This is a genomic window from Streptomyces sp. DSM 15324 (genome assembly GCF_001514285.1).
GTDB lineage: Bacteria > Actinomycetota > Actinomycetes > Streptomycetales > Streptomycetaceae > Streptomyces.
The window spans coordinates 169,503-217,935 of record NZ_KQ949037.1; the positions used below are offsets into that span (position 1 = coordinate 169,503).

The following is a 48,433-nucleotide window of genomic DNA, read 5'->3' on the forward strand; positions in this document are numbered from 1 at the left end:
CCGTCCTCCGACCGCCCCACGGGACCCCCTTCGGGTCCCCTCTCGGGCCCCTCGCAACCACCCCCGCCGTCCTCCTCCGGACCACCCACCGAACCGGTGGACCCGGTGTCCTCCGGCGGCTCCTCCGGTGGTTCGTCGGGTGGTTCGTCCGGTGGGTCCTCGGGCGGATCGCCGGGTGGCGACGTCCCGGACGGCCCGCCCGGACCCGACTCCGGACGGCCCTGGTGGCGGTCCGCTCCCCGGCTCGCCCTGCTCGGCACCGCGCTCGTCGCCGCCGTGGCCCTCGCCGTGCTGCTCACGCTGCCCGGCGGCGGCCCCGGCGGCTCGGGCGCCAAGATCTTCACGCTGGCCGCCGCCAACGCCGGGCCGGACCCGTTCACCGAGTCCACGGCCACCGACAGCTCCACCACGACGGCCTCCGCCGCCCCCGCACCGGGCACGACCGAGCCCGCCGACAACGCCCTCAAGGGCGTCGACGGCGGGGCCGCCGGGGTGTACGGCGGCACCCGCGACAACGCCAGCTGCGACGTGGAGAAGCAGATCGTCGTACTCCAGGCGGCCCCCGCCAAGAACACGGCGTTCGCCTCGGTGGCCGGGGTCGAGCCGGCAGGGGTACCGGACTACCTCCGCTCGCTCACCCCCGTACAACTGCGCATGGACACCTGGGTCACCAACCACGGCTACCGCGACGGCGCCGTCACCACCTACCAGTCCGTCCTGCAGGCCGGCACCGCCGTCCTCGTCGACGGACGCGGTATGCCCCGGGTGCGCTGCGCCTGCGGCAACCCGCTGACCAAGCCCGTCCCGCAGCAGAGCGCCCCGGAGCGCACCGGCGACACCTGGCCCTCGTACCGGCCCTCCGACGTCGTCGTGGTCACCCCCGCCAAGAAGGTGGTCAAGGAGTTCGTCCTCTACGACCCCGACCACGGCCACCACTGGTTCGCGCGGCACCGCGGCGACTTCAGGGGCAAGCAGGACCGGACCACCCACCCCCCGAAGCATCCCCTGGTGTTCGTGATCATCAAGCCGTCGCCGCAGCCGACCGGCTCCAGCACGAGCCCCTCCACCTCCGCGTCGCCCTGTGGCCCGGGCCGCAAGACCTCCTGCCCGCCCACCTCGCCCTCCCCGTCGCACTCGTCGCAGTCGCCGGGCTCGAAGTCCCCGTCGTCCAAGTCGCCGGGCTCGAAGTCCCCGTCGCCGTCCCCGAGCCCGAAGTCGCCGAGCCCGGTGTCGCCGTCCTCCTCGCCGCCCAGGCACGGCCTGGTGGAGGAGTCGTCGACCCCGCCCTCGTCCTCCGGGCAGAAGCCGCCGGAACCGCAGGCGCCGAGCACCTCGGTGCTGACGTCCTCCGGCTCCTCCGGAAGTTCCCCGACGCTGTGAGGCAGCCGATGCGGGCGGACGGGGACTGCGCGGCGCGGCACGGGGTACGAGCACAGGTGCAGCAGCGTCCGGCCAGTCCGGCTTCCCAGAGAGACACGCATGATCGAGCACCTGGACGGGGCAGTGATACCGACTGGTTTCGACGTACCCGTGGAACCGCTGAGGCGAGCGGCGCACTACACCGGTGAACCCGGATGCATCGCCGAGGCCCGCAGTTTCGCCGCGCACTTCGTCGACCAGCTCCGCAACGAGTGGTGCGCGCGCATCGGTGAGCGCGCGAGCGGCGAGGTCATGCTCGTCGTCAGCGAACTCGTCACCAACGCCGACCGGCACAGCAACGGCCCGTACATCCTGGAACTCGAGGGCACCGACCACAGCGTCACGGTGTGTGTCTACGACAGCAGCGACGCGCTGCCCCTGCGCTTTCCCAAGGACCCCGAGCGCGTGGGGCGGCACGGCCTGGAGATCGTGCACGCGGTGGCGGTCGAGGTCACCGCCGAGCGCGTGCCGGTCGGCAAGCGGGTCCGTGCCCTGCTCACCTTCGGCACGTGACGGCGAGTGACCCCGGCCGCCGGGGTCAGGCGCAGCCCAGCTCGCCCAGCATGCCCTCCCGCAACCGCGTGATGATCCGCTTGATCAGCCGGGACACATGCATCTGGGAGCAGCCGAGCTGTTCGCCGATCTCCGCCTGCGTGGCCTCCTCCACGAACCGCAGATGCAGGATCCGCCGGTCGCGTTCGCCGAGTTCGGCCATGAGCGGGGCGAGTGACTGGAAGTCCTCTACCAGCCGCAGCCCGTCCTCCTCCACGCCGATGAAGTCCGCGAGGACCGACTCGCCGTTCTCCGGGCCGTCGCCGGTGAGCGCGGCGTCGAGCGAGGAGGAGTTGTAGCCGTTGGCGGCGATCTGCGCCTCGACCACCTCGTTCTCCGGCAGGTTCATCAGGGTGGCCAGCTCCGCCACGGTCGGCTCCCGGTCGAGCCGGCCGGCCAGCTCGTCGCGTGCCTTGGCCAGTTCCACCCGCAGCTCCTGGAGCCGCCGCGGCACGTGCACCGCCCAGGTGGTGTCCCGGAAGAACCGCTTGATCTCCCCGACGATGTACGGAAGGGCGAAGGAGGTGAACTCCACCTCGCGGGAGATCTCGAACCGGTCGATGGCCTTGATCAGCCCGATCATCCCGGTCTGGACGATGTCCTCCATGTCGTCACCGCGGCCGCGGAACCGTCCGGCCGCGAACCGCACCAGGGACATGTTCATCTCGATGAGCGTGTTGCGGGCGTACTGGTATTCGTGCGTGCCCTCTTCGAGTTCGGTCAGCCGTTTGAAGAAGTGGCGGGACAGCTCCCGTGCGTCGCGCGGAGCGACGCTCCGCGGGTCCTCGACTCCCGGCAACGATGCTCCACCCGTGCTGGAACCGGCGGTGTCCTCGACGACCTTGCCCTCCGACCCGATCACGGCGGTGTGCATTACCTCTCCCCACGAAAGTCACGGTTCGACGTGTTCTGTTCTCGCTGCGTGAGCGGACGGGCCCTCGCCCGACGCGCTCAGGGGGCGGGTACCCCGACTTCGCGGGGACATGCGCACGGAGAGGAACGATTCCCTCCGCCGCGCTCCAGGGCCGGTCCGAGACCGGTCCCTGGCGGGAGTTCCCGGCGCACGATTCCACCGAGGGCGGAACCGGAATCCCCTCCCGGCGCGCCCCCGGCTCCTAGGCTGGAGCGGTGACCGATCAAGCGCCGCACCGAGCCCGTGTGATCCCCCTGCGCCCGCCCGCCGGACACCCGGCCCCCGAGCGCCCCGCGCCCCGGGAGCCGCTCTGGCGCGACCTCGTCGGAGATGTCCTGCGCCGCGAAAGGCAGTCCCAGGAACGCACGCTGCGGGACGTCGCAGACGCGGCGCGGATCTCCATGCCCTACCTGTCCGAGGTGGAGCGCGGCCGCAAGGAGGCCTCCTCCGAGGTCCTCGCGGCCGCCGCCCACGCCCTAGGCCTGAGCCTCGGCGACCTGCTGGCCAGGGCTCAGGGCGAACTGGTCCGGCTCGCCCGGCCGGCCCGTCCCGGCCGTGCGACGCCGAACTCCCCGTACGACGGCCTCTGCCTGGTCGCCTGACGGCGGATCAGACGCCGACGAGGCGCCGGCTCAGCACCTCGTCGGCCAGTCCGTAGGCCACCGCCTCCCGTGCGGTGAACACCTTGTCGCGGTCCATGTCCGCGCGCAGGGCGCCCGGGTCGTGACCGGTGTGCCGGGCGAGCACCTCCTCCACCTGGGCGCGGATGCGGACCATCTCCCTGGCCTGGAGCGCCAGATCCGAGACCGTGCCCTGACGGCCGCCGCTGGCCGGCTGCCCGAGCAGCACCCGCGCGTGCTCCAGCACGAACCTCCGGCCCGGGTCCCCGCCCGCCAACAGTACGGCCGCCGTCGAGGCCGCCTGCCCGACACAGAACGTGGAGACCGGCGCCCGGACGAACGTCATCGTGTCGTAGATCGCCATCAGCGAGGTGAACGAGCCGCCGGGGGAGTTGAGGTAGAGCGCGATCTCCTGCTCGGGGGCCGCCGACTCCAGATGGAGGAGTTGCGCGATGACGACATTGGCCACCCCGTCGTCGATCTCGGTGCCGAGGAAGATGATCCGCTCCGACAGCAGCCGGCTGAACACATCCGAGGACCGCTCGCCCTGCGCGGTGCGCTCGACCACGTGCGGAATCGTGTAGCCGCCCATGTCACAGCCCCATCCGTCGGCGTGCCGGGGTGGGCCGGACCTCGGTGAACGACTCCACCACCCGGTCCACGATGCCGTACTCCCTGGCCTGTTCGGCCGTGAACCAGCGGTCGCGGTCGCCGTCCCGGGCGATCGTCTCGGGTGTCTGGCCGGTGTGCTCGGCGGTGAGCCGCTCGATGGTCCGCTTGGTGAACTCGTGGTTCTCCGCCTGGATCTCGATGTCGGCCGTGGTGCCGCCGATCCCGGCCGACGGCTGGTGCATCATCACCCGGGCGTTCGGCAGCGCGTACCGCTTGCCGGGCGCGCCCACGCCCAGCAGGAACTGGCCCATGCTGGCCGCGAAGCCCAGGGCGAGCGTCGAGACGTCGTTGGGGATCAGCCGCATGGTGTCGTAGACGGCCAGTCCGGCGTGCACCGAGCCGCCCGGGCTGTTGATGAACAGGGCGATGTCGGTGTGCGGGTCCTCCGCCGAGAGGATCAGCAGCTGGGCGCAGACCCGGTTCGCCGACACCTCGTCGACCTGGGTGCCCAGCAGCACGATCCGCCGGGCGAGGAGCTGGGCGGCGAGATGGTCGTCGAACCGGGTGGACGGGGTGTCGCCGTCCTCGGCCCGTGGGGCGAGCGTGGTCGGTGCGGGCATCGGTTCTCCTCGGGGTCGCGGGGATGCCGTCGCCTTCACTGGCGGCCCCGGAGCGCACCCTCGGCCGGTTTCTCTGCCCGCGGCAGATCGGCCCTGGGCAGAGGACCCGCTCAGCCCTTCTCGCGCAGCTGCCGGAAGAACGCCCGCACGTCGTCCACCAGCAGATCGGGCTCCTCCATCGCGGCGAAGTGGCCGCCCCGGTCGAACTCCGTCCAGCGCACCAGGTTCTCCGTCCGTTCCGCCCGTCCCCGCAGCGGGATCTGCGGTTCCGCGGGGAACAGCGCGAGCGCGGTCGGCGCGGCGGACGGCTCGTGCGGCGCGGCCTTCCTCCCGTCCCCGGCGTGCAGGCGCTCGTAGTAGATCCGCGCGGACGAACCGGCCGTCCCCGTCAGCCAGTACAGCATCACGTTGGTGAGCAGCCGGTCCCGGTCGACCGCCTCCTCCGGCACCTCCCGCGCGTCCGTCCACTCACGGAACTTCTCGACGATCCAGGCGAGTTGCCCCACCGGGGAATCGGTCAGGCCGTACGCCAGGGTCTGCGGGCGGGTGGACTGCTGGACGGCGTAGCCGACGCCCTCCGCCGAGAACGCCGCCCACCGGCGCCAGGACTCCCGCGCGCGCTCCCGTTCCCCGGGGCTCATCGCCTCCAGTTCCCCGGGTGTGGGCTCCCGGGTCGCCTGGGCCCCCGGCAGCAGGTTCAGATGCACCCCGATCACCCGGCCGGTGTGGGCGCGCCCCAGTTCGCGCGAGACCGCCGCCCCCCAGTCGCCGCCCTGCGCCCCGAACCGCTCGTAGCCCAGCCGGGTCATCAGCTCGGCCCAGGCGTCCGCGACCCGGCCCGCCTCCCAGCCCGCGCCGGTGACCGGCCCGGACAGCCCGAACCCCGGGATGCCCGGCACCACGACATGGAAGGCGTCGGCCGGGTCCGCGCCGTGCGCCGCCGGATCGGCGAGCGGCCCCACCACGTCCAGGAACTCCACGATCGAGCCGGGCCAGCCATGGGTGAGGACCAGCGGGGTCGCGTCCGGTTCGGGGGAGCGTACGTGCGCGAAGTGCAGGTGCGTGCCGTCGATCGTGGTGGTGAACTGCGGCCACTCGTTCAGCCTGGCCTCCGCCGCCCGCCAGTCGTACTCCTCGCGCCAGTACCGGGCGAGGTCGCGCAGATAGTCGCCCGGCACGCCGTATGCCCAGCCGGTGTCGGGCAGCCCCTCCGGCCAGCGGGTGCGGTCGAGCCGGTCGTACAGGTCGTCGAGGTCGTGTTGCGGGATGTCGAGACGGAAGGGACGGATGCGACGGTCCGCGGTCGATGACGTCATGGGACCGGATGCTAGGGCGACGGACCCTCCGCCATCCGGATTGTTTCCGGCCGCACCGATGAGTTCCCGGGCGTCCCCCGGTCGACACTGGTGACCGCGTTCCACGCCCCAGGAGGGACCTCATGACCACCGACGGATTCACCACGTGCCTCTGGTTCGACGGCCAGGCCGAGGAGGCCGCCCACCACTACGTGTCGATCTTCGACAACGCCGCTGTCGGGCGGGTGACCCGCTACACGGAGGCCGGACCCGGTCCCGCCGGAACCGTGGTCACCGTCGAATTCACCGCCAACGGCCAGAAGTTCATCGCGCTCAACGGCGGCCCCGAGTTCACCTTCAGCGAGGCGATCTCCTTCCAGATCGACTGCGCCGACCAGGACGAGGTGGACCACTACTGGGCCAGGCTCACCGAGGGCGGCGGCGAGCCCGGGCCGTGCGGCTGGCTGAAGGACAAGTACGGCGTGTCCTGGCAGGTCGTCCCGACCGAGCTCATGGCCATGATCACGGACCCCGACCAGGAGAAGGCCGCCCGGGCCACGAAGGCGATGCTCTCCATGGGCAAGCTCGACATCGCGGAACTGCGCAGGGCCTACGCCGGCGGGTGACGGCGGGGGCCGTACGGCGAGGGCCCTACGGCGGCGGCGCGCTACCCGGCCCCGGCCTCCGTGAGGATCTCCCTGATCACATGGCGGGAGTTCTCCGCCAGCGCCGGGTTGGTGTCCCAGTAGTACGGCAGCTGGATCAGGGAGATCGACAGGGCCCAGCCCCGGCCGCGCGCCCACTCGTCGTCGTCCGCGCCCACCGCCTCCCGGAACGTGCCGCGGGCCGAGGCGGGCAGCAGGTTCCAGGCCGGGACGAGGTCGACCGCCGGATCACCCACGCCGACCGTGCCGAAGTCGATCACCGCGGTCAGCCGCCCCCCGGCGACCAGGACGTTCCCGGGGGAGAGGTCCCCGTGCGCCCACACCCCCGGCGCGGTCCGTTCCGGCACCCGCAGCGCCTCCTCCCACAGGGCGGTGAGCGGGTCGGTGTCGATCCGCCCCCGCAGCCGCGCCAGGGCGTCCCGGGTGTGACCGTCGCGCCCGCCGAGCGGTCCGCCCCGGGGATTCGGCGGCCCGCCCGGGACGTCGACCCCGCGCAGCGCGGCGACGAACGCCCCGAGGTCCGCCGCCAGCCGCCGCGGTTCCTCGACGGCTCCCGCGACCGGGTTACGGCCCTCCAGCCAGCCGTAGACGGACCACGGCCAGGGGAAATCCGCGCCCGGTGCGCCGTCCGCCAGCGGCACCGGCGCGGCGACCCGCAGACTCGGCCCCAGCCGGGCCAGCCAGCGCCGCTCGTGCGCCACGTCCTCCACCGCGCCGGGATGCCGGGGGAGCCGGACCACCTTGTCGGTGCCCAGCCGGAACATGGCGTTCTCCGTCCCCGAGGACGGCAGGCGCCGCACGGGCAGCCCCGCCCACTCGGGGAACTGGTCGGCGATCAGCCGGCCGACCAGCGCGGCGTCGAGATCGACCTCGTCCGGGTGCATCCTCTGGGCACACATGCGGCCCATTGCAGCGGACCGACGCCCGGCCGTCCAACGAATAGATCGGCACGGGCGTCGGTCCGGCGGCTCAGACCGGTTGGCGGTTCGGACCGGCCGGTGGTTCAGACCCGGTCGGCCACGATCATCAGATACTGGAAACTGCCGTTCTTGTAGGCGGTCAGGAACGTGTCCTCGATACCCGTCACCAGATGGTCGGCCTGCCGGCGCAGCTCCCAGTACGGGATGGCCGTCGCGGTGAGGTCCTCGACGTGGACCGGCACCAGCCGGTTGTCCGCCATCGCCCGGAAGTACCGCGAGCGGGGGTGGATGTCGCAGATGTAGTGCGCGTTGATGAGCGAGACCTCGCGCGAGGCCTGCCCGTACGTGTCGTTGTAGCAGCCGGTGATCACGACATAGCGGCCGCCGCGGCGCAGCAGCCGGGCGTGTTCGGCGAACAGCAGGTCCAGCTCGACGTACATGCTCGACTCGTTGTTCCACGAGGCCGCGTACGCACCGGTCTCCAGGCCCGTGTCCAGCATGTTGCGGTGGTGGTAGCGCACCTTGTCGTCGATACCCCGCTTGCGGGCCTGCTCGCCCGCGAACGCCGCCTGCTTGGCGGAGATCGTCACCCCGTCCGCGTGGCAGCCGTAGCGCAGATTGGCCGTGACGCTGCCGCCGCCGCGCCCGCAGCCGGCGTCGAAGACCCGGTCGGACGGGGTGAGGGGACCGAGCCAGGAGGCCAGGAGCTCCGCCTGGGCGTGCTCCAGCCGGTGCAGTTCGGTGGTGATCCGCTCCTTGCGCAGCTCGGGGTCGGGCTCGTCGAGCACCGACCGGTCGGCGTCACCGACGCCGTAGTGATGGTGGTAGAGATCGTCGATCCGGCCCAGTTCGAGGTTGACCGGGTTCTCCTCCGCGTTCCAGTAGTCCGCGATCCGGTTCTGGTAGACGGACTGGGTCGGCAGCGGCAGGGCCTCGGTGAGCGCCTCGGGGGTCATGGTCAACGGTGACTCCTTGTGATGGTGATGGTGATGCTGTACTGCGTCATGCGACGGAAGGTCAGAGGAGCGCTGCTCACCAGTAGTCGGGCAGCGCATAGCGATGGGTGTTGGTGGCGTGCCACTCGTGGTTGCCGGCCACCCAGTCCGACAGACCCCGCAGGTAGCGGTCGACGAGCGGTGAGGTCGCGGCGAGCACCGCCGCCTCCGCCTCGAACGCCTCCATCACCTCGTTGTGGAGGTCCACCGACTTCAGATAGGCGGCCTTCAGCCCGCGCCGGTCGTTGGCGGCCACGACCTGCGGCAGGTTGAGGTGCGTGGGGTCGGACGCCAGCTCCTTGGTGAAGGAGTACAGGTCGTTCATGATCGTGGTGGCGTTGCAGGCGAGCGCCGTGACCCGCTGGACCTCCGGGCGGGCGTAGAGCTGCTCGGGCAGTTCGTAGCCGTCGACCATGTCGACGATCGACAGACACGGCCGGAAGTTGTTGAACTGCCGCATCACCAGGTACTCCCAGACCTTGGGCCGGTACCCGGTCTCCATCCAGGCCGCCTCGCCGAGATAGCCCAGGTGCAGCCGCGCCATGTCGTGCACGAACCGGTCGGCCTGGCTGGGGGTGGCGAGGGCCGCGTAGTCCTTCAGCGCCCAGAAGTACGAGCGCAGCGGACCGTCGGCCTGCATGCCCCGCGTCCACTCCTCCTGGTGCGCGGGCGGCCCGTGGAAGGGGTCGAGCGCCGACTGCGCGAGGATCAGCCGGCCGGCCAGCCCGGTGCGGGAGCCGCCCCGGCCCTCGTCCTCCTCGCAGTAGCAGCTGTCCACGACGTTCTCCGCCAGCAGCAACTTGCCGGCCACCGTGAGCCGGTCCAGATCGGCGGCGCCCGGATGCTGGAGCACCACGGCCCGCCCGAACTGGAACCCCGTGAAGTCGCCGTTCCAGGCCGTCGGGAACAGATCCAGGCCGCGCGCCCACTCCTCCAGCCGGCGGTCGACCTCCGCCGCCTTCTGCGGGTCGGCGGGGGCGACCTCGCGGTGGCGCAGACCCGGGATCGCACCGCCGCGCCGGGCGGTGAGGCTCGCGGCGAGGTTCGGCGGTCCCGGCAGCCCGCCCCCGGTACCGCCCAGCCGCACACTCCCGGCCGTCACTCGGCCGTCCGGCCGATCTGCACGTTCTCCAGGATGCCCGCCGCGTCCGGCACCAGCAGCGCCATCGAGTAGTACGCGGTGACCAGGTACCGGATGATCGAGTTGGCGTCGATCCCCATGAACCGCACGTTCAGTCCCGGCTGGAACTCGTCCGGGATGCCCGTCTGGTAGAGGCCCACCGCGCCCTGGTCGGCCTCGCCCGTGCGCAGCGCGATGATGCTGCTGGTGTGCTGCTCGCTGATCGGGATCTTGTTGCACGGGAAGATCGGCACGCCGCGCCAGGCCGGGATCTCATGCCCGTCCACGGTCGCCGTGCCCGGCACCAGACCGCGCCGGTTGCACTGGCGGAAGAACGCCGCGATCGCCTTGGGATGAGCGAGGAACAGCTTGGTCTTGCGCCGCATCGACAGCAGCTCGTCCATGTCGTCCGGGGTCGGCGGCCCGGTGAAGGTGCTGACCCGCTGACCGTAGTCGACGTTGTGCAGCAGCCCGAACTCCCGGTTGTTCACCAGCTCCCACTCCTGGCGTTCCCGGATCTCCTCGACCGTGAGCCGCACCTGCTGCTGCGTCTGGTCCATCGGGTTGTTGTAGAGATCGGCGACCCGGGTGTGCACCTTCAGCACGGTCTGGGTCAGCGACAACTCGTACTCACGCGGCGAGAGTTCGTAGTCGACGTAGCCCGCACCGATCGTCGGCTCGCCGGTGTGGCCGGCCTGGAGCGGCTGCTCCGCCTCTCCCTTGCGGTTCATCGGCCGCCGCTGCCGCTCGGCGTACGCCTGGAGGTGCGCGGCGAGCGAGGGGACCCGGGAGAGGAACTCCCGCAGCACGTCCCCCGGCAGCACCAGCAGCACGCCCGAGGTCTCCGCGCGCACCGACGACAGCCACAGCGGGTCGTCCTGTCCGATGGCCTCCTCGCCGAGCTGGTCGCCGCCCGAGACGACCCCGACGATCTCCTCCCCGCCGTACTTGCCGGCCGTGTAGCGGGTGAACCGGCCGTGCACGACGAGATAGGTCTCCGTGACCGGCTGACCCGCCTCGAAGATCACCTGCCCGGGCCGGACCTCACGGGTCTGGAAGCGGGACGCCAGCTCCGCCAGGGTGCCGTTGTCGGAGTAGCCCCGCAGGACGCGCAGCTCGGTCAGGGTGTCCGGGAGGACCCGGATGTCGTCGCCGCCGTTGTGCACGAACTGCACCCGGCCCCGGCCGACGGACAGTTGCAGACGCCGGTTGACCCGGTAGGTGCCGCCCTTCACGTCCACCCACGGCAGCATGCGCAGCAGCCAGCGCGAGCTGATCGCCTGCATCTGCGGTTCGGACTTGTGGGTGGTGGCGAGCTGGCGGGCCGCCCGGGTGCTGAGGCTGGTGAGCGAGCCGTCGGCCGACGGCTCGAAGGGGGGTTCGTCGAGAGCGGAAGCGGTGGCACTGTCCGGTGTGGACACAGTCTCTCCAGAAAGCTGGTGCGCGGAGCTGGGCGGACGGTTCGCGAAGCGCGGTTTCGAAGATCCGCGGGCACCAGCCAAACACCCTCGGTGAGCGAGGGGTACGGCGCGAATGGGGCGGATACGGGTGTCATGGGTGCGCAGCGGGGCGGATGGGGGAGAAGGCTCCCCAAGTGCCTCAGGAGAAGGCTCGGGCACTCCAACGCGCCGCGATCAAGAGGGTTGGGAAAGATCGTTCACCAGAACGGCTGCGCCGTCGAACTGACCTGCGGCGAGGTCCCGCAGGGCCTGCGGGGCCCGGGACAGGGGATACGCGTGGGTCGTCGCCCGGACGCCGAGCCGCGCCGCCAGGGTCAGGAACTCCCGCGCGTCGGTACGGGTGTTGGAGGTGACGCTGCGTAGCTCCTTCTCGTAGAACAGCTCGCGCTCGTAGCGCAGCGGCGGTACGTCGCTGAGATGGATCCCCGCGACGGCCAGCACCCCGCCCCGGTCCAGTGCCCGCAGCGCCACCGGCACCAGCTCGCCGACCGGCGCGAAGAGGATCGCCGCGTCCAGCGGCTCCGGAGGCGCCTCGTGGGCGTCCCGCGCCGAGGCCGCTCCCAGCTCCAGCGCCAGCCGCCGTGCCGCTGCGCCCCGGGTCAGGACATGCACCCGGGCGCCCTGGGCCAGCGCCACCTGCGCGCACAGGTGGGCGCTTCCCCCGAAGCCGTACAGCCCGAGTCGCCCGCCCGGCGGCAGCGCGGTCCGCCGCAGCGCCCGGTAGCCGATGATGCCCGCGCACAGCAGCGGCGCGAGCGCCACCTCGTCCACCCCCTCCGGCAGCGGATGGGCGAAGGCGGCCGGTACCGTCGTGTACTCGGCGTAGCCGCCGTCGGCGTCCCAGCCCGTGTACGACGACGCCGGGCACAGGTTCTCGGCGCACCGGGCGCAGTACGCACACACCCCGCAGGTGCGCCGCAGCCAGGCCACGCCCACCCGGTCGCCCGGCGCGAACCCGGCCACCGCCTCGCCCCGGCCCGCCACCACGCCGACCACCTCATGCCCGGGCGTCACCCCCGGCCGACGTACCGGTAGATCACCCTCGGTGACATGCAGATCGGTGCGGCACACCCCGCAGGCGCGCACCCGCACCAGCAGCTCGTCGGCGCCGGGCACCGGCACCGGCCGGCGCACCAGCCGCAGCGGCTCCCCGGTCACCGGCCCGGGCTCGGCCACCGACCACGCGCCCATCGTCCCGTCCGTCATGACCCGCCCTGTCCTGCCGCCGGATCCACACCCCCCAGTGTGGGACGCGAGGGCGCGTTCGGCGCGCGCACCCACGAGCGGGTGGCTAGCGTGAGGATCCGGACACAGTCGTCTCTTTCGGAAGGGCCGCCGACATGGCCGTACAACCAGAGGGAACCCCGTGCTGGGCCGACGCGATGTTCACCGACGTCGAGGGCGCCAAGACCTTCTACGGCGAGGTCCTCGGCTGGACCTTCGGCGAGTCGTCGTCGGAGTACGGCAACTACACCCAGGCCTACGTCGACGGCAAGGCGGTCGCCGCCGTCGTCCCGCCGATGCCCGGCCAGGAGGGCCAGTCGCAGTGGTGTCTGTACTTCGCCTCCCCCGACGCGGCGGCGACGGCGGCCAAGATCCGCGCGCACCATGGCGAGGTGCTGATGGAACCGATGCAGGTGGGTGACTTCGGCACGATGTGCCTGGCGCGGGAGCCGAGCGGCGCGGTGTTCGGTGTCTGGCAGGCGGGGACCCACGAGGGCTTCGAGGCCGAGGCCGTCCCCGGCGCCTACGGCTGGGCCGAGGTCTTCACCCGGGAGCCCGAGCGGGCCGACACCTTCTTCTCCTCCGTCTTCCCGTACACCGCCCGGCAGATCGAGGACGACAACGTCGACTTCCGCATGTTCGACGTCGGTGACACCACGGTCCTCGGCCGGATGCGGATGACGGACGACTTCCCGCCCGAGGTGCCGTCCTACATCAACGTCTATTTCATCGTCGGCGACTGCGACGAGGCGGTGGCGAAGGCGACCAAGCTCGGCGGCGTCCTGCGCTTCGGCCCGATGACCAGCCCCTTCGGGCGCTTCGCCGCCCTCAGCGACCCGCAGGGCGCGAACTTCTCGGTGATCGACGTCAGCACCACCGAGGGCGAGCTGCCGCGGACCAGGCCGGCCTGACCGGCCCCGCCGCGCGGCCATGGCATGATCGTGCGCATGCGTGAACGTGTGGTGGCCGCGTGCGACGGGGCTTCGAAGGGGAACCCGGGACCGGCCGGCTGGGCATGGGTGGTCGCCGACGACGCGGAGAGCCCGGCCCGCTGGGAGGCGGGCCCGCTCGGCAGGGCCACCAACAACGTCGCCGAACTCACCGCGCTGGAACGGCTGCTGGCCTCCACCGACCCGGGTGTGCCGCTGGAGGTCCGGATGGACTCGCAGTACGCCATGAAGGCCGTCACCACCTGGCTCCCCGGCTGGAAGCGCAACGGCTGGAAGACCTCGGCGGGCAAGCCGGTCGCCAACCGGGAACTGGTCGTGCGGATCGACGAACTGCTCGACGGGCGCTCGGTGGAGTTCCGTTACGTGCCCGCCCACCAGGTCGACGGCGACCCGCTCAACGACTTCGCCGACCGCGCCGCCAGCCAGGCGGCGAGCGTTCAGCAGGCGGCCGGCAGCGAGCAGGGCTCCCCAGAGCCGCCGCCGTCCCCGGACACCCCGAAGCAGGCCCGTTCCGGCGGCGCCAAGTCGCCCCGCCGCGGCGGCGGTTCCGCCGCCCGTGGCGGCTCGTCCGCGCGCACGATCAAGGCCAAGTTCCCCGGCCGCTGCGTGTGCGGCCGGGGGTACGCGGCCGGCGAGCAGATCGCCAAGAACGCCCAGGGCTGGGGCCACCCCGAGTGCCGTACCGCCGAGGCCTGATCAGACGTCGAAGGTGTAGTGCGGGGTGTGGTCGAGCAGGGCCGCCGGGGTCATGTCGTTCCACGGCTTCATGGTCTCGTTCAGATCCACGACGTTCGGCGTCCCGCCGCCCGGTACGTACGCCGACCCCGGGTGCCGGCGCTGCCACTCGGCCCACAGCTTGTCGATGTAGGCGTGGTGCAGCCAGAACACCGGATCGTTGGGGGAGACACCGGTCGCCATCTGCCCGCCGACCCAGACGTGGACCCGGTTGTGCAGATTGACCCCGCGCCATCCCTCCAGATGGTTGCGGAAGCCGTCGGAGGCGCTGTTCCAGGGCGCCATGTCGTACGTCGCCATCGCCAGCACCGAGTCGACCTCGGCCCGCGTCGGCAGTTCGCGCACGCTCGTGCCGAGCGACCGGCGCAGGTAAGTGCGGTTGTCCACACGGACGTTGACCGGCCACTTGCCGGCCGACGCGGCGAACGGCCCGTCCATCACCTGCCCGTCCCGGCTGCGCCCCGTGCCGCCGAGGAAGTCGGGCGCCCACAGCGAGGAGCGCGGTGAGCGGTCGGTGGACCAGTCCCAGTACGGCAACGCCACCGACGCGTCCACCGACTGCAGCGCCCGCTCGAACTCCAGCAGGAAGCGGCGGTGCCACGGCAGGAAGGACGGCGACCGGTGGCCCGTGCGCTCGCCGTCGTCGGTGTCGCCGACGATGAACGCGTTGTGCGTGGTGACGAAGTCGTCGTAGCGGCCGCTGCGCTTCAGTTCGAGGACGGCGGCGACGAAACGCCGCTTCTCCTCGGCGGTCAGGGACGCCTGATTCTTGCGGACGGTCATCTGCGGGTGCTCCAAAGGGACTTGCGGAAAGGTCAGTTGGCGGGCGCGGGGAAGGGCAGCAACCGGGCGCCCTGCAGTTCGTCGACCGCGGCGCGGGCGGCGGCCCGCGGGGTGGACACCGGGTCGTAGTGGCTGACGACGCTGATCCAGGTGCCGTCGGCGTTGCGCATGACGTGCAGTTCGACGCCGTCCACGGACACCGAGTAGCCGCCGCCGTGGTGGTGATGGCCGCCTCCGGAGGACGGCCGGCCCTGTATCCGACGGCCCTTGTAGACCTCGTCGAAGGCGGCGGGGGCGTCGTGGTCGCGCGAGGGGGCGCTCGCCCTGGCCGCGGGGACGGCGAGCACCGTGGCGCCGGCGAGGGCGGTCGCGGCGGTGAGCGCGCGGCGACGGCTGAGGTCGGGCATGCGGAATCTCCTGGGGTGCGTTCGGTAGCCGACCGGGCATGCCTATCGGGCCCTTCGACAGCGGGAGAAATCCCGCGCGGCCGGTTGGCTGTGATCCGGACAATCACCCCCATGTCGTGCAATGTTCAACTAAGATGATCTTGGCGTCACGGAGGTCCGGGTGGGCGCGGAACGGGCAATTCCTTTCCGTGGAGACGCACCTTCCGGTGATCTTTCGCGCGCCGAGGTGCCGGCCGTGGTGTGGCTCACGTGGAGAAAGTGGCGGAAACCGGGAGCCGGGGTGCGTGGTGCGGCAACCCTCCACTGCTACCCTGCGTCGTCAACCCATCACATCCGGTCATTCCTAGGGGTATGCGTGAAGGTCGCCTGTGTCGGCGGCGGGCCCGCCGGCCTGTATCTCTCCGTCCTCCTCAAACTGCAGGACCCGTCCCACGACGTCACCGTCCTCGAGCGCAACCCCGAGGGCTCGACGTACGGCTGGGGCGTCACCTACTGGCAGGGGCTCCTCGACAAGCTCCGCGCGCGCGACCCCGAGTCGGCCCGCGCGATCGAGGAGCACTCCGTCGTCTGGAACCAGGGCGTCGCCCACGTCCGGGACCTGTCCACCCGTCAGCCCGGCGACGAGGGCCACGGCATCGGCCGCCACAAACTCCTGGAGATCCTGGCCGCCCGGGCCCGCGCACTCGGCGTACGGCTGGAGTTCGAGTGCGCGGTCACGGCCGACGATCTGCCCGACGCGGATCTCGTGGTGGCCGGTGACGGCGTCCACAGCGCGCTGCGCACCCGGCACGCCGACCACTTCGGAGCCGAACTCACCCCCGGCCGCAACTCCTACGTCTGGCTCGGCACCAGCAAGGTCTTCGACTCCTTCACCTTCGCCTTCGTGGAGACCGAACACGGCTGGATCTGGTGCTACGGCTACCCCTTCAGCACCGCGCAGAGCACCTGCGTCATCGAGTGCGCCCCCGAGACCTGTGCCGGGCTCGGCCTGGACCGGGCGAGCGAGACCGACGGCCTGGTCCAGTTGGAGAAGCTCTTCGCGCACATCCTCGACGGCCACCCCCTGATCGGCCGGGCCGGCGCCGACGGCGGCTCCCCGTGGCTGACCTTCCGCACGCTCACCAACCGCACCTGGTACCGCGACAACCTGGTCCTCCTCGGCGACGCCGCCCACACCACCCACTACTCCATCGGCGCCGGCACCACCCTCGCCCTGGAGGACTCCTTCGCCCTCGCCGACGCGCTCGCCGGGGGCGACGGCCTCCCGCAGGCCCTCGCCCGCTACGAACGCGAACGCCGCACCGCCCTGCTGCCCCAGCAGAGCGCCGCCCGCCTCAGCGCCCAGTGGTACGAGAACCTCACCCGGTACATCGACCTCCCCCCGGAGCAGATGTTCGCCCTCCTCGGCCAGCGCCACTCACCCCTGCTGCCGTACGTCCCGCCCCAGATCTACTACCGCCTCGACCGCGCCGCCGGACAGCTCGACTCGCTGCGCCGCCTCAAGCGCTGGCTCGGCCCCAGGATCGCGCGCAGCGCCCACACCCGGGCCCTGGCGGGCCGCAAGTAGCCCCCGCCGGCCCCGGCCAGGCGCCACCCCCCTTGGGTGAATGTGAATTCACTGCTACGGTGAATTCACATTCACCCATGATTCGCCACCGTGCCGGCCGCTGGAGTGCCCATGGCGTCGCCCGTCCCGATACCCGCCCCGAACAGGGACGACGACACCGGCCCACGGGCTCGGTCCACCATGGTGGTCCTGGCGTACTGCGGGATCCTGATGGCGGTCATGCAGACCGTCGTCGTCCCCCTCCTGCCCGACCTGCCCCGGCTGACCGGCGCCTCACCCGCCGCGGTCTCCTGGATGGTGACCGCCTCGCTGCTCTCCGGCGCCGTCCTCACCCCGGTCCTCGGCCGCGCCGGCGACATGTACGGCAAGCGGCGCGTCCTGCTGCTCTCCTTCACCCTGATGGCCGCGGGCTCGGTGATCTGCGCGCTGACCTCCCAGATCGGCGTCCTCATCGCGGCCCGCGCCCTCCAGGGCGCCGCCTCCTCCGTCGTACCGCTGTCCATCAGCATCCTGCGCGACGAACTCCCCGCGGAGCGCCGGGGCTCCGCGATCGCGCTGATGAGTTCCACCGTCGGCATCGGCGCCGCGCTCGGTCTGCCGGCGGCGGCCATGGTCGTCCAGTACGCCGACTGGCACACCATGTTCTGGGTCACCGCCGCCCTCGGCGCCACGGGCGTGGCGCTGATCCGGTGGGCGGTGCCGGAGTCGCCCGTGCGCGAGCCCGGCCGGTTCGACGTACCGGGCGCGCTGGGGCTGGCCGCCGGGCTGGTCTGTCTGCTCCTCGCGGTGTCCCAGGGCGGCCAGTGGGGCTGGGCCGGTCCCCGGATCGTGGGCCTCTTCCTCGCTTCGGCCGTGATCCTCGCCCTGTGGTGGTGGCGCCAGCTGCGGGCCGAACGGCCGCTGGTGGACCTGCGGCTGGTGTCCCGGCCCCGGGTGGGGCTCTCCCATGTCGCGGCGCTGCTGACCGGCTTCGCCTTCTACGCCAACTCCCTCGTGACCGCCCAGCTGGTCCAGGCGCCCAGGGCCAGCGGCTACGGGCTCGGGCTCTCCATCGTCGAGACCGGACTGTGCCTGCTGCCCGGCGGCGTGACCATGCTGCTGTTCTCCCCCCTCTCCGCACGGATCTCCGCCGCCAGGGGCCCGCGCGTCACGCTCGCGCTGGGCGCCGCCGTCATCGCCGCCGGATACGCCGTGCGCATCGCCGACAGCCGCGACCTGTGGATGATCATGGTGGGGGCGGCGGTCGTGGCCACCGGCACCACGCTCGCCTACTCCGCGCTGCCCGCGCTGATCCTGCGCGCCGTGCCGGCCGGGCAGACCGCCTCGGCGAACGGCGTCAACGTCCTGATGCGCACCATCGGGCAGGCCGTCTCCAGCGCCGCCGTCGCCGCGGTGCTCGTCCACCACACCAGCCTCGTCGGAGGCGCCCCGGTGCCCACCCTGCACGGCTACCTGCTGGCCTTCGCCATGGCGGGCGCGATCGCCCTGGCTGCCTGCGCGGTGGCCCTGACCATCCCGGAAGACACCGACCCCGAACCGGAACCCGAGACGGCGCGCGCGCCGGCGTCCGCCGCCGTGCCGGTGCCCGGGGCGGCGCCGGCCCCGGCTCGCGCCTCGGCGTCGGCGTCCGTGCCAGTTTCTGCGTCCGCGCCGATGCCTGCCTCCGCGCCGGCGTCTTCCCCCGTGCCGGTGTCTGTGCCGTCGTCCGCGACTGCGCCTGTGCCCGGGGCTGCCTCCGTGTCGGAGTCTGCCTCGGTGCCGGTGTCTGTGCCGTCGTCCGCGACTGCGCCTGTGCCCGGGGCTGCCTCCGTGCCGGTGTCCGTGCCGTCGTCCGCGACGACGCCCGCGCCCGCCTCCGCGTCGGCGTCCACTTCTACGTCCACGTCCACGTCCACGTCTTCCACCACCACGTCCATGCCTGAGCGCGAAGCCGACCCCGTGTCCCAGGCCGAGCCCAGCCCCCGGTGCGAGGCCACCGGGCCGGTTCGGAGCGGGGACTCCGTCACCGGCGAGGGGGCGTTGGGGGGAGCATGAGTGCCGTGAACACCACACCCCGTACCCCTGCGACCGCGGACGCCGCGCCCGACTCCGCCCCCGCCCGCCGTGACGCCGAGGCGACCAAGGCGGCCATCCTGCGGGCCGCCCGTCACCTGCTCGCCCGTCACGCCCACGCGGACCTCACCCTCAAGGCCGTCGCGGAGCGGGCCGGGGTGAGCCCGCCGCTGGTCCTGAAGTACTTCGGCAACAAGGACGCCCTCTTCGCCCGCGTGATGTCCTTCGAGGAGGACGCCGCCGCACTCCTCGACGCCCCCGTGGAGGAACTGGGCCCGCACATGGTCCGGCACGTCGTGGTCGGCCAGCGCGAACGCGGCGCCGACCCCGTCCTGCGCATCGCGTTCGCGCCCCTGCACGGCGACCACGGAGACGTCCTGCGGGCCAACTTCCGCACCCAGGTCACCGAACGCCTCGCCGCCCGCCTCGGCGGCCCCGATGCCCGGCAGCGCGCCGAACTCGCCCTCGCCACCCTCCTCGGCCTCGGCGTGATGTTCGGCATCGCCCGGGGCGAGGCGCTGCGCGCCATGCCGGTGGAGGAGATCGTCGAGCGCTACGGTCCGACGGTCCAGGCCCAGCTGACCCCGTAGGGTGACACCATGGAAGAGCGCGAATTCGGCAGGTCGGGTCAGCATGCGTCCGTCGTGGGTCTCGGTACCTGGCAACTGGGCGCCGACTGGGGAGACGTCGACGACAAGGAAGCCCTCACGGTGCTGGAGACGGCCGCGGAGTCGGGGGTGACCTTCTTCGACACCGCCGACGTCTACGGGGACGGCCGCAGCGAACAGACCATCGCCACCTTCCTCAGCAGCCGCCCCGACCTGCATGTGCTGGTCGCCACCAAGATGGGCCGCCGGGTCGAGCAGATCCCCGAGAACTACGTCCTGGACAACTTCCGCGCCTGGAACGACCGCTCCCGCCGCAACCTCGGCGTCGACCGCCTCGACCTGGTCCAGTTGCACTGCCCGCCCACCCCCGTGTACTCCAGCGACGAGGTCTTCGACGCCCTCGACACCCTCGTCGAGGAGGAGCGCATCGCCCACTACGGCGTCAGCGTGGAGACCGCCGCCGAGGCGCTCACCGCCATCGCCCGCCCCGGCGTGGCCAGCGTCCAGATCATCCTGAACCCGTTCCGCATGAAGCCCCTGTACGAGGTGCTGCCCGCGGCCCGCGAGGCCGGCGTCGGCATCATCGCGCGCGTCCCGCTCGCCTCCGGTCTGCTCTCCGGCAAGTACACCAAGGACACGGTCTTCCCGGAGAACGACCACCGCACGTACAACCGCCACGGTGAGGCCTTCGACCAGGGCGAGACCTTCTCCGGCGTCGACTACGCCACCGGCGTCGAGGCCGCCGCCCGGTTCGCCGCCCTCGCCCCCGAGGGATACACCCCGGCCCAGCTCGCCCTGCGCTGGATCATCCAGCAGCCCGGCGTGACCACGGTCATTCCCGGCGCCCGCTCCCCCGAGCAGGCCCGCGCCAACGCGGCGGCCGCCCGCCTGCCCGAGCTGTCCGAGGAGACGCTGACGGCGATCCGGGACCTGTACGACCGACGGATCAAGGCCCAGGTCGAGCCCCGCTGGTAGGGGCGTCCGGCGTCCGCACGTCTGTTTGGAGATCGGCGGCCCGGATACCCGGGCCGCATGGATCCGGCAGAGCGGCGGTCCGGCCGTGACGAGACCGCGGACGAGCGGGCCGACCGGATGTGGAGCGACCTCATCCAGGAGGTCCGCGTCGCCCAGACGGGCGTCCAGATCCTGTTCGGATTCCTGCTCACCGTGGCGTTCACCCCGAAGTACACCACGCTGAACGACACCGACCAGGCGATCTACATCACCACGGTCATCCTCGGCGCCTCCGCCACCGGCGCCCTCATCGGGCCCGTGTCCCTGCACCGGCTGGTCTCCGGCCGGCGCATCAAACCGCAGGCCGTGGCCTGGGCCTCCCGGCTGACCTTCGTCGGCCTGCTGCTGCTCCTCGCCACCATGACCTGCGCACTGCTGCTGATCCTGCGCGTCGCGACCCACGGCGACCACGTCGTCTGGCTGGTCGCCGCCGTGGTCGCCTGGTACCTGCTGTGCTGGTTCGGTCTGCCCCTGTGGACCCGCTTCCGCCACACGTCGAAATGAGACCCCGTACGGCCGGGGCGGCACCGGCTACGGATACGGCTACGACTCTTACGCCTGCTCGGCCGGCGCGGCGGGCCGGCGCGCCCCGCGCAGCGACGCGATGCAGGAGCCGATCGCCTGCTGGAGCTCCTCCAGCTGCTGCACCATGTCGTCCTCGTAGAACTCCTGGGCGTCGTCGAAGGTCAGCTCCTCGAACACCTTCGTCGCCCGCTGGAGGCTGCTGTAGAACTTGGTGCGCCGCTCCTGGACCCGCAGCTCGGGGTCGGCCTCCACGGTCTCCACGACGAGGTGCTTCATCGTGTCGTACGCCTCGGACGCCCACTCTCCGGCGTCCTCGCCCTCGTCCAGCTCGTCGATCAGCGACAGATGCCGCTCGGCCTCCCGGCGCAGCTCCACCGGCGCGTCGATCGTCTGCCCTGCCGGCGTCTTCACCTGGCCGGACTCGGCGATCTGGCGGACGTAGCCGATGCGGTCGGCGGAGCGGCTCTCGCTCGCCACGGCCTTCTTCAGGTCGTCGGTGCGCACGACGTCCCGGGCCAGCGCGGACTGGAGCTCCGGGTCCTCCTTGATCCGGTCCAGGAGCGCGGTGCGGGCCGCGCGGGCCGTGGAGGGGTCGGCGAGGATCGCGGCGCGCAGGGCCGTCGGGTTCTCCGCGACCTCCAGCGCCTTGGTGGGCCGGATGCCCTCCGCCTCGGCGGCCTCGCTGATCGCGGCGCCGCGCTCGGAGGTGGCACTGTTGCGGGAGACGTAGTAGGTGAGCCAGACGTCGGCGTCCGGCAGCTCCGCCTCCTGGCCCGGCGCCAGCTCCTCGAAGTGCGGGACGAGCCCGTCGTCCGCGGCCCGGTCCCACGCCTTGTAGTAGCGCATCACCCGCTCCGCGGAGCAGTCCGCCAGCTCCGCGAACTCCTTCGCCGACACCTTCGGCGTCTCGTCCGCGCGCTGCCCGCCCGGCCGTACACTGCGCGCCACCATCAGGGCGAACGCCCAGCCTCCGGTGCGCGCGTAGACTCCGAACTCCCGCGCGTCACGCGCGACGAGGTCGGACAGCGGCGCGGGGCCGTCCTCGGCGGACGTCTCGGGCAGGTCGATCGCCAGGGTCACGGATGGTCTCCTCGTAGGCAGCGGGACGGACGGGCACACATGCCGAACCGCAGCCTATATGGACCCGTTGAGAACGGTTTGCCACCGGACGGAGGAGTCCGGACGCGCCGAACCGTCCCCCCCTGCTCGGCCGGTTCGCTCCCGGCCGCGGCGACCCGTTCAGCCGGACGACCGCGGCCGGAAGGTCTTGAAGAACGTGGCCAGTGCCTGCCGGTTGGCGGTCTTGTCCCAGTCGGCGGCGGGCGTGGTCCAGCGCAGGGAGAAGCCCCGGTGCCCGCCCAGCAGGAAACCCCGCCCGAACGTGCGCACCTGTGTGCCGTCGACCTCCGACAGCCACTCCATGTCGGCGGCCTTGTACCCCTGGTACGTCGTCGCCTCGATCTCCCCGAGCCGGCGGAAGCCCCCGTCCTTGCGCAGCCGCGGCTCCACGTCGTCCCGCCAGACCGCCACCGGGTCCGCGCCCACCGCCGTGCTGTAGGTCACCGCGAGAGTGCGCGGATCGCCGTCCGCACCGAAGGTGACGCGGTACGCCAGGTCCCCCTGCCGCCGGGTCTCCAGCCGCTTCCAGCCCCGCGGCAGCGCCACCGAGAAACCCTCGGGGGCGTGGTAGACGCGGTAGCCGACCGGCAGGGCGTCGATCGAGGCCGAGGGGGAGGACGGGGTGCCCGAAGGGGTACCGGACGGCGACGGCGTGGCGGAGCTGCCCGTCGCGGGTGCGCCGGACGCGTCGGGCGCCGTCGTGGCTCTGTCGCCCACCTCGCCGTCCCCGGAAGGCGCGGTGGACGCCGAGGGCTGAGCCTGCGGACCACCGGCCGAGGTGTCCTCGCTGCCGGGCAGCTGGTGGGTCACGGCGAGCGCGGCGATCGCGACCGTGACGACGGCCAGCGCCGTCCCGGCGGCCATGGCCCGGCCGCTCCACTGCGGTCCGATGTGCCGGGCCGAGGCGTACGCCCGCCGCAGCCGCGGCGGCGGCGGGACGGTGTGCGGGTCCTCCTCCAGCACCCGGGTGAGCGCCTGACGGACCGTCGTACGCGTCAGCCGTTCCCGGGAGTCCTTGCGCAGCAGGCCCTGCACGGTCGCGGAGAGCGGGCCCGCGCGCAACGGCGTGCGCAGCGGCAGCCGGTCCACGCCCCGCAGCGTGCTCTCGGGCCGGTCCCGGTCCCGGTAGGGCGGGTGCCCCTCCAGCAGCGTGTACAGGATCGCGCCCAGGGCCCACAGGTCCGCCGCCGGGCCGATCCGGTCGTCACGGGCCTGCTCCGGGGAGGCGTACGACGGTGCCGCCAGCCTCGGGACGAGCGTCGCGCCCGCCAGTCCGAAGCCGGTGACCACGAGCGGGCCGCGGGCCCTGATGAACACCTGGCCCGGGCTCAGTTCGCCGTGCGTGATGCCCTCGCCGTGCGCGGCCTCCAGGACGTCGAGCAGCTGGAGCCCGATCGTGGCCGCCCGGCCCGGGCCGAAGGGGCCCTTCTGGTCCATGAGCTGACCGAGGGGCAGGCCGTCGATCCACTCCGTGACCGTCCACAGGGAACCCCCCTCGACGGTCGCGTCGACGACCGTGGCGATCCGGCCGGGGCACACCTGGGCCATCGTCTCCGACATCCGTCTCACCCGGTCGGCGGCCTGGCACGCCTCCTCCTCGCCCAGGTCGGAGGGCAGACCTATCCGGGTGACCAGGCACGGCCGCGCCCCCTGCACGTCCTCGCCGTACCAGCTGACCCGGTTGGTCTCGCGGTGGACGACGTCGAGGAGCCGGTATCTCCCGGCCACCCACTCGTGCGTGGAGACATGCGCCTTGACCATGGTCATCCTTCGCTGGACCCCCGGAGTTCTCCCTTTCCCGGAGGTACGGGGGACGTGTGGGGGTGCGTTCAAATGGAGCACGGGTCCGGCGTAAATCCTGTCTTTCATTCAAGAGTGTCGGTCGTATGTGCGAGAAAAAGAAATTACCGGGGGTCGTCCGGGCGTGTAACCAGGGGTAAACAAGATCCGGGCGGGCAGATCGCCGCTCCCGGGAAAGCGCTCTCGGCGGTCGCCTCGCATTTCGACCGGATACCGGCACGGGGGATTTCTCCTTTGCCGTCCGCCGTGACGGCGGACGGGGTGTCAGGCGCCGAAGAGCTGGGTCCAGTACGTGCCCGACGGGCCGCCGCCGGTGTAGCCGACCCCGATGTGGGTGAAGGCGGGCTTGAGGATGTTGGCGCGGTGGCCGGGGCTGTTCATCCAGCCCTCCACCACCTCGGCGGCCGAGCGCTGCCCGCAGGCGATGTTCTCGCCGATCGTCTGCCGGGTGGACCCGGCGGCGGCCGCCCGGTCCCACGGCTGGGTGCCCTCCGGGGAGGTGTGGGAGTAGAAGGCGCGCTCCACCATGTCCGCGCAGTGCGCCTGCGCGGCCCTGGTGAGCAGCGGGTCGACGGCGAGGGGCCGCAGCCCCGCCCGGGTCCGCTCGCGGTTGGTGAGCTCCACGACCTCGGCGGTCGTACGGGCCAGACCGTCCGCGGTGAGGGGGCTCGCCCACAGCGCGGTCCAGTACGTGAGTCCGTCGCGGGCGTCCGTCGCCTGCGCCAGGGCGACATGGGTGAACGCCCGGTCCCGCAGGGTGCGGCCGGCCCGGTCGGTGCGCAGGCAGTAGTCGACGAACTCGGCGGGGGTGCGCGGCCCGGAGACCAGGTGCTCGCCCACCGCGAGGTACGGGTATCCGGCGGCCGTGACCCGCTGGTGCAGCGAGACTCCGTCCCGCCCCTCGCTCCCGAGCCGCCCGGCTGCTGCCATGTCGGCGGCGTGCGCCCGGGCCGCCGTGGCCAGCCGGGCGTCGAGCGCGACGGGCGGCGAACCGGCGGCGGCCCGGGCCGGGTTGACGAGGGCCAGGAAACCGTCGGGGTCGGTGGGCGGGGCGGGCGCCGCGGGGCCGCCGCGGGACGTGGGGGTGTCGTCGAGGACCTCCACCCCGAAGTCCCGCGCCAGGCCCGCCAGGCCGTCGGCGTAGCCCTGACCGAGGGCCCTCAGCTTCCAGGACGGGCCCCGCCGGTAGATCTCCGCGAGCAGCAGCACCGTCTCCTGGCGCGGGGAGGGCGGGGCGAACCGGGCGATGACCCGGCCGTGGGGGTCGGTGACCCGGAGCGTGGCAGCGGGCAGCCGGGCGAGCGGGGTGCCCGGGTCGGCGGCGCTGATCACCACCGTGACCCGGGTGGCGCCGGCCCGCAGCCGGCCCGGCTCCAGGGTGAGCGTGCCGCCCCGGAGCGCCGCGCCGGGTGCCGTCGGCTGGTTGTAGAACACGAAGTCGGCGTCCCCGCCGACCTTGCCGCTGTCGTCCGTCACCAGCGCGCACACGTCGAAGGGGCCGGGCACCCGGACGGCCAGCGCGCCGCCCGGGAGGGGCAGATTGCCGCCGGGCACCAACTCGCTCATCCTGCCGCCCTGATGTCGTCGTCCTCCCCGCGCCGGGGTACCGCCAGGACAACGGCGACCCGCCCTCCGGGGTTCCCACGACACCCCGGCCCGCACCTACGGACACCGACCCACGACACCCGCCGGCCTCACGTCCCGTCCGAGTCCGGAACCCACCCCGGCACGTACCCCGGTCCGGGCTCTCCCGTGCCGGGCTCTCCCGCGCCGGGCCATCCGGCGCTGGGCCGTCCCGTGCCGGTCTGGGCCGGTCCGCGGCGGTCCGTCCCGTGCCGGGTCCGGCGTGGCTTGATCTGTGCCGGCTGGACTGCGCCGGGCCGGACCCCTTCCGGGGGGCGGACGCGGCGCCGCCTCGGCCTGGAGGCCTCACGTCCCGTTCGAGTCGGGAATCCGCCCCAGCACGTACCCCGGTCTAGGCCAGTCCGTGCCGGTCCGTCCCATGCCGGGCCGGCGTGGCTTGATCTGTGCCGGCTGGACTGCGCCCGGCCGGACCCCTTCCGGGGCGCGGATGCGGCGCCGCCTCGGCCTGCCGGAGTCACGCCCCGCCCGAGCCGCGCCCGCCGAGACCTGAACGGGGCCGGGCTCGCATCGGGCGGGGCGTGAACCGCGCCGGGTCTTGATCCGGTCGCGGACGTGGACCGGGCGGGGCCTCAACCGGGCGCACCGGGCCCCGGCCGGGCTGGGCCCGGCATGCCGGTGTCGACGCCGGATGTCCTGTCAGCGGCCGCCCTCCGTCCCGCCCCCGTGCGTGTCCTCCGCCGTCTCCCGGGCGGTGGTCGTGCGGTGGCCGCTCGTGGTGCTCCCGCAGAATGCCGCGTCGAGGGTGCGCAGCATCGCCGTATGCACCTTGGAGCTGTTGGAGGCGTTGGCGAGGGCCGCGAGACTGCGGCGGCCGTCGCCCGAGGTGAACGCGTACGTGTAGTAGCCCTGTACGGCGCCCGTGTGCCCGTACACGAAGGTCCCGCACGACAGCCGGCGGCGCCGCAGCCCGAGGCCGTAGGACTGGGTGCCGCCCGCCGGGATCCAGCGGCGCATCTCCTGCAGCGCCCCGGCCGACATGAGCCGGCCGCGCAGCAGTGCCGACAGGAACGTGTCGAGGTCCCCGGTGCTGGAGATCAGGGCGCCCGCGCTCTGCGCCCAGGACACGGTCTGGCGGGTCGCGTCGACCAGGGCCCCGCCCGGCGTGTCCGGGGTGAGGTAGCCGCGCGCGTACCGGCCGGGGATCGCCGTGTCGGGGTGGACGTAGAAGGTGTCGGTCAGCCGGAGCGGCTCGATGATGCGCCTGCGGTAGGCGGCCGCCACCGGTTGCCCGGTCAGCTTCTCGATCAGCAGTCCCGCGACGACGAAGTTGGTGTTGGAGTAGGAGTAGGGGCCCCCGGGCGCGCTCGTGCGGGCGTGGCGCAGCGACAGGTCGATGAGCCGGCGGTAGGTGAACACCTTGGTGCGGACCGCCTCGAAGCCGGGGACGGACCGGGCGAACAGGTCGTCGCTGTAGTCGTACAGGCCGCTGCGGTGGCTCAGGACGTGGCGGACCGTGATCCGGTCGTCCGGCAGCAGTCCCGGCAGATAGCGGTTGACCGGCGCGTCGAGCACCAGCCGGCCCTCGTCGACGAGTTGGAGCAGGACCACCGCGGAGAACGTCTTGGTGACGCTGCCGATGCGGAAGCGGTCCGCGGTGCTCAGCGCCCGGCCCGTCCGCCGGTCGGCGACGCCCGCGGCGATCCGGTGGACCGTGCCGTGGTCGTCGAGCCGCGCCATCGCGCCGGGCGCCCCCTGGCCGACCGCCGTGCGCAGCACACCGCGCAGACCGGCCAGGTCGGGACGCGGCAGCGCGGGGGCGGCGGGCGCCCGCCGGGACACGGCCGCGGCCGGTGCCGGCAGCAGGGACACCACCGCGGCGGCCGCGCACACCGCCGTCGAGAGGCCGCGCAGCCGTCCGCGGCGGCGGGTCGTCGATGCGAGATCTGTCACATGCACCCGGGGGAACCTCCTGCAGTCGTGTCACATCTCTTCAGTCGGCGCACCGTTGGTCGCTCGCCGATCACCGTGCGTCGCGGATTCGGCCAGTATCCCCGCGAAGGCGCCGTGAAGCGCTGATTTCGGCTTTACATGGACATGACTCATCCGTAAGGGTGGAGCTCCGGGGCCCGACCAGTCCCGCGGCGCCCAACGGCGCCATGCCTCACGGCGGTTGGGGATCCCAGCCGTCCGAACGAAGGAAGCCTCACCTTTGCGTAGTGCACCCATACGCCTGCTCACGGTCGCCCTCGCCGTCGCGACGGCCGCAACGGGCCTGGCGGGCACGGCGTTCGCGGGCCCGTCCGCGGGGGAGACGCGGGCCGCGACCACCGCCGACACCCAGGGCACCGCCGTCGTCCGGGCGGCCCGTGCCGCCGCCTTCGCCCACGCCTCGGCCACCGGTGTCGGCCAGGGCGACGCACTCCAGCCCCAGGACGTGCTGATCGACCCGGAGGGCGCCCGCCACGTCCGGTTCGTCCGCACTCACCAGGGCCTGCCCGTCCTCGGCGGCGACCTCGTCGTGCACCTCACCAGGAACCTCGCCTACGCCGGCGTGACCCGCGCCGCCGACCACGCCGTCGCGCCCGCCACCGTGCGGGCCAAGGTGACCGCCGCCCAGGCCGAGGCCAAGGCCGCCGCCGTCGCCCACGGCGACGCCGCGAGCGCGGAACTCGTCGTGGACGCCCGCGGCGGCGCCTCCGCGCTCGCCTACCAGGTCCAGGTGACCGACAGCGACACCACCGAGGCCGGCGGCTCCCGCACGGTCGTCGTGGACGCCGTCACCGGCACGGTGCGCAGCAACACGCCCGACAGCGACGAGTTCCTCTCGCCGAGTCTGGTCCGCACCCTGCGCGAGCGCGGCGAGACCCTCGACCCCGCCTCCGGCACCGCCCCGCTCTCCGCCGGGCTCACCGCGGCCTCCTCGGCTCCCGCCGCCCGATACCCCCAGACCGCCACGGGCACCGGAAGCTCCCTGTTCGTCGGGAAGGTGCCGCTCACCACGACCCGCACCGCGGCCCGCAGCTACCTGCTGAAGGACCCCACGCACTGGGGCACCGAGACCCGCGACGCCAAGAACAAGGAGCAGGAGAACTTCGCCCGCGGCACCAAGTTCACCAGCACCACCAACAAGTGGGGCAACGGCGCCCTCTCCAGCCGCGCCAGCGCCGCCGTGGACGCCCAGTACGGCGTGGTCCAGACGCTGGACTTCTACAAGAAGACCCTCGGCCGCAAGGGCATCAGGAACAACGGCAAGGGCGCCCGCGCCATGGTCCACTTCGGCAACAAGGTGGCCAACGCGTTCTGGGACCCCACCTGCGACTGCATGCTGTACGGCGACGGCGACGGCGACATGTTCAAGAAGCCCCTCGTCGTCCTGGACGTCACCGGCCACGAGCTCACCCACGGCGTCGTCGACGCGACCGCCCGGCTGGAGCCGACCTTCGTCGACGGCGACGGCACGCAGTACGGCGAGCCGGGCTCGCTGAACGAGTCCCTCGCGGACATCTTCGGCTCCAACGTCGAGTTCAGCGCCAACAACCCCAAGAACCCGCCGAACTACCTCATCGGCGAGAAGCTGGGCCTGGACCAGAAGTTCCTGCGCCGCCTCGACCAGCCGTCCCAGGACGTCCTCGAGGAGGCGATCGACTACTGGTCGCCCGAGACCTACTACACCGAGGTCCACGCCGGCTCCGGCGTCTCCTCGCACGCGTACTACCTGCTGGCCGAGGGCAGCGGGCGGAAGGTGATCGGCGCGGTCACCTACGACTCGCCGACCTACGACGGCGCTCCCGTCACCGGCATCGGCCGGGCCAAGGCGACCAAGATCTACTACCGCGCCCTGACCCGCTACATGGTCTCCACCACCGACTTCCACGACGCGCGCCTCGCGACGATGAAGGCGGCCCGGGACCTGTACGGCCGGGACAGCGTGGAGTTCAAGACGGTGATCAGGTCCTGGGCCGCCGTGAACGTCACCGCGGCGAACGTGCCGCCCGCCGTGCGCTGACGGGGCCGGCCCGGCCCGTCAGTAGTCGGGGCAGAGGTTGGTGTGCACGGCCTCGACGATCCGTGTGCTCTTGAGGCGGCCGAAGCCGTCCGGGTGACCGGGGGAGACGAAACGCCGCATCGCGGCGCTGATCTGCTCCTCCCGGTCCCCGGGGTGGTCGTGGATCGTGGCGCACTGCTCGCGGCCCCGCTCGACGGCCTCCTCCTCCTTGTCGTGCACGATGTCCGGGTCGATCGCGGTCAGCGCCCGCACATAGGCGCCCTCCCCGTCACGGTCGGGGCGCGGCGGCAGGGCCGCCTTGCCCTTCTCCGCCGCCTCGCGCGTCGCGGACGGCGACGCCGTGCCGCCGCCCGCCTGCCGCGGTGCGGAGGCGGATGCGGAGACGGAGGGCGAGACGGCGGGGGAGAGCGCTCCGGCCGGTGTCCGCGACGTCTCCGACCCCGCCGACGGGCTCGTGGCGCCCACCGTGGAGGTCCGCTCGCCCGTCGCCGGTTGCCTGCGGCCCGCGGCGGTGTCCCCCGAGCCGCAGGCGGTGAGTACGGCGACGGCGAGGATGCAGGACGCCAGAGCGGCTGCGGTGGTGCGGTGGTTCACGGGACTCCTGGTGCCTGCGGTACGACGGCTGAGCTCCGTGAGCGTATGGGCAGCTTGTATGCCTGTGAGGGCGGTTCATCTCCCTTGCGGGGGTGGTGAAGAGGTACCAGGGGGCGCAGACATCCGAGTGAGCGCCCCCGTGCTGTTGTCCCCTCCGGCATCTGTCCCCCGCCCCCTGCCCGCACCTACCCCCGGCGCAGGATCTGGGCCCAGTCCGCCGGCACCCGTCCCGCCGGGCCCGGCGAGGGCTGGTCCGTGGGGTGGCTGACCGGGGGCGCCAACTCCGGCCCCGAATCGTAGAGTTCCTCACCGGAGTAGTCCCAGAACCACTCCTCGCCCGGCTCGAAGCTGCGCACGATCGGATGCCCGGTCGCCTTGTAGTGGGCGGTGGCGTGCTGGGCGGGGGAGGAGTCGCAGCAGCCGATGTGCCCACAGCTCGCACAGCGCCGCAGATGGAACCACCAGCCCCCGACCGCGTCGCAGTCCACACAGCCGCTGCCGCTCGGCGGGACGGACGGGTCGATGGCGTTCGTGTCGGTCATGCGGGCTCCTCGACCTCGGCGGGCTGAGACTCTGGCTGGGACTCGGGCTGGGACTCGGGCTGCGACTCGGAAAGCGAGTCGGGCCGCGACTCGGGTTCGGGCGCGGTGAGCGGCAGCAGCACCTGGAAGCGGGTGTCGCCCGGCACGGACTCCACCCGCAGGCTGCCGTGGTGCTTGTTGACGATGATCCGCCAGGAGATGTCCAGGCCGAGACCGGTGCCCTCGCCCACCGGCTTGGTGGTGAAGAACGGGTCGAAGATCCTGCTGCGGATGTCCGCCGGGACGCCGGGACCGGTGTCCCGGAACTCCACCAGCAGCCGGTCGCCCTCCCGCGCCGTGCGCACGGTCAACGAGCCTTCCCCGCCCGCGCTGTTGACCGCGAACACCGCGTTGTCCACGAGGTTCGTCCACACCTGGTTCAGCTCCGCCGGATAGGCGGGCACCGGCGGGAGCGTCCGGTCGTACTCCTTGACCACCTCGATGCGCTGCCCGATCTTCCCCGACAGCATCAGCAGCGTACTGTCGAGGAGTTCGTGCACGTCCACCACCCGGTAGGGCGCCCGGTCGAGCTGCGAGTACTGCTTGGCCGCGTCGACCAGGTGCGAGATCCGGGTCGTGGAGTCCTCGATCTCGTACATCAACAGCTCGGTCTCGATGGTGTAGTTGAGCCACCCGACCGCGTTGGGCAGCATCTCCGGGTCCACCGCCGCCGCGACCTGCTCCAGCCAGTCGACGTCCAGCCCGGCCTGCACGAACACCGGCGCGTACTGCCAGCCGTAGTCCATGCCGTGGTCCTCGAGCCACTCGGTGAGCGCGTCCTCCCGGTCCGACGCCTCCAGCGGACTGAGCGACGGCGCCTTGGCGACCCGCTCGGCGGTGCGCTCCTGGACCTCGATCAGACTCGCCAACGCGTCCCGGGAGAAGGGTCCTTCGGCGATCAGCGCGAGCTTGTGCCGCATCTTGGCGACCCGCTCGCGCAGCGTCGCGGTGGCCCGTACGGCCGCCGCGGCCGGGTTGTTGAGCTCATGGGTGAGCCCCGCCGACAACGAGCCGAGCGCCAGCAGCCGTTCCCGCTGCCCGATCGCGGCCTGGGTGTTCTTCGAGCCGAAGAACAGGCCCTCCAGCAGATGCACCGCCATCGGGAACCAGTCCCGCATGATCTCCGCGAACACGTCCGCCGGCACCACGAAGAACCGGGACGGCTCGGTCACCCGCATCGAGTTGGTGTAGACCTGCCGCACCCGGTCGCCCAGATACGCCTGCATGGCCCCCGAGTACACCCCGCGCTGCGAGGTGCGGGTGACCTCCACGTCGTCCCCGCCGACCCGCCGCGACAGCACGACCGAGCCCTCGAGCAGCACGTAGAAGCAGGTCGCCGGATCTCCCTCGGCGTACACCGGACCGGGCTCGAACCTCTCCACCCGCCCCTCGGCGCACAGCCGTCCCAGCTGCTCGGGGGTGAGCTTCTCGAACAGGAACAGCGAGCCGATCTCCGCCGGGCTGCACGGCATCGGCCGCCCGCTCACGACTGCTCCAGATACCGGTGGACGAGCATGACAGCCATGGCTCCCTCTCCGACGGCGGACGCGACCCGCTTGGCCGACTCGGCGCGCGCGTCGCCCGCCACGAACACGCCGGGAATGCTGGTCTCCAGGTGGTACGGCGGCCGGTCCAGCTCCCAGCCCGCCGGCGGCCGCCCGTCCGCGGTGAGATCGGGCCCCGCCAGAATGAACCCGCGCTCGTCGCGCAGCACGGTCCCGCCCAGCCAGTCGGTCAGCGGGGCCGCGCCGATGAACACGAACATCCACTGCGCGTCGACGGTCTCGGTCTCGCCGTTCTTCACGTCCCGCAGCGTCAGCCGCTCCAGATGACCGTCCCCGTGAGCGGACTCCACGACGGTGCCGGCCCGCACACGGATGTTCGGCGCCTCCTCGATCTGCTGGATCAGGTAGTACGACATCGAGGCCGCCAGCGACTCCCCGCGCACCAGCAGCGTCACCGACTTGGCGCCCCGCGACAGGTACATCGCCGCCTGCCCGGCGGAGTTGGCGCCGCCCACGATGTACACGTCCTGGTCCTGGCAGGAGGCCGCCTCGGTCAGCGCGGAGCCGTAGAACACCCCGCAGCCGGTCAGGTCGTCGCAGCCCGGCGCCGCGAGCTGCCGGTAGGACACCCCCGTCGCGAGGATCACGCTGTGTGCCGCCACCGCCGAGCCGTCCGAGAACCGTACGACCCGCGCGGAGCCGTTCACCTCCAGCCCCGTCACCTCGCGCGCGGTGAGGATCTCGGCCCCGAACTTGGTCGCCTGCCGGCGCGCCCGGTCGGTGAGCTGGGCCCCGGACACCCCGTCGGGGAACCCGAGGTAGTTCTCGATGCGCGAACTCTGCCCGGCCTGTCCGCCGGTCGCGGACCGCTCCACGAGCACCGTCCGCAGCCCCTCGGAGGCGCCGTACACCGCCGACCCCAGGCCCGCCGGTCCGCCGCCGATGACGACCAGGTCGTAGAACTCGGCCGCCGGGGTCGTCGCCAGACCCACGCGCGCCGCCAGCTCCGGGGCGGCCGGCTCGATCAGCGGCGCCCCCTCCGGGGTGATCACCAGCGGCAGCCGCCGGCCGTCCGCCTCCGCCGCGGCCAGCAGCCGCTGCCCCTCGGGCTCGTCGGCGGAGTACCAGCGGTACGGCACCTGGTTGCGCGCCAGGAACTCCCGGACGTCCGAGGACCGCGCCGACCACCGGTGCCCGACCACCTTCGTCGCCGGCACCGGCCGGTAGTCGCTGGCGCGCCAGGCGTCCAGCAGGTCGTCCAGGACCGGGTAGAGCTTCTCCTCCGGCGGGTCCCACGGCTTGAGCAGATAGTGGTCGAGGTCGACGACGTTGATCGCGTCGATCGCCGCGTTCGTGTCCGCGTAGGCGGTCAGCAGCACACGCCGGGCTCCCGGGTACACGTCCAGGGCCTGTTCGAGGAACTCGATGCCGTTCATCTGCGGCATGCGGTAGTCGGCCAGGATCACCGCCACCAGGTCGCCGCGCAGCTTGAGCTCGCGCAACGCCTCCAGTGCGGACTCGCCGGACTCCGCCCGCACGATCCGGTACGCGGCGCCGTAGCGGCGCCGCAGGTCACGGGCGACGGCACGGGATACCCCCGGGTCGTCGTCCACGGTCAGGATGACGGTCCGCGCTGTTTCGGCGGCCTGTGTCATACGTCTCCCACCCCGAGAGCGGTCAGGACTCGCCGGCGCACGGCGAACCACGCGCCGGCTCCGCCCATCGTAGGGTCGATCGCCCCCGCCCGCTCAGGGACCGCGCACAGCGTGCGCTCCCGGTTCAGGACCGGGCACCCACCGTCAAGGCGACCGCCGCGCCGCCAGGACGCAGAACTCGTTGCCCTCGGGGTCGGTCAGCGTCACCCACGGCTGCTCGCCCTGCCCCAGGTCCGCGTGGCGCGCCCCCAGCGACAGCAGTCTGCTCACCTCGGCCCGCTGGTCGCGCGGACGGAAGTCCAGATGCAGCCGGTTCTTGACCTGCTTGCCCTCCGGCACGGGGACGAACAGCAGACCCGGCAGCCGGTCCGGCGCGGGCCGGATCTCGTACTCGTCGGGCGCGTTGGTCACCACGGCCCAGCCGAGCGCGTTCGCCCACCAGCGTCCGAGCGCCACCGGGTCGTGACAGTCCACGATCACCTGTTCCCATTCCAAGGTCATGAACGGCAGCGTAGTGAAGACTGGCCCGGTACGAAGTGATCACGAGACAGGAGACAGTGCGATGACGGGCCCGATCACGGCAGGGGTCGACGGGACGGACGAGAGCCTCGCCGCGCTCGCCTGGGCGGCGCGGGAGGCCGTACGACGGGACAGGCCGCTGCGGGTGGTGCACGCCTGGAAGCACGGGCTCCACCCCGCGCCCGAGGCCGCCGACCGGGACGCCCAGCGGGCCTGGGTGGCCGAGGCCGTCGAACGGGCCGCCGCCACGGTCACCGAACGGCACCCGGGCCTCGCCGTCACCACCGACGTCCTGGAGGGCCACCCGGTCGAGACCCTGCTCGCCGCCGCCGCGGACGCGGAACTGCTGGTGCTCGGCTCCCGCGGGCACGGCCCCGTAGTCGGCTTCCTGCTCGGCTCGGTCGGCCAGCAGGTGATCGCCGAGGCGGCCCGCCCGGTCGTCCTCGTCCGGGCCGGCGACAAGCCCTCCGCCGAGGTGGCCGGGCACGAGATCGTCGTCGGCCAGCAGGGCGACCCCGACGACAGCGCCGCCGCGCTGCGGTTCGCCTTCGCGACCGCCGCGGCCCGCGGCGCGAGCGTCCGCGTGGTGCGCGCCTGGCAGCTGCCGCCGGTGTTCGCGTACAGCCCGGGCTCGCTCAGGCTGCTCGACGAGGCGGGCGGCCTGGAGCCGTTCGAGAAGAAGGCCCTGGACGACGCCGTACGCCCGTGGCGGGAGCGCTTCCCGGACGTGCACGTCGTCGAGCACGTCGAGATGGGCAGCGCGGGACAGGTCCTGCTCTCGGTCGCCGGGCGGGCCCAGCTGATGGTCGTCGGCCGGCGCGCCCACCGCACCGCCGTGGGCGCCCGCATAGGCTCCGTCGCGCACGGCGTCCTGCACCACGCCGGCTGCCCGGTCGCCGTCGTCCCCCACGACTGAGCCCCGCTCACTCGGGCACGGTCGGCTCCAGCGTCTCCCGTGCCTTGGGCAGGATGTTCACGAGGTAGTCCTCGACCGCCGTGTCGAGCCCGATGTCGTGCTGCGCCTGCTCCGACAGGTACCAGCGGTGCTCCAGCAGCTCGTGGTAGATCTCCGCCGGATCCATCGAGCCGCGCAGCTGAGACGGCACGGCGCGCACGGTGGGCCGGAACACGTCCCGCACCCACCGGTGCGCCAGCACCTCGGGGCGGGCGGCGAGGGGGTCCCCCGGGGCGTAGTCGTCCTGGGTCGCCATCCAGCTCTCCAGGTCGTTCAGCAGCCGCCGGGCCTGGTTCTCCTCGGTGTCCAGTCCGGTCAGCCGCAGCAACTGCCGCTGGTGGTGGCCCGCGTCGACGACCTTCGGCACGAACGTGACGGTGTCGCCGCTCGGGGAGTGCTCGATCTGCATCTCGGCCACGTCGAAGCCCAGGTCGTTGAGCCGGCGGATGCGGCGCTCGATGTAGTGGTACTCGCCCGCCGGGTACACCGAGGTGCGGGTCAGCTCCTCCCACAGCGCGCCGTAGCGGGCGCAGATCTCCATGCCGAACTCGATCGGGTCCACCGACGGGTGGAGCGCCCCGGACGCCTCCAGGTCCAGCAGCTCGCCGCTGATGTTGACGCGGGCGAGATCGAGGTCGTACTCCCGCTGCCCGGTGCTGAGCTGCGGATGCAGATCACCGGTCTCGGCGTCCACCAGGTACGCGGCGTAGGCGCCCGCGTCCCGCCGGAACAGCGTGTTGGACAGCGAGCAGTCGCCCCAGGCGAACCCGGCGAGATGCAGCCGCACGATGAGCACCGCGAGGGCGTCCATCAGCCGGTGCATGGTCGCCGGACGCATGGTCGTCTCGAACATCGACCGGTACGGCATCGAGCCGCCCAGGTGCCGGGTGACCAGGACCGACTCCAGCGGGTCCCCGGCGCGGTCGGTGCGCCCGGTGACCACGGCCAGCGGGTCGACGGCGGGGATGCCGATGCGGTCCAGGTCGCGCAGCAGCTCGTACTCGCGCAGCGCCGGGCGCTCGGCGAGTTCCTTGACGGCGATCACCTCGTCCCCGGCGCGCGCGTAGCGCACCACGTGGCGGGAGATGCCGCGCGGCAGCGGGACGAGGACGTCCTCGGGCCATTGCTCCAGGGGCACGTCCCAGGGCAGCTCCAGAAGGAGGGCCGGGTGCTCCGGATTCGTGGCGCTGATCTGCAAAGCCATGGCCTGACCTTAGACGGCGCGTTCGCGGGCGTGCCGGGCGGCCGCCTTCACGGAGCCCCGGTGCACCGGTCCGTGCCCCGGCAGCAGCACATCGGCGTCCAGGCCCTCGATCAGGTCGAGGGAGGTCACCGCTCGGGCGCGCTCGTGGTGGAACATGTCCGGCAGCAGCTGGGGGCCCTCGATCCGTGAGGTCTGGTGCCCGCTGACCAGGGCGTCCCCCGAGATCACCACCCCGGCGTCCGGGAGATGGAAGACACAGTGGCCGTCGGTGTGGCCGGGGGTGTGCACCGGCACCGGCCGGCCCGGCAGGTCGAGCGGGCCGTCCGTGACCGGGAACGCCTCCGGTGCGCCGACGGGGTGCTGCTGGGCGCCGCCGACGCGCACCACGTGCATCAGCCAGGGCAGCACACCGGGGCGCCAGGCGTTCCCCAGCACAGCGCCGACGCTCACCTGCTGGAGGAACTCCCGGCGGGCGTGCGGCACCTCCGCCGGGTGCGCGAGCACCGGGGTGCCGTACGCCGCGCGCAGGTACTCGGCCGAACCGAGGTGGTCGTTGTGGGCGTGCGTGAGCAGCACGGCCGTCACCGCCTGCGGAGAACTGCCCACCGCCGCGAGGGATGCGAGAAGCTGTTCGCGGTCGCCCGGGTAGCCCGTGTCGATCAGCGTGACGGCGTCCCCCTCGCCGAGGATCACCCAGTTCGTGTGAGAGCCGTGCACCAGATGGATACCGTCGGCGATCTGCCGTACGTCCGCGCCCATGATCGTCGTCCCGAGGTGTGAGGAGCCTGTCCGCCGCGCACAGCAAAGCAGATGGGGTGCCCTGGTGGACCACCGCCCTGGTACCGGCCCCTCGGGAGCCTTGACCGCTGCTCGGCGCTCCAGGATGCTGTGTTGCGGCACATGAGATGCGTGCCGTATTGAGCAACATAAGACTCAGGTCCCGTACCAGCCTAGGAGTGGCCATGGCTCACCAGGTCCGTGCTGTCGTCGCGCGCGCGAAGGGTGCCCCCGTCAGCCTGGAGACGATCATCGTCCCCGACCCCGGCCCGGGGGAGGCGCTGGTCAGGATCGAGGCCTGCGGGGTCTGCCACACCGATCTGCACTACCGCGAGGGCGGGATCAACGACGAGTTCCCCTTCCTGCTCGGGCACGAGGCCGCCGGCACCGTGGAGTCCGTGGGGGAGGGCGTCACGGACGTCGCACCCGGTGACTTCGTCATCCTGAACTGGCGAGCCGTGTGCGGCCAGTGCCGGGCCTGTCGGCGCGGCCGCCCGCAGTACTGCTTCGCCACCCACAACGCCAAGCAGAAGATGACCCTCCTCGACGGCACCGAGCTGTCCCCGGCCCTCGGCATCGGCGCCTTCGCCGAGAAGACCCTGGTCGCCGCCGGGCAGTGCACCAAGGTCGACCCCGCCGCCTCGGCCGCCGCCGTCGGCCTGCTGGGCTGCGGGGTGATGGCGGGCATCGGCGCCGCGATCAACACCGGCAACGTGGGACGCGGCGACAGCGTGGCCGTCATCGGCTGCGGCGGCGTCGGGGACGCGGCCGTCGTCGGCTCCCGGCTGGCCGGCGCGGCGAAGATCATCGCCGTGGACATCGACGACCGCAAGCTGCAGACCGCGCAGAAACTGGGCGCCACCCACACCGTGAACTCGCGCGAGACCGACGCCGTGGAAGCGATCCGCGAGCTGACCGGCGGCTTCGGCGCGGACGTCGTCATCGAGGCGGTCGGCCGCCCGGAGACCTACCAGCAGGCCTTCTACGGCCGCGACCTGGCCGGCACGGTCGTCCTGGTCGGCGTGCCGACCCCGGAGATGAAGCTCGAACTGCCGCTCCTGGACGTCTTCGGCCGCGGCGGATCGCTGAAGTCCTCCTGGTACGGCGACTGCCTGCCCTCCCGTGACTTCCCCATGCTCGTCGACCTCTACCTCCAGGGCCGGCTCGACCTGGACGCCTTCGTCACCGAGACCATCGCGCTCGACGAGGTCGAGAAGGCCTTCGAGCGGATGCACGGCGGCGACGTCCTGCGCTCGGTGGTGGTCCTGTGACATCCGGCGCCCGCATCGAGCACCTCGTCACCTCCGGGACCTTCTCCCTGGACGGCGGCACCTGGGACGTCGACAACAACGTCTGGATCGTCGGCGACGACAGCGAGGTGATCGTCGTCGACGCCGCCCATGACGCCGACGCGATCGCCCGGGCCGTCGGGGACCGCCGGCTCACCGCCATCGTGAGCACCCACGCCCACAACGACCACATCGACGCCGCGCCCGCCCTCGCCGCGCGCACCGGGGCCCCGGTCCTGCTCCACCCCGACGACCTGCCCCTGTGGAAACAGACCCACCCCGACCGCGAGCCCGACGGCGAGCTGGCCGACGGGCAGGTCATCACCGTGGCGGGCGTCGACCTCACCGTGCTGCACACCCCGGGCCACGCCCCGGGCGCGGTCTGCCTGTACGCGCCCGCCCTGTCCGCGCTCTTCAGCGGCGACACGCTGTTCGCGGGCGGGCCGGGGGCCACGGGACGGTCGTACAGCCACTTCCCGACCATCGTCGACTCGATCCGCGACCGGCTGCTGACGCTGCCCGGCGACACGGTCGTCCACACCGGACACGGGGACACGACGACCGTCGCCACGGAGGCCCCGCACCTCCAGGAGTGGATCGACCGCGGCTTCTGACCGCCCTCGCCGCAGCCCTCCGCACGGCGCCCGCATTACCTGTTTCCGCAGGTGGTGCGGGCGTTTCGAGCTGCCTCGGAGGCGGTCCGCGAGGTGGCCCGAAGCGGGTCTCCGGGGGCCTTGACAGGGGTTCTGGGCGACCTCAGACTGATGTTGCGCTTTCCGCAATCCGTTTCGCTATACGCACCGAGGTGTCATGATGATTCCCGCGTGCCGTCTCGAGGATCTCCCGCGAGGCGAGGCCTTCCGGCTCGACATCGACCCGCCGGTCTCGGTGTTCCACACCGACGACGGCGAGCTCTACGCCATCGACGACACCTGCACCCACCAGGACGCCTCGCTCGCCGACGGCTGGCTGGAGGGCTGTGAGGTGGAGTGCCCGCTGCACGCCTCCAAGTTCGACCTGCGCACCGGCGCGGTGGACGCCCCGCCGGCCAAGCTGCCGGTGCGCACCCACGAGGTCGTGGTCGAGGACGGCACGGTCTTCGTCAAGGTCTCCGAGGCGGCTCCCAACCTGCCGCCCTGTGTGGCGTCCCGGCTCGCCGGGGGGCCCGCGTGAGGACGGTGGCCGTGGTCGGCGCCTCCCTCGCCGGCCTGTCGGCCGTACGCGCGCTGCGCAAGCAGGGCTACGACGGCCGCCTCGTCGTCATCGGCGACGAACCGCACCGGCCCTACGACCGGCCGCCGCTGTCCAAGGAGTTCCTCGCGGGGACCCTGGGCGAGGCGGACCTCGCCCTGGAGACCGACGGCGAGGACCTGGGCGCCGAGTGGCTGCTCGGGGTCCGGGCGACCGGCCTCGACCGCACCGAGCGGGCCGTACGGCTCGCCGACGGGCGCGAGCTGAAGGCCGACGGGATCGTCCTCGCGACCGGTGCCGCCGCCCGCACCCTGCCCGGTGCCGAGGGGCTCGCCGGGGTGCACACCCTGCGCACCCTGGACGACGCCCGCGCCCTGCGCGACGCACTCGCCGCGGGGGGCAGCCTGGTGGTGATCGGCGGCGGCTTCATCGGCGCCGAGGTCGCCTCCACCGCCCACACGCTCGGACTCGACGTGACGGTGATCGAGGCGGCGCCCACGCCGCTGGCCGGCCCCCTGGGTGCCGAGATGGGCACCGTCGTCTCCGGCCTGCACACCGACCACGGCGTACGGCTCCTGTGCGGGGTCGGCGTCAAGGGGCTGAGCGGCGAGAGCCGTGTCGACGGCGTGCTCCTCGAGGACGGCCGCAGCATCCCCGCCGACATCGTGGTCGTCGGTGTGGGCGCACGCCCCTCGGTCGACTGGCTCGACGGCTCGGGCATCGCGCTCGACAACGGCGTCAAGTGCGGCGCCGACGGGCGCACCAGCCTCGCCTCCGTCGTCGCCGTCGGGGACTGCGCGAACTGGTACGACCCGCGGGCGGGCGCGCACCGCAGGGTCGAGCACTGGACCGGAGCCCGGGAACGCCCGGACGCCGCGATCGCCACCCTGCTGGCGGGCGGGGCGGTGGAACCCGGGGTGCCCAAGCCGCCGTACTTCTGGTCCGACCAGTACGGAGTGAAGATCCAGTTCGCCGGCCACGCGGCCGGCGCCGACACCGTCACCGTCGAGCAAGGCACCGCCGGGGACCGTGACGTCCTGGCCGTGTACCGGCGCGCCGGGACACCGGTCGCCGTGCTCGGGATGAACCAGCCGCGGCTGTTCACCCGCTGGCGCAAGCAGCTCGCTGCCGCCACCGTCTGACCCCACCCCTGTTTCGACGCCGAGCGGAGTCGTTCTTGCCGGCGCGTGAATGATCCGCCCCCGACGTTTTCCGAGGAGTGCACCGTGACCTCGACCAGCCTGCCGGACAGCCTGATCGCCACCCTTCCCGGCTCCTCCTACACCGATCCCGGGATCTTCGCCCAGGAGCAGGAGCGCATCTTCGAGACCATGTGGTTCTGCGTGGCGCGCGCCTCCGAGCTGGCCAAGCCCGGTGCGTTTCGCACCGTGGACGTGGGCCGCGAGAGCATCCTGGTCACCCGCGCCCGGGACAACTCGATCCGCGCGTACTTCAACGTGTGCCGCCACCGCGGGGCGAAGCTCTGCACGGAGGAGACCGGCGAGGTCAAGCGGGCCTTCCAGTGCCCGTACCACGCCTGGACCTACGACCTGAACGGCAAGCTCGTCGCCGCCCCCAACCTGACCAAGATGCCCGACGTCGGCCGCACCGAGTACGGCCTGACCAGCGTCGCCGTCCGGGAGTGGCTGGGCTATGTCTGGGTGTGCCTGGCGGAGAACCCGCCCTCCTTCGAGGAGGACGTGCTGGGCGCGGTCGTCGAACGCCTCGGCGACATCGCCTCCATCGAGCGCTACGACGTCGACAACCTCTCCGTCGGCAAGCGCATCACGTACGACGTGAAGGCGAACTGGAAGCTCATCATCGAGAACTTCATGGAGTGCTACCACTGCGCCACGATCCACCCCGAACTCACCGAGGTGCTGCCGGAGTTCGCGGACGGTTACGCGGCCCAGTACTACGTGGGCCACGGCGCGGAGTTCGGCGAGGAGATCCAGGGCTTCACCGTGGACGGCTCCGAGGGGCTGGACCGCATCCCCGGGGTGGCCGAGGACCAGGACCGCCGCTACTACGCGATCACCGTCAAGCCGCAGGTCTTCATCAACCTCGTCCCCGACCACGTGATCTTCCATCGTATGTACCCGGTGGCCGTCGACCGCACGATCGTCGAGTGCGACTGGCTCTACCTGCCGCACGTCGTCGAGAGCGGCAAGGACGTCAGCCGCTCGGTGGAGCTGTTCCACCGGGTCAACGTGCAGGACTTCGACGCCTGCGAGCGCACCCAGCCCGGGATGAGCTCGCGGATGTACGCCAAGGGCGGGGTCCTGGTGCCCAGCGAGCACCACATCGGCGCCTTCCACGACTGGGTCAACGAACGCCTCGGCACCCCCCAGGGCTGACACCCGCGGGCCGGCTCAGCCCAGGAAGCCCATGCGGTGGCTGATCTCCTCCGCTCCCTTGAGGAGGATCGGGGAGAGCTCGTGCAGCCGCTCCTCGGTGAAGCGGTAGGAGGGCCCCGAGGCGCTGAGCGCCGCGATGACCACGCCGTCCCGGTCCCTGATCGGGGCGGCCATCGCGTGCAGCCCGATCTCCAGCTCCTCCAGCGTCCAGGCGTAGCCCCGCTCCCGGGCCTCCGCCAGGTTCTTCTCCAGCTTCGTCTTCGCGGTGATCGTGTGCGGGCCGACCTTCTCCAGGCCGGACTTCGCCAGCACCGCGGCCCGCTCCCCGGCGGGCAGATGGGCCAGCAGGACCTTGCCGCTCGACGTCGCGTGCAGCGGGGTCAGCTCACCGACCCAGTTGTGCGCGGCGACGGCCGCCGGACCGCGCACCTGGTACAGATTGATCGCGTAGTGCTCCTGCATGACCGCGATGTTGACCGTCTCGCCGATCTCCTCGGCGAGGCGCTCGCACACGGGGCGGCCCTGCTGGGTGATGTCGAGACGTCCCGTCACCGCGCCGGCCAGGCGTACGATGCCGAAGCCGAGCCGGTACTTGCCGCGCTCGCCCGCCTGCTCCACCAGACCGCGCGTCTCCAGGGCGCCGAGCAGGCGGAACGCGGTGGACTTGTGAACATCGATCTCGGCGGCCACCTCGCTGACGCCCGCCTCGCCGCGCTGGGCCAGGATTTCCAGCACGCTGATGGCGCGGTCGACCGACTGCACGCCGCCGGACTGCGTACTCGACGTTTCGGTGTCTGTGCTGTAGTTGCTCACAGCGCAACTATACGTGCGGTAAACAACGCCTTTGCAAGTAACCCGATCGAAACCGAGGCCACGTAAGTTGCGTGGCTCGCAACCTAGTGCGTATAGCGCTACTGGTATTAGCATGCGTCGCACTATCTGTGGCGCAAGCGAGACGAGGGCTCCATGGCTTCCCTGCAGTACGACTTCGTCATCGTCGGTGGTGGATCAGCCGGCAGCGCACTGGCGAACAGGCTCTCCGCGGATCCGGCGAACCGGGTCCTGGTGCTGGAGGCCGGCCGGTCCGACTACCCGTGGGACGTGTTCATCCACATGCCGGCCGCGCTGACGTATCCGATCGGCAGCCGCTTCTACGACTGGAAGTACGAGTCCGAGCCCGAGCCCCACATGGGCGGCCGGCGCATCTATCACGCGCGCGGCAAGGTGCTCGGCGGCTCCAGCAGCATCAACGGCATGATCTTCCAGCGCGGCAACCCCCTGGACTACGAGCGCTGGGCGGCCGACCCCGGCATGGAGTCCTGGGACTACGCCCACTGTCTGCCCTACTTCCGGCGGATGGAGAACTGTCTGGCCGCCGACCCGGACGACGAGTTCCGCGGCCACGACGGGCCGCTGGTCCTCGAACGCGGACCGGCCGACAACCCGCTCTTCGGCGCCTTCCTCAAGGCCACCGAGGAGGCGGGCTACGCGCCGACCAAGGACGTCAACGGGTACCGGCAGGAAGGTTTCGCCAAGTTCGACCGCAATGTCTCCCGCGGACGCCGGCTCTCCGCCTCCAAGGCCTACCTCAAGCCCGCCCGCAAGCGGCCCAACCTCACCGTCACCACCCGCGCCCTGGTCACCCGTGTCCTGTTCGAGGGCAAGAAGGCCGTCGGCGTCGAGTACCGCAAGGGCCGGGGCGCCCCCCAGCAGGTCCGCGCCAAGGAAGTCATCCTCTGCGGCGGCGCGATCAACTCCCCGCAGCTCCTCCAGCTCTCCGGCGTCGGCAACGCCGAGGAACTGCGCGCCCTCGGCATCGACGTCGTCCACGACCTCCCCGGCGTCGGCGAGAACATGCAGGACCACCTCGAGGTCTACATCCAGTACGCGTGCAAGCAGCCCGTCTCCATGCAGCCGTACCTGGCGAAGTGGCGCGCCCCCTTCATCGGGCTCCAGTGGCTGTTCCGCAAGGGCCCGGCCGCGACCAACCACTTCGAGGCCGGCGGCTTCGCCCGCAGCAACGAGGACGTGGACTACCCCAACCTGATGTTCCACTTCCTGCCCATCGCGGTCCGCTACGACGGCTCGGTGCCGGCCGGCGGCCACGGCTACCAGGTCCACGTCGGGCCGATGTACTCCGACGCCATCGGCTCGGTGAAGATCAAGAGCAAGGACCCGCGCGAGCACCCCGCCCTGCGCTTCAACTACCTCTCCACCGAGCAGGACCGCCGTGAGTGGGTCGAGGCGATCCGGGTGGCCCGCAAGCTGCTCAACCAGCCTGCCCTGGCCCCCTACAACGACGGTGAGATCTCCCCCGGACCCTCCGTGGAGAGCGACGAGGAGATCCTCGCCTGGGTCGCCAAGGACGGCGAGACCGCCCTGCACCCCTCCTGCACCTGCAAGATGGGCACCGACGAGATGTCCGTCGTCGACCCCACCAGCATGCGGGTGCACGGTGTGGAGGGCCTGCGCGTGGTCGACGCCTCGGTCATGCCGTACGTCACCAACGGCAACATCTACGCCCCGGTGATGATGATCGCGGAGAAGGCCGCCGACCTGATCCTCGGCAAGGAGCCCCTCGCCCCCTCCAAGGCCGCCTACTACCGCCACCGCGACGCCCAGCGGCAGGCAGGGTAGACCTTGGCCGCCGACGGGCTGCGGCCGCTCCTGGAGCGGGTCCGCTACGAGGTGCTGCCCGCGAAGTCGACGGAGGACAAGGTCCTCGCCCATGTGCCGCGCGACGTCGTCGTCACCGTGACGGCGTCGCCGGTGAAGGGCCTGGAACCGACCCTCGCCCTCACCGAGCGCCTCGGGGCGCACGGCTACCGCGTCGTCCCGCACGTGCCCGCACGGCTGCTGCGGGACGACGCGCACCTCAAGGAGGTCACCGGCCGGCTGCGCGCGGCCGGTGTCGACGACGTCTTCGTCCCGGCGGGCGACGCGAACCCGCCCGCCGGGGCCTTCCACGGCGCCCTGCCGGTGCTGCGCAGGCTGACCGAGCTGGACAGCCCGTTCGCGCGCGTCGGCATCACCGGCTACCCCGAGAGCCATCCCCTGATCCACGACGACATCACCATCCAGGCGATGTGGGACAAGCGTGAGCACGCCACGTACATCGTGAGCAACCTCTGCTTCGACGCGCGCGTGCTGGGCGACTGGATCGCCCGCATCCGGCGCCGGGACGTCGTCCTGCCCGTGCACGTGGGCGTCGCCGGGCCCGTCCAGCGGGCCAAACTGCTCGCCATGGCGACGAAGATCGGCGTGGGGGAGTCGACGCGGTTCCTCACCAAGCACGCCTCGTGGTTCCTGCGCTTCGCCACGCCCGGGGGCTACTCGCCCGAGCGACTGCTCGGGCGGGCCGAGGAGGCCCTCACGGCGCCCTCCGCGGGGGTCGCGGGCCTCCATGTGTTCACCTTCAACCAGATCGCCGAGACGGAGAGCTGGCGGCGGGCCCTGCTGGACCGGCTCGTGGAGTGACGGGAACCGTATACGAACAGCCGTATACGAACGGGGAGGGGGCGGGACCGGAATTCCGGTCCCGCCCCCTCCCCGTCGGAGGACTCAGGAAGACTCAGGAGGACTCAGGAGGACGCCGGACGACTCAGCGGAAGACGACCGTACGGTTGCCGTCCACCATCACGCGGCTCTCGCTGTGCCACTTCACGGCGTGCGCCAGCACCTGCGCCTCGACGTCGCGGCCGACCGTGACCAGCTCGCCCGGGTCGAGGGAGTGGTCCACGCGGACCACGTCCTGCTCGATGATCTGGCCCTCGTCGAGGTCGGACGTCACGTAGTGCGCGGTCGCGCCGACCAGCTTCACCCCCCGGTCGTAGGCCTGGTCGTACGGCTTCGCCCCCTTGAAGCTGGGGAGGAAGGAGTGGTGGATGTTGATGGCGCGGCCCTCGAGCCGCTTGCACAGGTCGTCCGAGAGGATCTGCATGTACCGGGCGAGCACGACGAGGTCCACGTCCAGTTCCCTCACCAGCTCCAGCAGCCGGGCCTCCGCCTCGGGCTTGGTGTCCTTCGTCACAGGGACGTGATGGAAGGGGATGCCATAGGTGTCCGCCAGTCCTTCGAAGTCCCGGTGATTGGAGACGATCGCCGGGATTTCTATGTTGAGGGAACCCGTGCGCCGGCGGAACAGCAGATCGTTGAGGCAGTGCCCGAACTTCGACACCATGATGAGGGTCCTCGTCGGGGTCGACGCGTCCCGCAGTGTCCAGGAGATCCGATAGGCGTCCGCCACCGGACCGAATCGGTAACGCAGATTTTTCAGATCGGCACTCGGATCCGAGACGTCGAAATGGACCCTCATGAAGAAGCGGCCCTGGAGGCGGTCGTCGAACTGCTGGCTCTCCAGGATGTTCCCGGAGTTCCGGACGAGGAAGCCGCTCACGGCGTGGACCAGTCCCGCGCTGTCGGGACAGGAAAGGGTGAGTACGTACTCACGGCCGGGTTGAGGTCGGGGGGACATGGGCCTCCTCCGTCGGTGCGTAATGCACAACTCTGTGAGCGATGCGCAACATAGTTGGCCGGATCGGGGTCCACGGTCAAGGTCTGTGCGCAAGGGAGAAGGGTCGAAAGGTCTCGTGCGAAATCGTCATCCGCCAACCCCTTGACGGATGTCCGCACATTGGCCAGGGTGTTCCACCACAAGCAATTGAATGCACGATGCGCAACGCATTCCAGCTGAAGGGCTTGGCGCGTGGCAGACCTGTATGTGGACGGTGAATGGCGGGAGCCGGTGGCCGGAGGCCGCCGTGACATCCGATGTCCCGCCGACGGAACGCTCTCCGCGACCGTATCGGAAGGGACGCGTCCCGACACCGAGGCGGCGATCGCCGCCGCCCGTAGGGCCTTCGACGAGGGCCCCTGGCCGCAGACCCCCGAGCGGGAGCGCGGTGCCCTGCTGCTGCGCACCGCCGACATCATCGAGCGCGACGCCAAGCTGTTCGCCCGCGCCGAGTCCCTCGACACCGGCAAGCGGCTGGTGGAGAGCGAGTACGACATCGCCGACGTCGTCTCCTGCTTCCGATACTACGGTGGCCTCGGCGGAACCGACGCCGGCCGGGTGATCGACACCGGCCGCGACGACGCCGTGAGCCGCGTGGTCTACGAACCGGTCGGCGTCTGCGGGCTGATCACCCCCTGGAACTACCCCCTCCTCCAGGCGTCCTGGAAGGTCGCCCCCGCCCTGCTGGCCGGCAACACCTTCGTCCTGAAGCCCAGCGAGCTGACCCCCTCCACCTCCATCCTGCTGCTGAAGGCCCTGGAGGAGGCCGGACTCCCGGCCGGCGTCGGCAACCTCGTCCTGGGCGGCGGACCCGAGGTGGGCGCCCCGCTCTCCGAGCACCCCGGCGTCGACATGGTCTCCTTCACGGGAGGCCTGGAGACCGGCAAGCGGATCATGGCCACCTCGGCGGCGACCGTGAAGAAGGTCGCGCTGGAGCTCGGCGGCAAGAACCCCAACGTGATCTTCGCCGACGCCGACTTCGAGACGGCCGTGGACTTCGCCCTGACCGCCGTCTTCCTGCACTCAGGCCAGGTCTGCTCGGCCGGCGCCCGCCTGATCGTCGAGGACTCCCTGCACGACCGGCTGGTCGACGAGGTCGTGCGCAGGGCCCGCCAGATCCGGCTCGGCGGCCCCTTCGACCCCGACGCCGAGACCGGGGCGCTGATCTCGGCCCAGCACCTGGCCAAGGTCGAGGCGTACGTCGCGGCCGGCATCGCCGAGGGCGCCGTCCTGCGCTGCGGCGGCGAGCGCCCCACCGACCCCGCCCTCGCGGGCGGCCACTACTACCCGCCGACCGTCCTCGACGAGTGCCGGCAGGACATGCGTGTGGTGCACGAGGAGTCCTTCGGGCCCGTGCTGACCGTGGAGCGCTTCACCGACGAGGACGACGCCGTACGGATCGCCAACGACACCGAGTACGGCCTCGCCGGAGCCGTCTGGACGCAGGACGCCGGCAAGGCCCAGCGGGTCGCCCGGCGACTGCGTCACGGCACGGTGTGGATCAACGACTACCACCCCTATGTGCCGCAAGCGGAATGGGGCGGTTTCGGACACTCGGGCGTGGGCCGCGAGCTGGGACCGACCGGCCTGAACGAGTACCGAGAGCCCAAGCACATCTGGCAGAACATCCACCCCCGGCCGCAGCACTGGTTCCGCGGCTGAACGCCGAAAAGAGGGCGAACGTGACCCCCACGCAGACCGAGGTATCCCAGCGGCGCGACACACCTC

At 72.0% G+C, this 48,433-nt stretch carries 44 protein-coding genes and 1 pseudogene (1 of these 45 running past the window's edge); 21 read left to right on the forward strand and 24 right to left on the reverse strand.

The window, feature by feature from the left end:
* Window positions 1-1,380, forward strand: the 3' portion of a protein-coding gene (locus AQJ58_RS35945) for a DUF6777 domain-containing protein (RefSeq protein ID WP_067258077.1). It extends 15 nt beyond the left edge of the window; 1,380 of the gene's 1,395 nt are visible here — the last part of the coding sequence; its start codon lies beyond the left edge, outside the window; its stop codon occupies window positions 1,378-1,380.
* A gap of 99 nt (window positions 1,381-1,479) precedes the next feature.
* A complete protein-coding gene (locus AQJ58_RS35950) occupies window positions 1,480-1,932 on the forward strand; it encodes an ATP-binding protein (protein WP_067258079.1) in 453 nt (150 codons plus the stop codon).
* Between the two features lie 25 nt (window positions 1,933-1,957).
* On the opposite strand, the gene AQJ58_RS35955 is transcribed toward AQJ58_RS35950, so the two are convergent.
* Window positions 1,958-2,845: an RNA polymerase sigma factor SigF gene (locus AQJ58_RS35955; RefSeq protein WP_067258082.1), complete on the reverse strand. Its 888-nt coding sequence runs from the start codon at window positions 2,843-2,845 to the stop codon at window positions 1,958-1,960.
* A 254-nt stretch (window positions 2,846-3,099) separates the two neighbouring features.
* Between AQJ58_RS35955 and AQJ58_RS35960 the strand changes: the two genes are divergently transcribed.
* Window positions 3,100-3,486, forward strand: coding sequence for a helix-turn-helix domain-containing protein (locus tag AQJ58_RS35960; protein WP_079079428.1), 387 nt, complete (start codon window positions 3,100-3,102; stop codon window positions 3,484-3,486).
* Between the two features lie 7 nt (window positions 3,487-3,493).
* Here the strand turns inward: AQJ58_RS35960 and AQJ58_RS35965 are convergent, their stop codons facing one another.
* From AQJ58_RS35965 to AQJ58_RS35975, 3 genes are all read right to left on the reverse strand, one after another.
* The gene (locus AQJ58_RS35965) at window positions 3,494-4,096 is read right to left on the reverse strand and encodes a ClpP family protease (protein WP_067258087.1); all 603 of its coding nucleotides are present in this window, start codon (window positions 4,094-4,096) and stop codon (window positions 3,494-3,496) included.
* A gap of 1 nt (window position 4,097) precedes the next feature.
* Window positions 4,098-4,736: an ATP-dependent Clp protease proteolytic subunit gene (locus AQJ58_RS35970; protein WP_067258089.1), complete on the reverse strand. Its 639-nt coding sequence runs from the start codon at window positions 4,734-4,736 to the stop codon at window positions 4,098-4,100.
* A 110-nt stretch (window positions 4,737-4,846) separates the two neighbouring features.
* On the reverse strand, window positions 4,847-6,052 hold the full coding sequence (locus AQJ58_RS35975) for an epoxide hydrolase family protein (protein WP_067258092.1): 1,206 nt from the start codon (window positions 6,050-6,052) through the stop codon (window positions 4,847-4,849).
* Window positions 6,053-6,174: 122 nt separating this feature from the next.
* Between AQJ58_RS35975 and AQJ58_RS35980 the strand changes: the two genes are divergently transcribed.
* Window positions 6,175-6,657, forward strand: coding sequence for a VOC family protein (locus AQJ58_RS35980; protein ID WP_067258094.1), 483 nt, complete (start codon window positions 6,175-6,177; stop codon window positions 6,655-6,657).
* 41 nt (window positions 6,658-6,698) lie between these two features.
* On the opposite strand, the gene AQJ58_RS35985 is transcribed toward AQJ58_RS35980, so the two are convergent.
* The 5 genes from AQJ58_RS35985 to AQJ58_RS36005 form a co-directional block, all read right to left on the reverse strand.
* The gene (locus tag AQJ58_RS35985; RefSeq protein ID WP_067258182.1) at window positions 6,699-7,595 is read right to left on the reverse strand and encodes an aminoglycoside phosphotransferase family protein; all 897 of its coding nucleotides are present in this window, start codon (window positions 7,593-7,595) and stop codon (window positions 6,699-6,701) included.
* A 104-nt stretch (window positions 7,596-7,699) separates the two neighbouring features.
* Window positions 7,700-8,572, reverse strand: coding sequence for a geranyl diphosphate 2-C-methyltransferase (locus tag AQJ58_RS35990; protein ID WP_199844766.1), 873 nt, complete (start codon window positions 8,570-8,572; stop codon window positions 7,700-7,702).
* Between the two features lie 76 nt (window positions 8,573-8,648).
* A complete protein-coding gene (locus tag AQJ58_RS35995) occupies window positions 8,649-9,713 on the reverse strand; it encodes a family 2 encapsulin nanocompartment cargo protein terpene cyclase (protein ID WP_234360400.1) in 1,065 nt (354 codons plus the stop codon).
* A complete protein-coding gene (locus AQJ58_RS36000) occupies window positions 9,710-11,152 on the reverse strand; it encodes a family 2B encapsulin nanocompartment shell protein (RefSeq protein ID WP_067258099.1) in 1,443 nt (480 codons plus the stop codon). Before AQJ58_RS36000 ends, AQJ58_RS35995 begins: the two co-directional genes overlap by 4 nt.
* Before the next feature lie 213 nt (window positions 11,153-11,365).
* Window positions 11,366-12,382: a zinc-binding alcohol dehydrogenase family protein gene (locus AQJ58_RS36005; RefSeq protein ID WP_199844767.1), complete on the reverse strand. Its 1,017-nt coding sequence runs from the start codon at window positions 12,380-12,382 to the stop codon at window positions 11,366-11,368.
* A gap of 149 nt (window positions 12,383-12,531) precedes the next feature.
* Between AQJ58_RS36005 and AQJ58_RS36010 the strand changes: the two genes are divergently transcribed.
* On the forward strand, window positions 12,532-13,326 hold the full coding sequence (locus tag AQJ58_RS36010; protein WP_067258105.1) for a VOC family protein: 795 nt from the start codon (window positions 12,532-12,534) through the stop codon (window positions 13,324-13,326).
* A gap of 24 nt (window positions 13,327-13,350) precedes the next feature.
* A complete protein-coding gene (locus AQJ58_RS36015; RefSeq protein ID WP_067258108.1) occupies window positions 13,351-14,061 on the forward strand; it encodes a ribonuclease H family protein in 711 nt (236 codons plus the stop codon).
* Here the strand turns inward: AQJ58_RS36015 and melC2 are convergent, their stop codons facing one another.
* Together melC2 and melC1 are read right to left on the reverse strand one after the other, a co-directional pair.
* The gene (melC2, locus tag AQJ58_RS36020; protein ID WP_067258110.1) at window positions 14,062-14,883 is read right to left on the reverse strand and encodes a tyrosinase MelC2; all 822 of its coding nucleotides are present in this window, start codon (window positions 14,881-14,883) and stop codon (window positions 14,062-14,064) included.
* A 32-nt stretch (window positions 14,884-14,915) separates the two neighbouring features.
* Window positions 14,916-15,290, reverse strand: a complete 375-nt coding sequence (gene melC1 / locus AQJ58_RS36025) for an apotyrosinase chaperone MelC1 (RefSeq protein ID WP_067258113.1) — start codon at window positions 15,288-15,290, stop codon at window positions 14,916-14,918.
* 355 nt (window positions 15,291-15,645) lie between these two features.
* Between melC1 and AQJ58_RS36030 the strand changes: the two genes are divergently transcribed.
* The 5 genes and pseudogenes from AQJ58_RS36030 (at window position 15,646) to AQJ58_RS36050 (ending at window position 21,035) form a co-directional block, all read left to right on the forward strand.
* Window positions 15,646-16,857, forward strand: a complete 1,212-nt coding sequence (locus AQJ58_RS36030) for an FAD-dependent monooxygenase (protein WP_079079429.1) — start codon at window positions 15,646-15,648, stop codon at window positions 16,855-16,857.
* 111 nt (window positions 16,858-16,968) lie between these two features.
* Window positions 16,969-18,423, forward strand: a pseudogene (locus AQJ58_RS36035) (MDR family MFS transporter); the annotation flags it as partial.
* A 464-nt stretch (window positions 18,424-18,887) separates the two neighbouring features.
* Complete coding sequence (locus tag AQJ58_RS36040; protein ID WP_067258116.1) at window positions 18,888-19,499, forward strand: TetR/AcrR family transcriptional regulator; 612 nt, start codon at window positions 18,888-18,890, stop codon at window positions 19,497-19,499.
* 9 nt (window positions 19,500-19,508) lie between these two features.
* The gene (locus tag AQJ58_RS36045) at window positions 19,509-20,492 is read left to right on the forward strand and encodes an aldo/keto reductase (RefSeq protein ID WP_067258119.1); all 984 of its coding nucleotides are present in this window, start codon (window positions 19,509-19,511) and stop codon (window positions 20,490-20,492) included.
* 57 nt (window positions 20,493-20,549) lie between these two features.
* The gene (locus AQJ58_RS36050; RefSeq protein WP_067258121.1) at window positions 20,550-21,035 is read left to right on the forward strand and encodes a DUF6328 family protein; all 486 of its coding nucleotides are present in this window, start codon (window positions 20,550-20,552) and stop codon (window positions 21,033-21,035) included.
* Window positions 21,036-21,083: 48 nt separating this feature from the next.
* Here the strand turns inward: AQJ58_RS36050 and AQJ58_RS36055 are convergent, their stop codons facing one another.
* From AQJ58_RS36055 to AQJ58_RS36070, 4 genes are all read right to left on the reverse strand, one after another.
* Complete coding sequence (locus AQJ58_RS36055) at window positions 21,084-22,136, reverse strand: hypothetical protein (RefSeq protein ID WP_067258124.1); 1,053 nt, start codon at window positions 22,134-22,136, stop codon at window positions 21,084-21,086.
* Between the two features lie 159 nt (window positions 22,137-22,295).
* On the reverse strand, window positions 22,296-23,942 hold the full coding sequence (locus AQJ58_RS36060) for a serine/threonine protein kinase (RefSeq protein ID WP_067258127.1): 1,647 nt from the start codon (window positions 23,940-23,942) through the stop codon (window positions 22,296-22,298).
* A 297-nt stretch (window positions 23,943-24,239) separates the two neighbouring features.
* A complete protein-coding gene (locus AQJ58_RS36065) occupies window positions 24,240-25,541 on the reverse strand; it encodes a CAP domain-containing protein (RefSeq protein WP_067258130.1) in 1,302 nt (433 codons plus the stop codon).
* A gap of 714 nt (window positions 25,542-26,255) precedes the next feature.
* Window positions 26,256-27,470, reverse strand: a complete 1,215-nt coding sequence (locus tag AQJ58_RS36070) for a serine hydrolase domain-containing protein (RefSeq protein WP_420712204.1) — start codon at window positions 27,468-27,470, stop codon at window positions 26,256-26,258.
* A 298-nt stretch (window positions 27,471-27,768) separates the two neighbouring features.
* On the opposite strand from AQJ58_RS36070, the gene AQJ58_RS36075 reads away from it, so the two are divergent.
* Window positions 27,769-29,565, forward strand: coding sequence for a M4 family metallopeptidase (locus AQJ58_RS36075; protein WP_067258133.1), 1,797 nt, complete (start codon window positions 27,769-27,771; stop codon window positions 29,563-29,565).
* An 18-nt stretch (window positions 29,566-29,583) separates the two neighbouring features.
* Here AQJ58_RS36075 and AQJ58_RS41970 read toward each other — a convergent pair whose 3' ends face one another.
* The 5 genes from AQJ58_RS41970 to AQJ58_RS36100 form a co-directional block, all read right to left on the reverse strand.
* A complete protein-coding gene (locus tag AQJ58_RS41970) occupies window positions 29,584-30,159 on the reverse strand; it encodes a hypothetical protein (protein ID WP_079079430.1) in 576 nt (191 codons plus the stop codon).
* Window positions 30,160-30,344: 185 nt separating this feature from the next.
* Window positions 30,345-30,701, reverse strand: a complete 357-nt coding sequence (locus tag AQJ58_RS36085) for a UBP-type zinc finger domain-containing protein (protein WP_067258135.1) — start codon at window positions 30,699-30,701, stop codon at window positions 30,345-30,347.
* Entirely contained in the window at window positions 30,698-32,212 is a 1,515-nt protein-coding gene (locus AQJ58_RS36090; protein ID WP_420712205.1) for an ATP-binding protein, read from the reverse strand. Before AQJ58_RS36090 ends, AQJ58_RS36085 begins: the two co-directional genes overlap by 4 nt.
* A gap of 11 nt (window positions 32,213-32,223) precedes the next feature.
* Window positions 32,224-33,900: an NAD(P)/FAD-dependent oxidoreductase gene (locus tag AQJ58_RS36095; protein ID WP_067258140.1), complete on the reverse strand. Its 1,677-nt coding sequence runs from the start codon at window positions 33,898-33,900 to the stop codon at window positions 32,224-32,226.
* A 144-nt stretch (window positions 33,901-34,044) separates the two neighbouring features.
* Complete coding sequence (locus tag AQJ58_RS36100; protein WP_067258141.1) at window positions 34,045-34,401, reverse strand: VOC family protein; 357 nt, start codon at window positions 34,399-34,401, stop codon at window positions 34,045-34,047.
* Between the two features lie 61 nt (window positions 34,402-34,462).
* On the opposite strand from AQJ58_RS36100, the gene AQJ58_RS36105 reads away from it, so the two are divergent.
* Window positions 34,463-35,335 carry a universal stress protein gene (locus tag AQJ58_RS36105; protein WP_067258143.1) on the forward strand — a complete coding sequence of 291 codons (873 nt, stop codon included), beginning with the start codon at window positions 34,463-34,465 and terminating at the stop codon, window positions 35,333-35,335.
* 7 nt (window positions 35,336-35,342) lie between these two features.
* On the opposite strand, the gene AQJ58_RS36110 is transcribed toward AQJ58_RS36105, so the two are convergent.
* Together AQJ58_RS36110 and AQJ58_RS36115 are read right to left on the reverse strand one after the other, a co-directional pair.
* Window positions 35,343-36,578, reverse strand: a complete 1,236-nt coding sequence (locus AQJ58_RS36110) for a DUF4032 domain-containing protein (protein ID WP_067258145.1) — start codon at window positions 36,576-36,578, stop codon at window positions 35,343-35,345.
* A 9-nt stretch (window positions 36,579-36,587) separates the two neighbouring features.
* Entirely contained in the window at window positions 36,588-37,337 is a 750-nt protein-coding gene (locus AQJ58_RS36115) for an MBL fold metallo-hydrolase (protein WP_067258148.1), read from the reverse strand.
* Between the two features lie 203 nt (window positions 37,338-37,540).
* On the opposite strand from AQJ58_RS36115, the gene AQJ58_RS36120 reads away from it, so the two are divergent.
* From AQJ58_RS36120 to AQJ58_RS36140, 5 genes are all read left to right on the forward strand, one after another.
* The gene (locus tag AQJ58_RS36120) at window positions 37,541-38,626 is read left to right on the forward strand and encodes an S-(hydroxymethyl)mycothiol dehydrogenase (protein WP_067258150.1); all 1,086 of its coding nucleotides are present in this window, start codon (window positions 37,541-37,543) and stop codon (window positions 38,624-38,626) included.
* On the forward strand, window positions 38,623-39,258 hold the full coding sequence (locus AQJ58_RS36125) for an MBL fold metallo-hydrolase (RefSeq protein ID WP_067258153.1): 636 nt from the start codon (window positions 38,623-38,625) through the stop codon (window positions 39,256-39,258). The genes AQJ58_RS36120 and AQJ58_RS36125 overlap by 4 nt, the downstream gene beginning before the upstream one ends.
* Window positions 39,259-39,454: 196 nt before the next feature.
* Window positions 39,455-39,817 carry a bifunctional 3-phenylpropionate/cinnamic acid dioxygenase ferredoxin subunit gene (locus AQJ58_RS36130; RefSeq protein WP_067258156.1) on the forward strand — a complete coding sequence of 121 codons (363 nt, stop codon included), beginning with the start codon at window positions 39,455-39,457 and terminating at the stop codon, window positions 39,815-39,817.
* Window positions 39,814-40,977 (forward strand): NAD(P)/FAD-dependent oxidoreductase, encoded by a 1,164-nt coding sequence (locus tag AQJ58_RS36135; protein WP_079079431.1) that lies wholly within the window; start codon window positions 39,814-39,816, stop codon window positions 40,975-40,977. The genes AQJ58_RS36130 and AQJ58_RS36135 overlap by 4 nt, the downstream gene beginning before the upstream one ends.
* A gap of 84 nt (window positions 40,978-41,061) precedes the next feature.
* Complete coding sequence (locus AQJ58_RS36140) at window positions 41,062-42,192, forward strand: aromatic ring-hydroxylating oxygenase subunit alpha (RefSeq protein ID WP_067258160.1); 1,131 nt, start codon at window positions 41,062-41,064, stop codon at window positions 42,190-42,192.
* A gap of 15 nt (window positions 42,193-42,207) precedes the next feature.
* On the opposite strand, the gene AQJ58_RS36145 is transcribed toward AQJ58_RS36140, so the two are convergent.
* On the reverse strand, window positions 42,208-42,954 hold the full coding sequence (locus AQJ58_RS36145) for an IclR family transcriptional regulator (protein ID WP_067258161.1): 747 nt from the start codon (window positions 42,952-42,954) through the stop codon (window positions 42,208-42,210).
* Window positions 42,955-43,158: 204 nt separating this feature from the next.
* Between AQJ58_RS36145 and betA the strand changes: the two genes are divergently transcribed.
* Both betA and AQJ58_RS36155 read left to right on the forward strand, forming a co-directional pair.
* A complete protein-coding gene (gene betA / locus AQJ58_RS36150) occupies window positions 43,159-44,829 on the forward strand; it encodes a choline dehydrogenase (RefSeq protein WP_067258164.1) in 1,671 nt (556 codons plus the stop codon).
* Window positions 44,830-44,832: 3 nt separating this feature from the next.
* Window positions 44,833-45,669, forward strand: coding sequence for a methylenetetrahydrofolate reductase (locus AQJ58_RS36155; protein ID WP_067258167.1), 837 nt, complete (start codon window positions 44,833-44,835; stop codon window positions 45,667-45,669).
* A gap of 124 nt (window positions 45,670-45,793) precedes the next feature.
* On the opposite strand, the gene purU is transcribed toward AQJ58_RS36155, so the two are convergent.
* Entirely contained in the window at window positions 45,794-46,666 is an 873-nt protein-coding gene (purU, locus tag AQJ58_RS36160; protein WP_067258168.1) for a formyltetrahydrofolate deformylase, read from the reverse strand.
* 231 nt (window positions 46,667-46,897) lie between these two features.
* Between purU and AQJ58_RS36165 the strand changes: the two genes are divergently transcribed.
* Window positions 46,898-48,367: an aldehyde dehydrogenase family protein gene (locus tag AQJ58_RS36165; RefSeq protein WP_067258171.1), complete on the forward strand. Its 1,470-nt coding sequence runs from the start codon at window positions 46,898-46,900 to the stop codon at window positions 48,365-48,367.
* Window positions 48,368-48,433: the final 66 nt, after the last annotated feature.

Coding starts and splice junctions, on each gene's coding strand:
- AQJ58_RS36120 (WP_067258150.1), top strand. CDS start 37,541: ATGGCTCACCAGGTCCGTGCTGTCGTCGCGCGCGCGAAGGGTGCCCCC.
- AQJ58_RS36090 (WP_420712205.1), bottom strand. CDS start 32,212: ATGCCGTGCAGCCCGGCGGAGATCGGCTCGCTGTTCCTGTTCGAGAAG.
- AQJ58_RS35975 (WP_067258092.1), bottom strand. CDS start 6,052: ATGACGTCATCGACCGCGGACCGTCGCATCCGTCCCTTCCGTCTCGAC.
- AQJ58_RS35980 (WP_067258094.1), top strand. CDS start 6,175: ATGACCACCGACGGATTCACCACGTGCCTCTGGTTCGACGGCCAGGCC.
- AQJ58_RS36015 (WP_067258108.1), top strand. CDS start 13,351: ATGATCGTGCGCATGCGTGAACGTGTGGTGGCCGCGTGCGACGGGGCT.
- AQJ58_RS36060 (WP_067258127.1), bottom strand. CDS start 23,942: ATGACCATGGTCAAGGCGCATGTCTCCACGCACGAGTGGGTGGCCGGG.
- AQJ58_RS35970 (WP_067258089.1), bottom strand. CDS start 4,736: ATGCCCGCACCGACCACGCTCGCCCCACGGGCCGAGGACGGCGACACC.
- AQJ58_RS36100 (WP_067258141.1), bottom strand. CDS start 34,401: ATGACCTTGGAATGGGAACAGGTGATCGTGGACTGTCACGACCCGGTG.
- AQJ58_RS35985 (WP_067258182.1), bottom strand. CDS start 7,595: ATGTGTGCCCAGAGGATGCACCCGGACGAGGTCGATCTCGACGCCGCG.
- purU (WP_067258168.1), bottom strand. CDS start 46,666: ATGTCCCCCCGACCTCAACCCGGCCGTGAGTACGTACTCACCCTTTCC.
- AQJ58_RS36110 (WP_067258145.1), bottom strand. CDS start 36,578: ATGGCTTTGCAGATCAGCGCCACGAATCCGGAGCACCCGGCCCTCCTT.
- AQJ58_RS35950 (WP_067258079.1), top strand. CDS start 1,480: ATGATCGAGCACCTGGACGGGGCAGTGATACCGACTGGTTTCGACGTA.
- AQJ58_RS35965 (WP_067258087.1), bottom strand. CDS start 4,096: ATGGGCGGCTACACGATTCCGCACGTGGTCGAGCGCACCGCGCAGGGC.
- AQJ58_RS35955 (WP_067258082.1), bottom strand. CDS start 2,845: ATGCACACCGCCGTGATCGGGTCGGAGGGCAAGGTCGTCGAGGACACC.
- AQJ58_RS36010 (WP_067258105.1), top strand. CDS start 12,532: ATGGCCGTACAACCAGAGGGAACCCCGTGCTGGGCCGACGCGATGTTC.
- AQJ58_RS36065 (WP_067258130.1), bottom strand. CDS start 25,541: ATGAGCGAGTTGGTGCCCGGCGGCAATCTGCCCCTCCCGGGCGGCGCG.
- AQJ58_RS36105 (WP_067258143.1), top strand. CDS start 34,463: ATGACGGGCCCGATCACGGCAGGGGTCGACGGGACGGACGAGAGCCTC.
- AQJ58_RS36050 (WP_067258121.1), top strand. CDS start 20,550: ATGGATCCGGCAGAGCGGCGGTCCGGCCGTGACGAGACCGCGGACGAG.
- betA (WP_067258164.1), top strand. CDS start 43,159: ATGGCTTCCCTGCAGTACGACTTCGTCATCGTCGGTGGTGGATCAGCC.
- AQJ58_RS36130 (WP_067258156.1), top strand. CDS start 39,455: ATGATGATTCCCGCGTGCCGTCTCGAGGATCTCCCGCGAGGCGAGGCC.
- AQJ58_RS36005 (WP_199844767.1), bottom strand. CDS start 12,382: ATGGGCGCGTGGTCGGTGGCCGAGCCCGGGCCGGTGACCGGGGAGCCG.
- AQJ58_RS36095 (WP_067258140.1), bottom strand. CDS start 33,900: ATGACACAGGCCGCCGAAACAGCGCGGACCGTCATCCTGACCGTGGAC.
- melC2 (WP_067258110.1), bottom strand. CDS start 14,883: ATGACCGTCCGCAAGAATCAGGCGTCCCTGACCGCCGAGGAGAAGCGG.
- melC1 (WP_067258113.1), bottom strand. CDS start 15,290: ATGCCCGACCTCAGCCGTCGCCGCGCGCTCACCGCCGCGACCGCCCTC.
- AQJ58_RS36040 (WP_067258116.1), top strand. CDS start 18,888: ATGAGTGCCGTGAACACCACACCCCGTACCCCTGCGACCGCGGACGCC.
- AQJ58_RS36085 (WP_067258135.1), bottom strand. CDS start 30,701: ATGACCGACACGAACGCCATCGACCCGTCCGTCCCGCCGAGCGGCAGC.
- AQJ58_RS35990 (WP_199844766.1), bottom strand. CDS start 8,572: ATGACCCCCGAGGCGCTCACCGAGGCCCTGCCGCTGCCGACCCAGTCC.
- AQJ58_RS36115 (WP_067258148.1), bottom strand. CDS start 37,337: ATGGGCGCGGACGTACGGCAGATCGCCGACGGTATCCATCTGGTGCAC.
- AQJ58_RS36045 (WP_067258119.1), top strand. CDS start 19,509: ATGGAAGAGCGCGAATTCGGCAGGTCGGGTCAGCATGCGTCCGTCGTG.